The organism is Desulfovibrio sp., assembly GCF_041907885.1.
Lineage (GTDB): Bacteria > Desulfobacterota > Desulfovibrionia > Desulfovibrionales > Desulfovibrionaceae > Desulfovibrio.
Map to the genome: position 1 here is coordinate 56,587 of NZ_JAYRGM010000005.1, position 57,076 is coordinate 113,662.

Here is a 57,076-nt window from a genome sequence, read left to right on the forward strand (position 1 = left end):
GCCTGGCCAACAAGCCCGAGCTGCTCTTGCCCGAAAGCGCCCGCAAGGGCCGCGAAGTGGCCGAGTTTGCCCGTATGGGGGCAGATGCCGTGGCGGAAAGGCTTTCTTTGCAGAAAAAATAAAGTTATTTTTATACGAGCCGATACTATCGGTAGCGGCGGTGCAACCTGTTGCGCCGCCGTTTTTTTGTATGGCAACCCCTGACGGAAAAGATGGAACGCCATGTTCCCCGGTGGCTGGCCGGTATGCCAGGATTCTGGGTCGGACTAAAAAGAGGCCTGTTTCCTCCCTGCGCTAAAACCGCAAGGCAGAGAGTGCCTGTTGGGCGTTGCTCACGAAGACGGCATTTACGAAAAGGACATCCTATGTTTTCTCGCAGTATCAGAACGGCCATGTTGCTGGTCATCAGCCTCGTGGTACTGGCGGTGCAGTCGGCCCTGGTTGTGGTGGTGACACGCATGGGGGACGAGGCAACCCTTTCTGCGCGCACCCACGAGATGGATCTGGCAGCAGACACGGTAGCCAAGTCCTTGGGCGATTTTGGAACCCAGCTTGGCATGTTCGTCAACGGCGCTTCCAAGCCGCCGAGGCTGCGGGAGTTTCTGCTTACGGGAGAAGACAAAAAGGGTGCGGAAGTTTTTTTGTCTGCCATGTAGCAGGCTGCGCCCGAAATTAACACGCTCTATCTGTTCGACGCCTCGGGCAAACAGGTGATCATCTGCGCCCAGGGAAAGCTGGGCAAGGTCAACGACCTGGCTGAGCGCGAATACATAAAGGCCGCGCTGGCAGGCAAGATGGGCTTCAGCTCTGCCCCCACCAAGAGTATCGCCACCGGCAAACTTATAGTCAGTGTTGCTGCGCCCATTTTTGACGACAATGGCAAGGCCATTGGCGGCGTGGGTATTTCATACGATATCGACGGGCTGTCAAAAAATCTCAACAGCATGTCCATGGGCACGACGGGGCGTGTGGTTGTGGTTTCGCCACAGGGTGTTGTGATCAGCCACACCAACAGTGAGCTTCTTCTCAAGAATCTGGCTTCTGAACCCGCCATACGCGATATGGTAAGGGCCGAATCTGGCAGTGGGGTTGGGTACGAGCTCAACGGCGAACAGCGCTTGGTGGCCTGGGAGTCTGTTCCCAACTGGAGCTGGCGCGTGGGCGTAACCCTCAGCCGGGCAGAAGTCGAGGCTCCGGCCATAGCGCAGCGCAATGCCATGCTGATACTTGGGGCCATAACCATTCTGGCACTGGTGGGTATCTGTCTGTTTGCGCTTGAAAAGGTGGTTGTGAGCCCCTTGCGGCAGTTGCAGAATTTTGCTTCGGGCGTGGCGGGCGGCAATCTTAACTCCCTGTTGTCCATCAATCTGCGCAATGAAATCGGCAGCCTTGCAGAGAGCTTGCGGCTGATGGTGGTCAGCCTCAAGGCCAAGATAGCCGAAGCAGACGAAAAGAGCGCCCACGCACAGGAAGAATCGGCACGTGCGGCGCAGGCGACAAAAGAAGCCGAGGCCGCCCGCATTGCCGCCGAAAATGCAAAGGCAGAGGGCATGCTGCACGCGGCTACGGCGCTTGAGGGCGTGGTAGAAGCCGTGACATCTGCCTCGGAAGAACTGGCCGCCCAGGTGGAGCAGGCCAGCCGGGGTTCCGATCGCCAGACGGCCCGCGTGGGCGAAACAGCCACCGCCATGGAGCAGATGAACGCCACGGTGCTTGAAGTGGCCCGCAATGCCGGTCAGGCTGCGGATTCTGCCCATAATGCCAAGGGCAAGGCCGAGAGCGGCGCACAGGTGGTGGCACGGGTGGTTACCGATATCAGCCGCATTCAGACCAGCGCTGTGGAACTGAAAACAGAGATGACCTCGCTTGGCAAACAGGCCGAGAGCACAGGCCAGATACTGGGCGTTATTTCGGATATTGCCGACCAGACCAATCTGCTGGCCCTTAACGCCGCCATTGAAGCGGCCCGTGCTGGCGAGGCCGGGCGCGGATTTGCCGTGGTGGCCGACGAAGTGCGCAAGCTGGCAGAAAAAACCATGACCGCCACCAAGGAAGTGGGTGACGCCATACGCGATATCCAGAACGGAACCCGCAAAAATGTGGGCAACGTGGATCAGGTGGTGAACATGATCGACTCGACCACCGAGCTCGCGGGCACGTCCGGCACGGCGCTGCGCGAAATTGTGGAGCTGGTGGATGCCACCGCCCAACAGGTGCAGTCCATTGCCACGGCAGCAGAAGAGCAGTCTGCCACAAGCGACGAGATCAACCGTTCCATCGAAGACGTGAACCGTATTTCGCTGGAAACCAGCTCCGCCATGCAGCATTCTGCCGGGGCTGTGGCCGAAATGGCCCAGCAGGCCCAGGTGCTGCGCGGTCTTATTGCCAACATGAAGTCGGGTAAATAGTGATCAGCAATAAAGGTTGAAAAGGCCTGACCAGAGTATCAGGCTCCAATTTGCGGCCCTTGGGCCGCGCAAGAATGCCCCGCCAAAAGCGGGGTATTCTTGCGTTGTTTGGCTGTAAACGAGTTGTCGCAGCAATCGCACACACTCAAAAACCTGATCAGGCATGAGCGCTTGCAAAATACAGGCGTATGGATATGGTGAACGATAAGTAACCCAGAAAGTGGAGGCTTTATGCGGCAGACCCTGTTATTTGTCATGGCTTTTATGCTGGTGGCGTGCAGTGCGGCGGCGGCAGACTACAAGGCCGTGTCCACCGGGGTGCGCTATACGCACCTGGGCGACTACAGCGTTGAAAGGCTGAACAGGATACTGACAACAGAGGTGGCAGCCTTCAGCAGTTTCAAGGTTCAGTACCCGCAGGCAGCCAATGCTGTAAGCCTCTACAAGGTGCAGTACGCAACTGTCATTCCAGAGCTGGGCAACAAGCCCACCCTTGCTTCTGGCCTTGTGGCCGTACCGCAAACAGCACAAAAGAAACTCCCTGTGGTTTCGTACCAGCACGGCACGGTTTTTACCCGCACGGCGGTTCCCTCGCGGCCAGAAGAATCGGACGAAACGCGTATTATCACCGCCCAGATGGCTGGCAACGGCTATGTGGTGATCGCCGCAGACTACATTGGCAAGGGTGATTCAGACGAGCCAGACAGCTACATGGTACGCGAGGCCACAATTCAGGCCTGCATGGATATGCTGTTTGCCGCGCGCGGTGCTGGCCGATATGGGTATTGAAGAAGAAGGTCTCTATCTCAGCGGTTGGTCGCAGGGCAGCTGGAGCACGCAGCAGTTCCGCCACCGGCTCGAATCGCTGAACATACCCGTCAAGGCCGCTGCCACGGCAGCAACGCCTGCCGACCTGTATCTGCTGCTGACCCGCTGGATTAATAAACCCACGGCGCTCGACGCCGTGTGGCTTGCGGGCAGCGTTATACTGTTCACCCATTCCTATGCGTACTATTACGACATGCCGGGCCTGCCGCAGACTGTCATCAAGCCTGAATACCAGGCGGCCTGCCGCGACTTTTACGCAAACAAAACCGGGTGGGAACAGCTGCAACCACAGATACCGGGCAAGATCGCAGACCTCGTGCAAAAGGATGTGGTTGCCCGGTCTTCTGCCGGGATGGACGCATTTTTTAGCAGATTGCGCGAAAATCAGGCCTTCATGTGGCGCTCGGCCACGCCCTGCCGGTATTATTATGGCAAGGTGGACGAAGTGATGCCGCCCTATGTGGCCACCCTGGCCGTGGGCTATACAGAGGCAGCAGGCGGCGCACAGGCCGAGGCCGTGTACGCGGGCGAAGTGGCCGACCACCGGGGCGCGTTTTTGTACGGAGTGAAGGATCAGAAGGATTTTTTTGACAGCAAACGCTGAAATCGCGGCTGCTTTATGTGCAACGAGGCGGTCAGGGGTAAACCCTGACCGCCTTGCGCGTTGATAGCTCTACAGCCACGTGCCGTAGCGGCGCATAAAGGCGCGTTTTACCACTGTGGCCAGGGTCAGGTAGCCCACAAGCACAGCCGCCAGCCACGGAAAATAAGCGGCGGGCAGCGCGCCCATGTCGAGTCCCTGCCCCAGCCCGGTAAAGGGTATGGCCGTACCCACGGCAACGCCAAGGCCGGTGAGCAGGGTGACCTGCCATGCGGCGCGGCTGTGCAACAGAGGCACGCCGGGCGTGCGCAGCATGTGGATAACCATGGTCTGTGTCCACAGCGATTCCACAAACCAGCCAGCCTGAAACAGGGCGGCAAAGCTGGCCTGATCTGCCGTACCCAGGGCGTGCCAGCCGCCAGCGGGCATGGGAACCACAGCCGGGCAGATCACCCAGAACAGCAGGGCGTAGGTTGTGAGGTCAAAGACCGAGCTGGTGGGCCCAAGCCAGAACATGAAACGCCGTATGCTGTCCGTATCCCAGCTGCGGGGCGTGCGTAAAAAGTCCTCGTCCACATTGTCCCACGGCATGGCCGTGCACGAAACATCGTAGAGCAGATTGAGCACCAGAATCTGCAAAGGTGTCATGGGCAAAAATGGCAGAAACACGCTGGCGGCCAGCACGGAAAACATGTTGCCAAAGTTGGAACTGACAGTAATTTTTATGTATTTAATGATGTTGGCATAGGTGCGGCGGCCTTCCATAACCCCCGCTTCAAGCACGGTAAGGTCTTTTTCCAGCAGAATAATGCCCGCCGATTCGCGGGCCACGTCCACGGCAGAATCAACAGAAATACCCACATCGGCGTTTTTCATGGCCGGGGCGTCGTTGATGCCGTCACCCATAAAGCCCACCACATGGCCGTTGCCACGCAGACAGGTTACAATGCGTGCCTTCTGGCGCGGGCTCAGCTTGGCGAAAATTTCGGCCTTTTCAACAGCCAGCTTGAGGGCCGCGTCGTCCATGTCCTCAATTTCCGCTCCCAGCAGAATGTTTTTGCCCGGCAACCCCACCTGACGGCACACACTGCGGGTAACGGCGTCGTTGTCGCCAGTGAGAACCTTGACGCGCACGCCGTGCTCGCCCAGGGCGGCAAGGGCCTTGGGGGCCGAATCCTTGGGCGGATCAAGAAAGGCCAGATAGCCCAGCAGCACCATTTCTTTTTCGTCCGCCACGGAAAAAACGCCACCGGGGGCAGACATGGTTTTGTGCGCCACGCCCACCACACGCAGGCCGTCACTGTTGTACCGGCGCACGCGTTCGAGGATTTCTTCCTGAAGCTCTCTGGTAAGCGGCTCCACCTGGCCGTTGTATTCGGCATAGGCGCAGACAGTCAGCATTTCTTCCAGCGCGCCCTTGGTGATGATCTGGGTTTTGCCCGTGGTGTCGGCCACAACCACGCTCATGCGGCGGCGGCTGAAATCAAAGGGCATTTCGTCAACCAGGCTGTATTCCTTGCGCAGGGGTTGCATGCTCAGCTCGTCGGCATGGTTGACAATGGCCGCATCCAGCAGATTTTTGAGGCCGGTCTGAAACCAGCTGTTCAAAAAGGCGTGGCGCAGCACACGGGCGTCTTCCGTGCCGTGGATGTCGAGCGAGTATTCAAGCACAATTCTGTCTTGGGTAAGCGTGCCGGTCTTGTCGGTACACAGCACGTCCATGGCGCCCAGGTTCTGGATGGCATTGAGGCGGCGGGCAATGACCTTTTTGCGGGCCATGAATACCGCTCCGCGCACCAGATTGGCAGAAACCACGGTGGGCAGCATTTCGGGCGTGAGGCCCACGGCAACGGAAAGGGCAAAAAGCCCGGCCTCTACCCAGTCGCCCTTGGAGAAACCGTTGACGAAAAATACCACCGGCGCCATGCAGGCCATAAAGCGCAGCAGCAGCCACGAAACGGAATTAACGCCTTTTTCAAAGCTGGTGGGTGTGGATGTGGCGGCAATCTGCCGGGCCAGCGAGCCAAAAAGCGTAGCGCCGCCCACGGCAAGCACAAGGCCATAGGCCGCACCGCTGACCACGTTGCTGCCCATGAAGGCCAGATTGTTGCATTCGAGGGGTGAGGTGGCGGCCACATCGGCTTGCAGCGCGTGCGGAAATTTTTCCACCGGTTCGCTCTCGCCGGTGAGCGAAGACTGGCTGACAAAAAGGTCCTTGGCCCGCAAAATACGCATGTCTGCGGGGATCATGTCGCCAGCGGCCAGGCGCACCACATCGCCAACCACCAGCGACGCGATGGGCAGTTCCTTGCCTTCGCCATCGCGCACAACCTCGATGGTTGTTTTAACCAGCGATTCAAGCCGTGCCACGGCATTGCCAGAGCGGGCCTCCTGCACAAAGTGCAGCACACCGCTGATGCAGACCATAACCGCCACAATGATAACGGCGGTGAGGTCTTTTTCGTCCGCAGCGGCCAGCAGATAATCGGTAAAAAACGAGATGCAGGCCAGCAGCAGAAGCACTACGCTGAAGGGATTGATAAACGAGGCAAACAGGCGCCTGGGCAGGCTGTCCTTGCCCTTGGCGGCAAGCACGTTGGCCCCGAACCTGTGGCGCATGTCGTGTATCTGGGGCTTGCTGAGCCCATCGGGCGAAGAATTGAACGACTGCAAGGCTTCGTCGGGCTCAACGCGGGCAGCGTCGAGCATGCGTATGGCGGCCTGGCGAACCAGATCGCCCGCAGCAGACTGGGAAGCGGCGGTGTGGCCTTTGCGGCGGAAAAACAACCGGCCAATGGGCGCGGCAATGCCATGCGGCAAAAAAGAGCGCAGAACCATAAATCCTCCGGGGACACGCGCAAGGCGTTACCCGCAGGAATATATTCAGCGGCGGGAACGGATGGGCGTGGAAAGAGTGGTGCGACGTATACTGTCAGGTTCCGAAGGGGAACTGTGGCAACTGTCGGACGACATGAAGGGTGCTCCTTCCGTGGTTGTGGGTTTACCGCCTGCCGTGCGGCAGACGCAAAAAATGTACACAAACTTTCAAGCTCATGTATGGGCGCAAACTATTCGCTAGCGGTATGTTTGTCAAAGGGTGAAATACGTTTTAGCTATTCCCCGGCATCGGCTCCAGATGCGGATTTTCTGCGGTTGGGTTCTGCGGATTGCGTCATTTCGACAAGAAAGTCATGCAAAAGACATATAGCATCAACCGAAAGCGTTTCGCACAAGTGGGGCGGGTCGTTGGGGTGTATGCCGCCGGGGCGCAGATCCTTGCAGGCAAGGCTGGTGAAGCGTTCGCTAAAAATGGTTGCGAACCGGGCGCACAGATCCACTATTTCTCCCTCGTCCTTGCCCAGTGCTGCACCGTGCAGGCCAATGAGCAGCAGGCCGCCTTCCACAAGGCCACACTGCCCGCCCGTGCCGCCCGCGCCGTGGCAGCCCACAATGGCGGTATACACCTGGGGATGCAGGGGTTCCTGCAACATGCTTTCGAGGCAGCGCAGCGTGGTGCGCGCGCAGTTGAGGTCTCTGTCCCAGTAATAGTGGCGCACAAGGGCGGCCACCCTGTCATGCGTGTTCATGCATTTCCTCTCAGGTGCAACAGTGTTTTCCATCGGGGAAGATCGACGTCCAGATCCAAATATTGAGGAGGCAGGCGCAGGGGGGCTGCGGTTTGCAGGGCGCGGGCCACATCGTCCACGCTGCCCGTGCGTGGCAGGCTCTCCACGTCTTGCAGGGGGCAGAGGTCAAAGTCGTCTGTGGGCAGCATGGCCATAACGGGCAAGCCCTTTATGGCCGCCTCCAGCGCCACGGTGGTGGAGTTGGAGGCCCACACCACAACGCCGGGGGAAAGCTGGTCGGCAATGGGGCCGTCCACAATCTGCACTTCGTTGGCGCGGCGGCCCAGCAGGGCCGCAAGGCGTTCCTTCACCGGCAGATAGGGGTGCGGTTTTACGCGGATATCCCAGCCGTCAAGCAGGCCAGCGTGCAGCGAGCGGGCAAGCAGGGCCAGGTGCGCCTCGGTTTCATCGGCAAAAAAGCTGGTTACAGCCAAAAGCTGGCGGCGTGCGGGGGCGGCGCTTTCAGATTGTGCCTGTTCCCCGCCCTTTTCGGCAAGGTAGAGGTAGCGCAGGGCTTCCACCTCGCCCAGGCGTTTGCCGGGCAGCCCGGCCTCGCGCCACTGGACGCAGGCAGACTGTCCGTTGCCGCGCACGGCATCGGGCTGAAACGCGGCCAGGTCGCCCAAAAAGGTGCGCGGGTCATCGAAATAGCGAAAATCCGTTGGCCGGATGGTGGAATGCTGCGCGCCAATGACTGGCCCGTTATCCGCATCGTGTACCGCTTGGGTGAGCATGCGTTCCCAGGGGCAGTTTTCCAGAGGGAACAGCGTCCAGCGCTGTTGCCCGCTCATGGCGGTGTAGCGTTTGAAGGCCCTTTGTTGCAGGCAGCGCTCAAGGCAGCGCCAGCCACGGAATGATTCTGCCCAGTAGGGGCCAAGATAGTGCCAGAAATCAAGGTGCGAATCGGCAAAATGGAAGGCCGCGCGGGCTTCTTTTTCTATGCGCAGGCTGGCCACGCACAGGCGCGCGTAGCGGAACAGGGCGGCCACAAGATCGCCTGTGGTCAAAAATTCTTCCAGATAATGAAAGCTTGCGCCGTCCTTGCCCTCGCGCCGAAAGCGGTCACGCAGGGCCAGACACTGGGCCAGACTGAGCTGGGGCGCGGGAAAGCGGATAAAGAGCCAGCGCACAAAATGCCCGCCCTTGCCCGCATGTGCGGTTTCTGGCTGTGAGGCCTCTGGCTGGGCAGACTGTGGCAGATCAGCCATTTTGGTGGCTGCTTCTTCTGCGGTTTCGTTCAGGGCGTCGTGCAGACTCTCCCAGTAGCGGCTGCGGAAACGTCCATCCTCCGCCGCCTTCATGTCAATGTTGGGAAAGTAGGTGGCAATGGTGGCTGCCTGCCCCGACGTGGGCGGCAGCGCATTTTTGGCCGAAACAGGGGGCATGTGGCGGCGAACTGTCCACCACCAGTGGGCGTAGCGGGCCAGTGCGCGCAGGGGCGGCGGCGTGGCCTCGTAAATTTTGCGCAGCAGGCCCTTGGCCGGAGCTGGCGGGGTGGGGGCCTCGCAGTTTTCTGCATACTGCCGGTGTCCCGCGTGGCACATGCTGGCCAGCGCGCCGCGCAGATCGGCATCGCCGCCAAAAACGCGCAGGGCCGCAAAGCCGCCCTCGTCCATAAGGCGTTCAACAGCGCGCAGTTTGTACACCGTGTAGAGGCCGGGTGTCATCTTGGGGTGGCGTTCGTACAACAGCGAGCACCACCACATGGAAAGCCTCTCGCCGCCGCAGAGCCAGTGCTGGATTTCGCAGCCGCCCACATTCAGGCGGCCCGTATCGTGCGCCCAGGCCATGTGCTCGGCGCGAATGGCCTTGAGCTCGTCGCGCAGACGTGCAGAGAGCGAAATTTCGCCCTGCGGTGCTTCCCACCCGTCCCAGTGCGCAATAACCCTTTCGGGCAGCGCGCCGCCGGTTTTGCTCTCGGCCTTGCCGCCGGGGCCGTAGCCCGGTGCGGTACACAGGGCGCGCGCGGCTTCGGGCAGGGCAGGGCCTATGACAAGTATCAGTTCCTTCATGCTGTTCCCTAGGCGGCTGGGCCGCCGTCTTCGGCTTCGGGTGCGGCGCTGGATTCGTTAAGGGCCGCCCAGATGGCAAGGCCGTAGGGCGGTTCAAGCACGCCTTTTTCGGTGATGATGCCGGTAATAAGCTCTGCCGGGGTCACGTCAAAGGCGAAATTGTACACGGGTACGCCCTCTGGGGTGAGGCGCTTGTCGCCCACATGGGTGACCTCGCGTTCCGGGCGCTGCTCAATGGGTATGCCGCTGCCGTCGGGGGTGCTGGGGTCGATGGTGGAGAGCGGTGCGGCCACATAGAAGGGAATATTGAAATGCTTGGCCAGCAGGGCCACGCCAAACGTGCCGATTTTGTTGGCCGCGTCGCCATTGGCGGCAATGCGGTCTGCCCCCACCACCACGCGCTGCACGAGGCCCTTGCTCATCAGCAGGGCGCAGGCATTGTCGCAGGCCACGGTAACGGGAATGTTGTCCTTGTGCAGTTCCCAGGCGGTGAGGCGCGCACCCTGAAGGAAGGGGCGCGTTTCGTCGGCAATAACCGTAATGCGCTTGCCCTGCTCGATGGCCCCGCGAATGACGCCAAGAGCCGTGCCGTAGCCCGCCGTGGCCAGCGCCCCGGCATTGCAGTGGGTCAGCACGCAGTCGCCGTCCTGCAAGCAGTGCCCGCCAAAGCGGCCCAGGGTTTTGCAGGCTTCCACGTCTTCGGCCTGCATTTTGGCCGCTTCGTCAAGAAAAATGGGCAGCAGGGCCTGACGGTCGCCGCAGCCGCTGTTGATAGCCTTCCACCAGCATTTGCGCATGCGGTCTACAGCCCAGCGCAGATTGACGGCGGTGGGGCGGGCGTTGGCCAGGCGGTCGAGAAGTTCCTCAAGCTGTGTGGCCCAGTCTGGCCCGTCTGTTTCGTTGAGGGCAAGGGCACAGCCCCAGGCCGCAGTAACGCCGATGGCCGGAGCCCCGCGCACCACCATGGTTTGCAGGGCGTAGATAACGTCGTCTGTGGTGCGGCAAACCATGTCCGCCTCCTGCTCTGGCAGCACGCGCTGGTCAAGCAGATGCAGCGCGAGATCTTGCCTGTCAAAGCGAATGTGGTCTTCCATAGTTTCCTCCGCAGAAGTTCAATCTATTTCCCTATGATACACAACTATGACCCGAAGGCAAAGCGCGGCAAAAGGCTTTGCGCCGAATACCGTGTAAAAAAACATGCCGCGCCAAGGGGTTCTATGTCGCGCAATGCTTTACAAACAGGCGCACGGCTGGCTATGCTGCGGCATGACAAAATGGTCTTTGGCGCACAGTGGGCGCCGAAGGCGCACGGGCTTCCTGTGAGGCTGTGCGACAGGGCGGAGTCCATGCCCGCGCTGTGCGGGCGTGACCTTGCCGCGGTTACACAGGAAAGACTGCATGTCGATCAACTTAGGAGCTATCAGACATGGAAGAGTTTTCGCGGATTCGCCGCCTCCCCCCCTACGTTTTTGCGGTGGTGGGAGACCTTAAAATGCGGCTGCGTCGGCAGAATATCGACATCGTGGACTTCAGCATGGGCAATCCGGACATAGCAACGCCCGCACCCATCGTCGACAAGCTTGTTGAGGCAGCACAAAAGCCGGTGAACCACCGCTACTCGCTTTCGCGCGGTATTCCGAACCTGCGCAAAGCCATTTGTGATCGCTATGCACGCCATTACGGCGTGCAGCTCGACCCCGACAGCGAAGCCATCGTCACCCTGGGTTCCAAGGAAGGCCTCGCCCACCTTTCGCTGGCCATTCTTGAGCCCGGCGATGTGGTGCTTGCGCCCGACCCCACCTACCCCATCCACAAGTACGCACCCATCATTGCCGGCGCAGATGTGCGCAGCGTGCCCATTGGCCCTGGCCGCAATTTTTTTGAAGATCTCGAGGCTGCCATGCGTCAGGCCTGGCCCAAGCCCAAGGTTCTTTTTATCTGCTACCCGCACAACCCCACCACCGAGGTGACGGATCTGGAATTCTTCCAGAAGATTGTTGATTTCGCCAAGGAAAACAACATCTGGGTTGTACACGACCTGGCCTACGCCGACCTGGTGTTTGACGGCTACAAGGCCCCCAGCTTCTTGCAGGCCAAGGGTGCCAAGGACGTGGGCGTGGAATTCTACTCCCTGTCCAAAAGCTATTCCATGCCCGGCTGGCGCGTGGGTTTTGCCGTGGGCAACAAAGACCTTATCCACGCCCTTGCACGCATCAAGAGCTATCTCGACTACGGCATGTTCCAGCCCATCCAGATTGCCTCTACCGTGGCCCTCAACGGCCCGGAAGATTGCGTCCACCAGATCCGCGACGTGTATCAGGAACGGCGCGACCGCCTCATCGAAGGTCTGAACCGCATCGGTTGGGAAACCCCCTCGCCCAAGGCAACCATGTTTGTGTGGGCGCACATTCCCGAACCCTTCCGCAAGATGGGCTCTGTGGAATTTTCCAAGCTGCTGTTGCAGGAAGCCCATGTGGCCGTTTCGCCGGGTCTTGGCTTTGGCTCGTACGGCGACGAATACGTGCGCTTTGCCCTGATCGAAAACGAGCACCGCACGCGGCAGGCCATCAGCAGTATGCGGCGGCTGTTGTCGGGCGTCTCCGACTAGCCATCCGCGCCTTTTTGCTTGCGGCTGCGTCAGGCGGTCTTTTTATTTCGGTCGAGTACCGTCAGAGTACACTCTCTGCATAAAAAGCCCGCCTTTCTGGCCGCAAAGCAAAAAATCGCAGGATGGAAAAACTGTTTGAAAGCATCTTTTGCCCCCTGGACAGCGTCAACAGCCCGTTTTCTTTGCCAGGGAACAAAATCTCGCTTTAAAAAGCCGTTTTTCGGGCGGAATGAAGCGAGGTCAGAATAACTGAAATCGGCGGGGTCGGGAGTATTTCCGGCCCCGCCGCAGCAACCATAAGGCCGCACACGGCCAACAACCGCGCAGGCCCGCGGCGGACAGACCGGGGTTAGGCAGCAGATCTGGAGGCGACATGATGAAGAACAGCGAAAAACCCCTGGTAGTGGGCCTTGCGGGATTTGGTACGGTGGGCGGCGGCCTTGTGCGTCTGCTTGACGAAAACGCCGACCTTATCCGCCGCCGTTGCGGGCGTGCCATCGTGCTCAAAAAGGTGCTGGTGCGCAACGCCACCAAGGCCCGCAGCGCCCAGCTGCCCGCCGGAACAGAGCTGACCACAGATTACCGCGCCCTTACGGATGATCCTGAAATCGACGTGCTGGTGGAACTGATCGGCGGCATCGACAATGCCCGCACCATCATCGACCGCGCCCTTGACCAGGGCAAACATATTGTCACCGCCAACAAGGCCCTGCTGGCCGAAGAAGGCCTTGCCCTGTTCCAGAAGGCCGACCGCAAAAAGCGCATCTTGCGCTACGAGGCCAGCGTGGCCGGGGCCATCCCCATTGTGGAAACCCTGAAGGAAAGCCTCACGGGCAACCGCATTGAATCGCTCATGGGCATTCTCAACGGCACGAGCAACTATATTTTGTCCGAGATGACCAGCAACGGCATGGATTTTGACGTTGCGCTCAAGCAGGCCCAGCAGCTGGGCTATGCCGAGGCCGACCCCACCCTGGACATTGACGGCCACGATGCCGCCCACAAGCTCATTTTGCTCATCCGTCTGGCCTACGGGGTACACTACCCCTATACGGCCCTTTCGGTGCGCGGCATTCGCGGGCTTTCGGGCATGGATATCCGCCTTGCGCGAGAATTTGGCTACCGCATCAAGCTCATCGGCCAGGTGCGCGAAGTTCGCAACGCCGAGGGCAACGAGGGCGAGGATGCTATCCGCCTTGAAGCCGGGGTGTTTCCTGCCCTTGTGTACCACAAGTTTTTGCTGGCCCGCGTGGGCGGCGTGTACAATGCCGTGCGCGTGGACGCCAACGCCTCCGGCCCGCTGTTTTTCCATGGCCGTGGCGCGGGCGATCTGCCCACTGCCGGGGCCGTGCTTGGCGATCTGCTGGCCGTTGCCCGCGACGAGCGGCCCAACAACACCGGCTTTGTCAACAAGGAACTGCCCAAGGCTTCCATTGTGCCGCCGGAGGAATGGCGTTCGTGCTACTATGTGCGCGTCATGGTGCAGGATACCCCCGGTGTGCTGCGCGATCTTTCCGGCTGCATGGCCGCCGAGGGCATCAGCATGGCCCAGGTTATCCAGAAGAGCGACGAGGGCAACGGCGTGCCGCTGGTCTTCATGACCCACGAAACCACGGCCCGCGCCATGAGCGATGCGCTTCAGCGCACCATGGACGCAGGCCTGCTCAAGGAACCTGCGGTGTACTTCCGCGTGTTGGGAGGAGCATGATACTTTTCGACGAACCATATGTCTCGCCAGAGTTGCTCGATTACGCGGCAGCACGGCGGGAACCGGTGCTCGACAATGCCGTGGCGCGGGACTTGTCCCGCGCCCGCGCGCTTTCTGGGGCTGACCCCCTCAACCTCGTGCCAGAAGCCGAATTTGCGGCCCTGTGCCGATCAGGCGAGGCGGGGGGCGAGCCCCCGCGCATCTACACCTGTTCCGAAAATTCGCTGGCCTGGGTGAGCGCGCATGTGGACAATCCCCAGCTTGTGGGCAGCATTGAAAAGCTCAAAAACAAGGCCCTGACCCGCGAGCTGCTGCGCCCCCTCTACGGTGACTATTTTTACCGCAGGCTCAGCCTCGACAGCCTGCGCACTCTGCCCTTCGAGGAGCTGCGCCTGCCCTGCGTGGTCAAGCCCTCTGTGGGGTTTTTCAGCCTTGGGGTGCGCATTGTGCGTGACCGGGCAGACTGGCAGGCCGCGCTGGCCGCCATTGAGCACGAGGCCGCAAGCTGGCGCGAGCAGTACCCCGACAGCGTGGTGGACAGCGAAGACTGGCTTATCGAAGAATATATCGACGGCGATGAATACGCCGTGGACGTGTACTTTGACGCGCAGGGGCAGGCCGTTATCTGCAATATCCTGCGGCACGAATTTGCCTCTGCCTCGGACGTGAGCGACCGCCTGTACTACACCGGCGCTTCTGTGGTGCAAGCTCATCTTGCGGAATTTGAGGCATGGTTCAACCGCGTCAATGCCCTGCTGGGCCTGCGCAATTTTCCCACCCATGTGGAGCTGCGCCGCGATGCGCAGGGCCGCATACGGCCCATCGAGTTCAACGCCCTGCGCTTTGCGGGCTGGTGCTGCACCGATATTACCCTGTTTGCCTGGGGCTTCCATTCCTACGGCTGTTTTCTTGAAGGGCGGCGGCCAGACTGGCAAAAGGTGCTGGCTGGGCGCGAGGGCAAGCTGTACACCCTTATCGTGCTCAACAAGCCCGAAAACTGCCCGCCCGTGCGCAGCTTTGACTACGAGGCCCTGAGCCGGGGCTTTGGCCGCGTGCTGCATGTGCGCAAGAGCGATTTCACACGCTACGGCCTGTTCGGTTTTCTGTTTACCGAAACGCCCGAAAACGCGCGGCAGGAGCTGGACAGCATAGCCCGCTCCGATCTGCTGGAATTCACAAGCTGAGGCAGCCGTGGAACACCTTGAAATAAGCACCCGCAGCCGCTGCGAGATGGTGGACATAACGGCGGAGCTGCGCGCGCTGGTACGCCGCAAGGCCGCCGATGGCCGCTGGCAGAGCGGCGCCCTGGGCCTGTTTTGCCCGCACACCACCTGTGGGCTCACGGTCAACGAAGGGGCAGACCCAGACGTCAAGCGCGACATGCTGGCCTTTTTCAGCCGCCTTGCCCCGGAAAACGGCGATTACCGCCATGCCGAGGGTAACAGCGATGCCCACATAAAAACCACTCTGCACGGCCCCTCGCTGTTGCTGCTGGTGGAAAAGGGCGAGTTGTGCCTTGGCACATGGCAATCTGTATATCTGTGCGAGGGCGATGGCCCCCGCCGCCGCACCCTGTGGCTGCAATGGCTGAAGTCCGAAGATTGACGAGGGCATTCAGCTGCTTGCGGCCTGCTTTTGGGCGGCCCATAAGGAGCAACGTTCATGCCCCATGACATAAATCTTATTCTCACGCTAGCCGGGGGGCTTTCTGCCGCTCTGGTTCTTGGATTCATCACCCAGAAACTGCGTCTTTCGCCCCTTGTGGGCTATCTGCTGGCGGGCATCATTGTGGGGCCGCATTCGCCCGGTTTTGTGGCCGATGCTTCCACCGCCGCCCAGTGCGCCGAAATTGGCGTCATTCTGCTGATGTTTGGCGTGGGTTTGCATTTTCATCTCAAAGACCTGCTGGCCGTGGGGGCCATTGCCACTGGCGGCGCTGTGGCCCAGATTTCGCTGGCAACGCTTGCCAGCATGGGGCTGCTGCACCTGTTTGGCTTCAGCTTTTTTTCTGGCGCGGTGTACGGCATGGCCATTGCCGTTGCCAGCACCGTGGTGCTTACCCGCGTGCTGGCCGACAACCACGATCTGCACAATCCCACCGGGCATGTGGCCCTGGGATGGCTGGTGGTGGAAGACATCTTTACCATCCTGCTGCTGGTGCTGCTGCCCTCGGTGTTGTCGCCGGGCGGCGAATTCTGGAGCGCCCTGGGCATGACCCTGCTTAAGCTGGCCGCACTCTCGGCCTTTACTCTGGTGGCGGGGCAAAAGCTGATTCCCCTGTTTTTGGGCTATGTGGCCCGCACGGGAACCCGCGACCTGTTCACTCTGGCCGTGCTGGCCCTGGCCCTTGGCATTGCCGTGGCGGCTGCGGAGTTTTTTGGCGCATCCATGGCGCTTGGCGCGTTCTTGGCGGGCATGGTGGTGGGGCAGTCCGAATTCAGCGCCCGCGCCGCTGCCGAGGCTCTGCCCCTGCGCGATGCCTTTGCCGTGCTGTTCTTTGTTTCTGTGGGCATGCTGTTTGATCCGGCCTCGCTGGTGCAGGACTGGCCCCTCATGCTGGTGACGCTGCTGGTCATCATGGTGGTCAAGCCCCTTGGGGCGCTGCTGATGACAAGCCTGTTCCGCAAACCCGCAAGGCTGGGGCTGCCCGTGGCGGCGTCGCTGGCCCAGGTGGGCGAATTTTCGTTTATTCTGGCGGGCCTTGGCATCAGCCTGGGTGTTTTTGACCAGCGGGTCAACAACGCCCTTATCCCTGCGGCCATCATTTCCATCACACTCAATCCCATGCTCTACCGCAAGGCCAAGGAACTGGGCCAGCGGTGGGAAAAACGCACCCAGGGTGACAAGGCCACGCACGATGCCTGCATGGTTGTGCCGGGCGAGGACAGCCGCGCGCGGGTTGTGGTGGTGGGGTGCGGCCCTGTGGGCCGCAGCAGTTGCAGCATCTTGCAGCACAGCAGCATGCAGCCCGTGGTGGTGGAAATGAATATCGACACCGTGCGCCAGCTGCGCGGCGAAGGGCTGCCCGTGGTACACGGCGATGCCATGCAGGCCGAGGTGCTGCGCGAGGCCGGTCTGGAAAAGGCCGAAGCCCTGCTGCTGACATCGGCCAGTATTCCCGCTGGCGAAGTGACCCAGATAGCGCGTGCCGTGAATCCGCACGTGCGGATTCTGGCCCACACGGCCTTTGTGAGCGGGGCCAGGGCGCTGCGCGAATCGGGCGTGGATGCCGTGTTCAGCGGAGAGCGCGAGGTGGCTCTGGCCATGGCCGAATACCTGTTGCGTGATGCGGGTGCGCCAGAGGCCTATGTGCAGTCGGAGCTTGAACGTGTTCGCGAAAAGCTCGATTAGCCTTTGTTTAAAAAGCGTCTTTTGCCCTCTGGGCTGCGTCAAAGGCCCGGTTCAGTCCAGGGCTGTACCAGCATGTACTATCCCTGTCCTGAACCGGGCCTTTTCCTTGCCAGAGGACAAAATCCATCTTTTTAAACGTAGAATTAACGATGCACTAAATGCTATAGAATTAGCATGTTAACATGCTTGGTTGAAAATAATCAGAATAGAAGCGAATTCTCCGCCTTACCCCGCAGCAAACCAGCGCCCGGAATATTGCCATGATTATCCACATAGACATGGATGCATTTTTTGCATCGGTAGAGCAGATGGACGACCCCGCCCTGCGCGGCAAGCCCGTGATCGTGGGCGGTGAGCAGCGGGGTGTGGTTTCCACCTGTTCATACGAGGCGCGGGTTTTTGGGGTGCATTCTGCCATGCCCATGGCCACGGCCCGCAGGCTCTGCCCGCAGGCCATTGTGGTGCGCGGGCGGTACTCGCGCTATGCCGAGCTTTCGCAGGCCATCATGGCGGCGCTGGGCGAGTTTTCACCGCTGGTGGAACAGGCCAGCGTGGACGAGGCCTATGTGGACGGCACGGGGCTGGAGCGGCTTTTTGGTTCGCTTGAAGAGCTTGTGGCGCGCATGAAAGAACGCGTGCGCGAGGCCACCGGCGGGCTTACCTGTTCTGCCGGGGTTGCGCCGGTGAAGTTTCTGGCCAAGATATGCTCGGACATCAACAAGCCGGACGGTGTGTTCATTTTGCGGCAGGAGGAAGTGGACGACTTTCTGGCCACCCTGCCCGTGGGCAGGATTCCCGGTGTGGGCAAACGCATGGTGCAGAGTCTGCAAGGCCTGGGCGTGCGCACCGTGGGGCAGCTGCGCCGCTACAGCCAGGATTTTATGGTGCGCAAGTACGGCAAATGGGGCGGTGTGCTGTATGAGCGCGTACACGGGCGCGACCCGCGTGGCATTGAAACTGAGCGGGCCGCCAAGAGCGAGAGCGCCGAATGCACCTTTGGGCAGGATACGCGCGACCGCCAGTATATGCAGCGCATGCTGCTGGCCCATGCCGAGCGCGTGGGGGCCTCGCTGCGGCGGCACGGCTACCGGGGGCGCACGGTAACGCTCAAGGTCAAGTATGCGGATTTTAGCCAGATCACCCGGTCGCGCACCTTGCCAGAGGGTATCAATGCCACCGAAACCATTTTTGACGTGGGCTGTGACCTGTTGCGTGAACTGCCGTTGCCCCAGCCAGTAAGGCTCATCGGGCTTGGGGTTTCTGGCTTTGACGCGCCCGTGGCCCAGTTGCTGCTGCCCGGCGCGGTAAAGCCTGCCACGCAGGGGCTCGACCCGCACATTGAGGCGCGGCGGCAAAAACTGGATGCAGCTCTGGACGATCTGCGCAGCCGTTTTGGCAACAAGGCCGTGCAGCGGGGACGGCTGTTTACGCCCGCAGAAAAAAAGAGTGCCGCGCCTGCCCCCGGTGAAACCGAGAGTGCAGACGCGGCAGATACGGAAGATTCGGGTCGTACAGACTAGGCGCGTGCTGGGCCTAGGCCTGCCGCGCAAACAGGGCCATGTATTCCTGATTGCCCTTGGGGCCCTTGATGGCTGCGGGCAGCACGCCCTGACAGGCAAGGCCCAGATTGGCCTGGGTGAAGAGCAGTATCTTGTCCACGGCGCGCTGGCGGGCGGCTTCGTCGCGCACCACGCCCTTTACCGTTTCGCCGGGCCCCAGCTCGAACTGCGGCTTGATGAGTGTTGCCAGCATGCCTCCCGGCTTGAGCCAGGGCATGCACGAGGGCAGCACCAGGGTGAGCGAGATAAAGGAAACATCGGCCACCACCAGATCAACCATTTCGGGAATAAGGCTCTGGTCGGCATGGCGCAGGTTGACGCCCTCAAGGTTGACCACGCGCTCGTCGGCGCGCAGGCGCTCGTGCAGCTGGTTTTTTCCCACATCCACAGCGTAGACGCGTTTGGCTCCCCTTTGCAGCAGGCAGTCGGTGAATCCGCCGGTGGAAGCCCCGGCATCGAGGCACACAAAATCTGTGACATCAAGCCTGAAATGCTCAAGAATGGTCAACAGCTTGTAAGCGCCACGGCTCACGTAGCGCTCCGGCTCCAGCAGGGCAAAGACCGTGTCGGCGGCAAAAGGATGCCCCGGCTTGGGGACAACCTGTGGCGGTGCGCCGGGAACGGTCTGCTCAAGGATGATTTTGCCAGCCATGATGAGCCGGCGGGCCTGCTCGCGGCTTTCGGCAAGGCCCTGCTCAAAAACCAGCTGGTCGGCGCGTTGTCTGGGTAGTTTTGGCATGGGGGTCTTATATCCGCTTGGCGCGCCAACCACAAGCCGGGGCTGCACACAGGGCTGCCCGCCAGGTGCAGCCGGATACTGAGTTGGTAACTGTCATGAATGATGACATAAAATTGGTTAAAAAGTGCCGTCTGCCTTGCTTGCAACAAGCCGTGGCAGACCATTTATATCTAACCCTGCCCGCCGTACTTGCCAAAGCCGCAAAAGAGAGCTATATAGCTTGCCCTTGTGCGGCAATAAGCCGCGCCAAGGGTAAAACGCGCGGGCGTCCGCAATGCTTTTAAAGCCGGATTATGCCGCGTTCACGAGGTAGCTGCCATGAAAAATGATATCCATCCCAAAGTGTTCAACGCCACCATCACCTGCGCTTGCGGCAATGAAGAGCACGTGCTCTCCACCAAGGCCGAACAGGTTAACGTGGAAGTTTGCTCCGCTTGCCATCCGTTCTATACCGGCAAGCAGCGTTTTCTTGACACCGCTGGTCGTATTGACCGCTTCCGCAAGAAGTACGCCAAGTTTGACCAGTAGTAAGCAGGGGTCGGGCCTTTACCGGGATTCCAGCTCTGGCATGACGCCCGAAAGTTCGCGGCGGGCAGGCTTGCAGCAGACCGCGCCGCGCGCAAAGCGCGCGAGCGGTGTGTTGCGGCTTGCCCTCGCTCTTTTGAATGCGGAATGCGCCCCGGTGGGCGGGCAGGCCGTCATGGAAGGCGTGATGATGCGCCACGGTGATGTCTACGGGCTGGCAGTGCGCCAGGCCGATGGCGTCATTCGTGCCATGCGCTGCCCGTGGTTTTCGCTGACCCGTAGCCCCTGGCTCAAAAAGCCCTTTGTGCGCGGGTTTCCCGTGCTGCTGGAAACCCTGGTCAACGGCATCAAGGCGCTCAACCGCTCGGTTGAGGTGGTGGCCCAGAGCGAGCAGGAGGAAATCTCTGGCTGGCATCTGGTGCTGACCCTCGTCATGGCCTTGCTGATGGCAGTGGGGCTTTTTGTCGTTGTGCCGCATCTGCTTTCGGTGGGTATGCTGTGGCTGCGCCTGGGCGGTGATGTTGAAGGGCTTTCGTTCCATCTGTGGGACGGCTTTTTCAAATGCTGCATCTTCATGGGGTATATCAAGGCCATCTCGTATGTGCCTGATATCCGCCGTGTTTTTCAGTATCACGGGGCAGAGCACAAAACCATCCACGCCTATGAGGCCAGTGGTGATGTGGACGCTGCCGCCGCCATGGGCAAAAGCCGCCTGCACCCGCGCTGCGGAACCACGTTTCTGCTGTTTGTGATCAGTATTTCCATACTGCTGCACGCGGTGCTGGTTCCCCTGATGCTGCACCTCTACACGCCGCAGGGCGAGGTGGCCAAGCACGCCCTTACCGTTGCCGTAAAGCTGGTGCTGATGGTTCCCATAAGCGCACTGGCCTACGAGCTTATCCGCTATGCGGCCAAGCTGCCTGAAGGTTTTTGGGCAACAATTTTGCGTGCGCCCGGCCTGGCCTTGCAGAGGCTGACCACCTACGAGCCTGACGAAAGCCAGGTAGAGGTGGCCCTGGTGGCCCTGCGTGAAGCCCTTGGCCCGCAAGACGGTGCAAGGGTGCGCACGGTAGACTACACCACAGAATAGCCTTTTTTGCCGTCCTGCTGCGGCGGTTGTGGCGTGCGCCGCAACTGCGGCGGGTGTGCGGCAAGCCGGTGTGCCGTGCGGCCTTGTGGCAGGGTGCGCGCCCGTCATTTTTGTTTTTTCCGCCCACAGCGTGTTGGAGACACCATATGTTCGCCAAATTGGAAGGTCTGGAAAAGAAGTTCATCGAGCTGGAGCACTCCCTGGCCGAGCCCGACGTGTTCAACGATCAGGAACACTACCGCAAGCTCACCAAGGCCCACGCCGATCTGCGCGAAATAGTGGAAATGTACCGCCGCCACAGGGCATTGCTGCAAGAGCAGGCCGAAAACAAGCAGCTGCTGCGCGACGAAGACCCCGAAATGCGCGCGCTGGCTCAGGAAGATCTGCACCGCATCGAAGCCGAACTGCCCGAAGTGGAGCAGGAGCTCAAGCTGTTGCTGCTGCCCAAGGACCCGCTGGACGAAAAGAACACCATCCTTGAAATCCGTGCCGGTACGGGCGGTGAAGAAGCTGCCCTGTTTGCCGCCGACCTGTTCCGCATGTATTCGCGCTTTGCCGAAATAAAGGGCTGGAAGGTCGAGCTCATGAGCGAGTCGCCTTCTGATTCGGGCGGCTTCAAGGAAGTTATCTGCCTTATCAGCGGCACCAAGGTGTACAGCCAGCTCAAGTTTGAGGCTGGCACGCACCGCGTGCAGCGTGTGCCCGCCACCGAGGCGCAGGGCCGCATCCACACCTCTGCCGCCACCGTGGCCGTTATGCCCGAAGCGGAAGAAGTGGACGTGGAAATCCGGCCCGAAGATCTGCGTATTGATATTTACCGCGCTTCCGGCGCTGGCGGCCAGCACGTTAACAAGACGGAATCGGCGGTGCGCATCACACATCTGCCCACCAACACCGTTGTTACCTGTCAGGACGAACGCTCGCAGCACAAAAACAAGGCCCGCGCCATGAAGGTGCTGGCCTCGCGTATTCTGGCCGCAGAGCGTGAGCGGTATAATTCCGAAATTTCCGCTGACCGCAAGTCGCAGGTGGGGTCGGGCGACCGCTCCGAGCGCATCCGTACCTACAACTTCCCGCAGGGGCGTTGCACCGACCACCGCATAAACCTGACCCTGTACTCTCTGGAGCGCATCATGGAAGGCGAAATCCAGCCCCTGGTGGAAGCTCTGAGCACAGCGGCCCAGGCCGACGCGCTCAAGGCCGCAGCCACGGATTAAGCAGCCAGCTGTCAAATATCATTAAAAAAGCCCGCATAGCCATATGCGGGCTTTTTGCGTCAGCGGGGGTATGCCCTGCTGCAAGCAATTCTAAACGGCTTTTTCCGGCGGGCGCAGCATGCCCTCGCGGATGATAAAGGCGATAACGGCTTCGATGCCCGCGCCGGAAAGCATCTCGGTGAGCACATAGGGGCGTTCACCGCGCATGCGCCGCGTGTCGCGCTCCATGACATCAAGTGAGGCATGCACCATGGGCGCAAGGTCTACCTTGTTGATGATCAGCAGATCAGACTTGGTGATGCCGGGGCCGCCCTTGCGCGGAATCTTGTCGCCGCCACTCACGTCGATGACATAGATGGTGAGGTCGGCCAGTTCCGGGCTGAAGGTGGCGGAAAGGTTGTCGCCGCCGCTTTCCACCAGCACCAGCTCAAGGCCGGGATGCCGAGCCTGAAGCTCCTCGATGGCCTGAATGTTCATGGACGCGTCTTCGCGTATGGCGGTGTGCGGGCAGCCGCCCGTTTCAACGCCAAGGATACGGTCAGACTCAAGGGCGTTGTGCCGCAGCAGAAACTCTGCATCCTCGCGGGTATAGATGTCGTTGGTGACAACGGCCATGTTGTAGTGCTTGCGAAGACGCATGCACAGGTGGCGCAGCAGGGCCGTTTTTCCGGAACCCACCGGGCCGCCGACGCCCACTCGCAAACAGGGTCTGTTGGTCATGAGGTTAACTCCTGAAAAGTCGTGTATATTGTCGTTCGTGGCCCGCGCTGCACAGGGCAAGCCCCGGCAGGCTTGAGCCGATGTCTTCATCGGGCAGGGCCGTGGCCTGCGCCACTATTTGCGGCACTGCGGGCATAAATTCGAGCAGCAGTTTTTGGGCTGCTGTCTGGCCCAGAGGTACGGTTTTACAGGCCACAGCCACCTGGTTTTGCAGCCAGCTCCACACATAGGCGCAGGCCGCGTCCGTCCCTGCGTGCTGTTGGGCGGTAGGGTCGCAAAAAGGCTGCATGCTGCGCGCATGCTGGTCGAGCATCACGGCAGCCACGGCAAAGCAGGCGGTGTAGCCCGTGCATTCTGGCAAAGGCCAGTGTGGCAGCAGATTTTGATCCTGCAAGATGCGGCGCAATGCCCGGCCCATCTGGACTTCTTCCTGCCACAGCTCGCGGCTTTCGCGCCCCGCAAGCATAAGGGCATTCCAGCGGGCAAGAGCCTGCGCATCGGCCTTGCCAGCCGCGTCGTGCATGCGCAGCAACAGCGGCAGATCATTGCGGGCAAGCCCCAGCCGCAGCACTCCCCACAGCCAGCGGCGCACGCCATCGGCTGTATCCGCGTGGCCGCGCTCCACCGCTGCCGCCAGCCCCTGCGACCAGGCAAAACCGCCCACAGGCAGGGATTGCCCCGCCAGATAGAGCAGGGCGGTGAGGCCAAAATCTGGGCCTTGCCATGCATTGTGGCCACAGGCGCGGCCCACATGCTGCCCCGCCTGACCCTGCGGGCAGTCGGTCAAGACCTCTGCGCAGCCAGTTGGGCGGGCTTTTTTGCAAGCCTCGTCCTGTTCAGCCATGGCTGTGCCCGTGGCCGCCGTATGCGCCGCCCTCTGGCACAAAGGGCTGGCTTTCGTAGCGCAGGCGCAGGCCAAGGTTTTCTGCCAGCTCTTCAAGCACGTGGTCGGGCATGAAGCGCAGCCATTTGTGGCCCAGTTGCAGGGCCGCATGGCGGTTGCCAAGGTGGTAGCAGGCTCGGGCCAGAGTTTCCCAGTTGGGCGCAATGCCCGTTACCAGGGGCTCTGCTGCATTACGCACCACAGCCAGCACCTCTCCGGCACGCAGAATGTCCCCTTCGCGCAGCACCTGGCCACGCGTAAGAAACAGGCCTGCCTCTTCGCCGGTGTCGAGCCGCAGGCGCTGGCGGCATTTGCCGCGCTGTTCCCAGGTCAGGGTAAGGCTGAACGTGGGTTCCAGATTGGTGCGCTGCCCCATGTTTTCTGTAAATTCCAGCATGGCCGCTCCTTGGATTGTTGTCTGGAGGAATATAACTTTGAGAATGTGCATTCTCAAAGTTTCAAGACGCTCACTCCGGCGTCTTACGGCACAAGTTAATTGTGCCTACGCCTCCGTGGCGGACGTCAGCTTGCGCAGCCGATTGAGCAATTTCATATGAAATTGCTCAAAAAAGAAAATACCGCTGCGCCAGGGGCAGAACCTCTGCCGGTGCGCAGGTGAGAATTTCGCCGTCGGCGCGAACCTCGTAGGTTTGCGGGTTAACAGAAATGGCGGGCGTGGCGCTGTTGAGCAAAAGGTCGCTCTTGCACAGGGTGCGCGTGCCACGGCAGGACGAAAGGCCCCGCAGCAGACCCAGCTCGCGCAGCCGCCCCTCGCCGCCGTTTTCCATGAAGGCGCGCGAAACAAAGCTCAGGCTGGCGGCAGCCGCAGCCTGCCCCAGCGCGCCAAACATGGGCCGGTAGTGCATGGGCTGTGGCGTGGGAATGGAGGCATTGGCATCGCCCATGGGTGCGGCGGCAATCTGCCCGCCCTTGATGACCAGCGAGGGTTTTACGCCAAAGAAGGCGGGCTTCCACAGCACAAGATCGGCCAGCAGGCCTGGGGCCACAGCGCCGATGGCGTGCGAAAGACCGTGGGTAACAGCCGGGTTGCAGGTGTACTTGGCAAGATAGCGCCGCACGCGGAAGTTGTCGTTGCCACGGCCACGGTCTTCGGGCAGGGGGCCGCGTTGTACCTTCATCTTGTGGGCGGTCTGCCATGCGCGGGTGATCACCTCGCCCACGCGGCCCATGGCCTGCGAATCGGAAGAAATCATGGAAATGACGCCCATATCCTGCAAGATATCCTCGGCGGCGATGGTTTCGCGCCGGATGCGCGAATCGGCAAAGGCCGCGTCTTCGGGCAGGGAGGGGTTGAGGTGGTGGCAGACCATGAGCATGTCCAGGTGCTCGTCCACGGTGTTGACCGTATAGGGCCGGGTGGGATTGGTGGACGAGGGCAGCACGTTGGGCAGCGAGCAGGCCCGCAAGATGTCGGGCGCATGGCCGCCGCCAGCCCCCTCGGTGTGGTAGGTGTGGATGGTACGGCCACCAAAGGCAGCCAGGGTGTCTTCCACAAAGCCGCCCTCGTTGAGCGTATCTGTGTGGATGGCCACCTGAACATCGTATTCGTCGGCCACCGTAAGGCAGGTATCAATGGCCGCCGGGGTGGTTCCCCAGTCTTCGTGCAGTTTGAGGCCGCAGGCTCCGGCCTCCAGCTGTTCGCGCAGCGAATCGGGCAGGGCGGCATTGCCCTTGCCCAAAAAGCCAAAGTTCATGGGCAGGGCATCCGTGGCGGCCAGCATGCGTTCGAGATGCCAGGGGCCGGGCGTGCAGGTGGTGGCGTTTGTGCCCGTGGCCGGGCCCGTGCCGCCGCCCAGCATGGTGGTGATGCCGCTGGCAAGGGCTTCTTCCACCTGTTGCGGGCAGATAAAGTGGATGTGCGAATCCATGCCGCCAGCGGTGAGCAGGCAGCCCTCGCCCGCAATGATTTCTGTGCCGGGGCCAATGATCACGTCCACATCTGGCTGCACATCGGGGTTGCCCGCCTTGCCGATGGCGGCAATGCGCCCGTCGCGTATGCCCAGATCGGCCTTGATGATGCCCAGCGCCGCATCCATGATGATGGCATTGGTGATGACCGTGTCCATGGCTCCGTCGGCATTGCTGATCTGGCTCTGGCCCATGCCGTCGCGAATGACCTTGCCGCCGCCAAAGCAGACCTCGTCGCCGTAAACGGTGTGGTCGCGTTCAATTTCGATCCACAGCTCCGTATCGGCAAGGCGGATGCGGTCGCCCGTGGTGGGGCCGTAAAGTTCGGCATACTGGCTTCTGGGAATGCGGATCATGCTTTTTCCTCCCTGGGGGCGTTGGCATCAAGCGGCCCCATGATCTGACCGCGAAAGCCAAAAACGCGGCGCGAACCGGCATAGGGCACAAGGCGAACTTCGCGTTTCTGGCCCGGTTCAAAGCGCACGGCTGTTCCGGCGGGAATGTCGAGGCGCATGCCGCGCGCGGATTCGCGTGCAAAGGTCAGGGCAGGGTTTACCTCGTAAAAATGGTAGTGCGAGCCCACCTGAATAGGTCTGTCGCCGGTGTTGGAAACCTCCAGCACCACCTCTTGCCCTTCTGAAAGCGCATTGAGGGTTATCTCGCCCTCTGCAATATGAAATTCACCGGGAATCATGCTTCCCCCTTGCGTCTGCGTGTGGTTGCCGTGTGTGGCCTGTGGGCGGCCCTGATTACAGAATGGGGTCGTGGACGGTCACAAGCTTGGTGCCGTCGGGAAAGGTGGCCTCCACCTGTACCTCGTGGACCATTTCGGGCACGCCGTCCATAACGTCCTCGCGCGTGAGCAGATTGCGGCACGAACCCATGAGTTCGGCCACGCTTTGCCCGTCGCGCGCGCCCTCAAGCACCGCAAGGCTGATATAGGCCACGGCCTCTGGATAGTTGAGCTTGAGGCCGCGTGCCCTGCGCCTTTCTGCCAGCAGACCGGCGGTAAAGAGCAGCAGTTTGTCTTTTTCTCTGGGCAAAAGTTCCATAATGCCTCCAGTGTATGCGGTATGCCGCAGAAGTTTCCTGAATCAAAAAGCTCCGTACCAGATGCGCGGCATGTGCGGCTGGCAGCCGATAAGCGCGGGGCGCAACAGGTTCCAGGCTGTGAGCAGCAGATTGCGGGCTTCTTCCATGTCTGGCCCAAGGTAGCGCACAATGAGCACGCCGCCGCGCACGGTTGCCCCGGCCCGATCGCCCGTAAGGCCAGAAACGGGGCCGCTTCCGACAGGTACGGAAACATCGGTTGCCGCCGGTTTTGGCCCGGCTGGAGTGTCGTCAAAGGTATTTGCTGGCGAAAACATGTCTTGCAGGGCGGTGCAGCAGGCTTCCAGCGCGGCCAGATCACGCTCGGCCTGCCCGGTATCACCGCCGCCAGCCCCATTGCCAGCCCCGTTGTCAGCCCCATTGCCAGCACTGTCGCCAGACTGGTCGGGATGATTACCGCGCCCCACGGCAAACAGGGTGGCGGCCACGGGCTGACCGCACAGACCGCACGCGCCCCGTTGCAGGGCATCGCCGCCTTCAAGGCGCAGCAGCTCGTGCAGCAGGGGCACGCCATCACGGCTTACATACAGGCTTTGGCGCACGCTGCCTGTGGTGAAGGATTCCCCGGCGGCAGGGCGGCCAAGGCAGACCATTTCCCATCCAATACAGGCGCTTGCCGCATCAAGCTCGACCGAAGTGCGCATTTCGGCCCGCGCGCCGTCGTAGATGATGGTTTCGCGCGGCAGCCATTCCAGCACGCCGCCCGTAACACGCAGATCGTTGGTTTGCCGCTGGGCTACGTTGTGCGAATCTGCCGCGTAAAACTTGGAAGCCGAGGGCGCGGTAAGCAGGGCGTGCGCGTCTTGCTCAAGCCGCACATCAAGGCTCAGGTCGTCGCCGCTCACAAGCCCGCCCGGCGGGTGCAGCAGGCAGCAGTGGCAGGGCTGCGAGGACTGCGGCCGCCCCGGCGCGGCTGTGGGCGCGGCCTCTGGATAAAAGGGCCGCTGCACGCGCAAGGGCCCGTGAAACTGCATCTTTGCAAGGGCTGTGCGCCCTTGCCGCACGGCAAAATCCAGCTCCATGCGTGCGCTCCAGCGCCGTTCTGCCGTAAAGCAGTGGCCGTGGGGTGCGTGCGCAGTGTTGGGGGAGCTGTGGGACATGCTGCTTCCTGTGTACGGTGTGGAATCAGACACTCAAAAAAGCTTTGACCGTGGCATCGTCGAGGCCGTGCATGTCGCCCTGAGAAACGATATGCCCCCGGTCCATAATCATATAGGTATCAGCCATGCGGCGGGCAAAGGGAACCTTTTGTTCCACCAGCAGCACCGTGAGGCCCATTTCTTCGTTGAGCCTGCGGATGGTGGTGGCAATGTCGCGCACAATGTTGGGCTGTATGCCCTCTGTGGGTTCGTCCAGAATGAGCAGGCGCGGCTCAAGGGTGAGGGCGCGGGCAATGGCCAGTTGCTGCTGCTGCCCGCCAGAAAGATCACCACCCCTCCGATGCATCATTTCGCCCAGCACGGGGAAAAAGTCAAAGATGAATGCGGGGATTGCCCTTGCCTTGTCCTTGCGCATGGGCAGCGAAAGCTCCATGTTTTCGCGCACGGTCAGCAGGGGAAAGATTTGGCGGCCCTGTGGCACATAGCCTACGCCAAGGGCCGCCCGGTGCTCCACAGGCAGCGGAAGCAAGTCCGTTCCATCCAGGAAAATATGGCCGGAGCGCGCGGGCAGCACGCCCATGATACATTGCAGCAGCGTGGTTTTGCCCACCCCGTTGCGGCCCATGAGGCAGGCACACGACCCTGCCCGCACCTCAAGGTTGACATCGCGCAGGATGTGGCTTTCGCCATAATATTGATCAAGACCTGTAATTTGCAGCATGAGGCTTCTCCTGAAGCGGTCGGCTCTGAAAGGCATTGCTTGTCACTGGGCATCGCCGCGGCGGGCGGGCCGGATGCGCGTGGTTACGCAGCGTCCAGTGGTTCGCCCAGATATGCCTCGACCACGGCGGGGTGGTTCTGCATTTCGTCCATGGTTCCTTCGGCCAGCACACTGCCCTGATGCAGCACAGTAACCTTGTGGGCAATGGCCCGCACAAATTCCATGTCGTGTTCCACCACCATGATGCTCTGCTCACCCTCAAGGTCGTGCAGCAGCTCGATGGTGCGGTCCATTTCTTCGGGGGTCATGCCCGCCACGGGTTCGTCGAGCAGCAAAAGCTGCGGCTTCTGCATGAGCAGCATGCCGATTTCGAGCCACTGCTTCTGCCCGTGCGAGAGCTTGCCAGCCTGCATGCGTGCAAGTTCTGTAAGGCGAATGCGGTGCAGCACTTCTTCGATAAAGGTCTTGTCGTCGGCAGAAAGGCGCGCGCAGAACGTGGGCCACACGCGTTTGTCGCCAGCCAGGGCCAGCTCCAGGTTTTGCAGCACGCTCAGGGCTTCGAAGACAGAAGGCTTTTGAAACTTGCGGCCAATGCCCGCCTGGGCGATGGCTACCTCATCCATCTGCAAAAGATTGCAGGTGCGTCCAAACCAGGCAGAGCCGGTATCTGGCCGGGTTTTGCCGGTGATGACGTCCATCATGGTGGTTTTGCCCGCGCCGTTGGGGCCGATGACACAGCGCAGTTCGCCCTTGTCCACATAGAATGTCAGGTCGTTGAGCGCCTTGAAGCCGTCAAAGCTCACACTGATTTTTTCCAGATACAGGGCAATGTCGGGCTTTGCCATCATGCTGCGCGGCGGGCGGGCGCGCATCTTCATGGGGCGCTTGTCAAAGGGGGCGTGCGATTCTTCGTAGGCACGCGCCGCTTCGGCCACTTCTTCAAGGCTGCGTCCATGCAGAATATCCTGCTGCGTTTTCATGCTGCGCCTCCTTCCCCGGCACTGCCTGCGGGGGCATGGGTTGCCGTGCCGCGCGAGGCGCGGTTGCGCCACTGGTCGGGCAGACCAGCCAGGCCCTGCGGCAAAAAGATGGTCACCAGCACAAACATGCCGCCCAGGGCAAACAGCCACGCCTCTGGTAGCACAGCCGTAAACCATGTTTTAAAGGCATTGACCGCAAAAGCGCCCAAAACCGCGCCATACAGCCGCCCGCGCCCGCCAAGGGCCACGCAGACCACAATTTCAATGGAATTGAGGGGCGAAAATTCGCCGGGGTTGATAATGCCCACCTGCGGCACATACAGCGCCCCGCCAATGCCCGCCAATATGGCCGAAAGCGTGAACACCGCCACCTGATACCGCTCCACACGGTAGCCGATAAAGCGCACGCGGCTTTCGGCATCGCGCACGGCCACGCACACACGGCCAAGGCGGGAGGCCGTTACGGCCCTGCACAGGCAGTAGCCCGCCATGAGGGCAAGTGCCGAGCAGGCAAAAAGGGTTGTGCGCATGCCGTCTGTTTGCAGTTCAAAACCCAGCAGGGTCTTGAAATCCGTAAGGCCGTTGTTGCCGCCAAAGCCCATTTCGTTGCGGAAAAAGGCCAGCATGAGGGCATAGGTCATGGCCTGGCTCATGATGGAAAAATATACACCCGAAACGCGTGAGCCAAAGGCCAGCCTGCCAAATACATAGGCCAGCAGGCCGGGCAGCAGCACCACCAGCAGCAGGGCCACCACAAAATAGTCGCTGCCCTGCCAGAACCACGGCAGTTCCTTCCAGTTCAGAAACACCATGAAATCCGGCAGATTGGCATTGCCGTACACGCCACGCGCGCCGATCTGGCGCATGAGATACATGCCGAATCCGTAGCCGCCCAGGGCAAAGAACGCGCCGTGCCCAAGGCTGAGCACGCCCATGAAGCCCCACACAAGATCAACGGAAAGGGCCAGCAGCGAGTAGGTAAGGTACTTGCCCAGCAGGGTGACAAGGTAGCCCGGCACATGCAGGGCATTGCCCGCAGGCAGCAGGCTGCCCACGACAACCAGCGTGCAGAGCACCGCCGTAACCAGAAGAAAATTGCGGGTGGGCGCGTTGAACAGGCCCTCGCGTTCAAAGATATCGGTGGCCATCTATGCCTCCACCGCGCGGCCCTTTTGCGGAAACAAACCGCGCGGGCGCTTCTGTATGAACAGGATAAGGCAGACAAGAATGATGATCTTGGAAAGCATGGCCCCGCTGGCTGGTTCCAGAAACTTGTTGGCAATGCCCAGGGCCAGACCGCCGGTAAGCGTGCCCCAGAGGTTGCCCACGCCGCCAAACACCACCACCATGAACGAATCCACAATATAGGTCTGGCCGAGGTTGGGCCCCACGTTGGAAACCTGGCTCAGTGCCACGCCAGCCATGCCCGCCACGCCAGAGCCAAGGCCAAAGGTCAGCGCGTCCACACGCGAGGCGCGCACGCCCATGCAGCGGGCAATGGCGCGGTTTTGCGATACGGCACGCACCTCAAGCCCCAGTCGGGTGCGGTGCATGGCCATATGGATGAGAGCAAACACGCCAAGGCAGAACAAAATGATGTACACGCGGTTGCAGGTAAGGCTGAAATACTGGGTGATCTGCCACACGCCGCTCATGAATTCGGGGTTCTGCACGGCGCGGTTGAGAGGCGAAAAAACCGTGCGCACAGCCTGTTGCAGCACAAGGCTTATGCCAAAGGTTGCCAGCAGGGTTTCCAGCGGGCGGCCATAGAGAAAGCGGATAACGGTTTTTTCCAGCAGCACGCCCGTGCCGCCACTTACCAGAAAGGCGGCAGGAACAGCCAGAACAAGGGCAAGGCCGGGTTGCCCCGGAAAGAGCTGCTGCATGCCCCAGGCCGTGTAGGCCCCAAGCATGATCAGTTCGCCGTGGGCCATATTGATGACGCCCATGACGCCAAAGGTGATGGCAAGGCCAATGGCCGCCAGTACAAGAATGGACCCCAGGCTCATGCCAAAAAAGAGCATTTCAAAAAACTGTCCCCACTGGGCAGAAACACGCTGGGAATAGAGGGCATCGTCCGCAGCCTTTGCCACGGCGGTGTCGCTGGATTCTGCCAGCGCGCGCAGGGCGTTGAGGGCCGCAGGGCTGCCGTTGCGGTTCAGGGCGCTTACGGCGGCAAGCTGGTCGCTGCGCACAGCGGCGGGGTCGGCGGCCACATACAGGGCCAGGGCCGCGCCAAGGTTGGCGCGCACGGTTTCGTCCTTCTCCGCTTCCAGCAGCTTGTGCAGGGCCTCTGCCTTGAGGGGCGGGGTGGGGCCTTCCATCAGCGCTGCCGAGGCCTGACGACGTTTTGCCGTATCTGTTGAGGTCAGGGCCTGGGCATTGAGGATATCGGTGATGCGCTGACGCTGGCGATTGCTGGTGCCTACCTTGCGTAGATTGTCTGCGGGCTGGGCTGCGCCAAGTTCTCCCCCTGCGGTGAGGGGCCGCGCCTGCCCGGTCTCGTCGCTCACAAAGAGCGTTACGGTGGCGGCATCGGCCAGCAGGGTATTGTGCAGCAGGGCCTCCAGCAGCCTTTCGCGCAGAGGCGCGGCAAGTGTGCTGCTATCCTTTTCCAGCGCGGCAATGGCCGCATCCCTGTCTGCCACCTTGGAGCTCACCAGAGCCTTGAGCAGATCGGCTGATACAATGGAAGGAGAGGCCTGAACCGGGGACGCGGAAGGAGTCGAAACCGCGCCCCCGGCATTCTCGCCCGGTTCCGGGCCGGACGCCAGTACTGCGGGAGGCAGACTGAAAATTATGAGGCAGCAGAGCAAAAGCGCCGTGCGCATGGGCATATCCTTTAGTCTGGTCTGCCGGAATCGCGGATGCTCTTCGGCAGGCGTGCCGTGGGGGGAAACGCGGGGGCCTGCATGGCCCCCGCAGCAGTTTCAGGCTTGTGATCTTACTTGGAAGCGCCGCCGCACTTCTTGGTCTTGGTATTGTAGTTGCCGCAGTTGATGGGGTCGGTCCAGTCGCCGATCAGATCCTTGGATTCGGGCAGATGGTGCGACCATGCTTCGCCGGGAACCACGGAGGGGGTTTCCCAAACCACCTGGAACTGGCCGTCGGCCTGAATTTCGCCGATCAGCACGGGCTTGGTGATGTGGTGGTTGGGCAGAACTTTGGCAATGCCGCCGGTGAGGTTGGGGGTTTCAAGACCCACAATGGCCTTCAGAACCTTGTTCACATCGGTGCTCTGGGCCTTTTCCACAGCCTTGACCCACAGGTTAAAGCCGATGAAGTGGGCTTCCATGGGATCGTTGGTGACGCGCTTGGGATTCTTGGTGAAGTCGAGCCACTTCTTGATAAAGGCCTTGTTGGCGGGGTTGTCCACGCTCATGAAGTAGTTCCACGCGGCCAGGTGGCCCACCAGGGGCTTGGTGTCTATGCCGGAAAGTTCTTCTTCGCCCACAGAGAAAGCCATGACGGGAATATCGGCAGAGGTGATGCCCTGGTTGGCGAGTTCCTTGTAGAAAGGCACGTTGGCGTCGCCGTTGAGGGTAGAGACCACGGCGGTCTTTTTGCCCGCGTTACCAAACTTTTTGATTTCAGCAACAATGGACTGCCAGTCGGCATGGCCGAAGGGGGTGTAGTTGATAAGGATGTCTTCTTTTTTCACACCCTTGGAAATCAGGTAGGCTTCGATGATCTTGTTGGCGGTGCGGGGGAACACGTAGTCCGTACCGGCCAGCACCCAGCGCTTCACGCCGAGGTCTTTCATCAGGTAGTCCACAGCGGGAATGGCCTGCTGGTTCGGGGCAGCACCAGTGTAGATGACGTTGCGCGAAGATTCTTCGCCTTCGTACTGCACGGGGTAGAAGAGGAGGCCGTTGAGTTCTTCAAACACGGGCAGCACCGATTTGCGCGAAACCGAGGTCCAGCAGCCAAAAACGGCGGCTACCTTGTCCTTGCTCAGCAGTTCGCGGGCTTTTTCGGCAAACAGGGGCCAGTTGGAAGCAGGATCGACCACCACGGCCTCCAGCTTTTTGCCCAGCAGGCCGCCTTTTTTGTTCTGCTCGTCAATGAGCATGAGCATGACGTCTTTCAGCGTGGTTTCGCTGATAGCCATGGTGCCGGAAAGGGAATGCAGAATACCCACCTTGATGGTGTCGTCCGCAGCCTTGGCATTCAGTGAACCGCACAGGGTGACGAGCATGAGCGCAAACGCCGCCAATGTTTTCTTGAACATGTAAAGCCTCCTGGGAACTGACTGTCGTGCTGTACCTTACGCGGCGCACCCCCATGGTTGCCGCGCTACTTGCTACAGCACATGATTAAGCAAGAGGCGTTCCAATCGAGTTGTTTGCGTAATATGCCGTAAATATGGATTTTATTTACATGTCCTGCCTGAATTTCGGTACAAATTTGTAAAATTGTCCAGATTTTAAAACAATTTTGTTGTTGTTCGGAGACGATCCCGACCACGGCGGCACATGCGGGCTGTGGTAACAAAAAAGGCCCGCCTGCTAAAAACTGACGGGCCGGATTGCCGGAGGTCCTTTATGGATACTTTGTCCCCATTCAGACTGAAGGGGTTGATGCAAACCGGCGGTGGTCTATACCGTACTTTTTCATTTTATAGTAAATGATACGGTAGGTTATGCCGAGGTCGCGCGCGGCCTGATGGATATTGCCGCGCGCGTTTTTGAGCGCGTCCACAATAAATTCCTGCTCCACGCGGGCAATGGTTTCGTTAAAACCGAGGCCGCCAACCGTGGCCCCGGTGCTGCTGCTTTCTGCGCTTTGCAGGGTGCTTGGCAGATGATGGGCGCGCAGCACGGCGTCTTCGCAGATAAGCACGGCGCGTTCCATCACGTTTTTCAGCTCGCGCACGTTGCCGGGCCAGTGGTATTGCAGCAAAAGGTCGATGGCAGGCGTTGAAATGCGCCGCACGGGCCTTTCGTATTCCTTGCTGAACATGCGCAAAAAGTGCTCTGTGAGCGGCAGTATGTCTTCTGGCCGCTCGCGCAGCGGCGGTATGAACACGGGAAAGACATTGATGCGGTAGTACAGGTCTTCGCGAAACAGGCCCTGCTCCACCAGCTCTTCCAGCGGGCGGTGGGTGGCGCAGACCAGGCGCACGTCCACCTTGTAGCGGCGTTCGTCGCCGAGCGGCTGGATTTCGCCTTCCTGAAGCGCGCGCAGCACCTTTGCCTGCGCCGTGGTGGAAAGGTCGCCTATTTCATCAAGAAACAGCGTGCCCTTGTCGGCCTGACGGAACAGACCAGCACGGTTTTGTACCGCACCGGTAAACGCCCCCTTGCGCCAGCCAAAAAGCTCGCCTTCAATGAGTTCGGAAGGCAGGGCCGCGCAGTTGAGCATAACCAGAGGCTGAGTGCGCCGGGGGCTGGCCGCGTGCAGGGCCTGAGCCATCAGCTCTTTGCCCACGCCAGATTCGCCGCGCAGCAGTACAGTGGCGCGGCTGGCCCCTGCCTGTGTGAGGCGGCGCAGTACATGGCGCAGGCTTTTGGAAGTGGCAATGACCGATGCGGGCGTGCCGCTGACCAGCGGTTCGTCGGGCAGCATACAAAAATGCTGGCGAGCCATTTCTTCCTGCAAGCGGGCCACCTGACGGCCAACCAGCGTGGCCACGGTTTCAAGAAAACGGCAGCGAAGATCCAGCTCAGCCTCTGTGGCGGTGGGGGTGTCGGCGCTGAGCGTGCCGATAACTTCTGTCTGGTCGCCGTTTTCAACGCGCACAGGCACGCAGATAAAGGCCAGCCGGGCCATTTCTTCCTGGCTGCGGCCAAAGAGGCGGTTCTGAAAATCGGGCCGCCCCTGCATGCAGGGCACAATGATGGGCCTGCCCTCGGCGAAAACCTGGCCGGTGATGCCTGAACCGGGTTCATAGGCCGCTTCGGGGGCGTCTGCCGGGCCGTAAGAAAGTGAAAGCTTGAGCTCGCCGCTTTCCGGGTCCTGTACCACGATATGCGGCCTGTCAAAGTGCATGTCTTCTGCGAGGGCTGCCAGCAGCTCCCGCAACGAATCGTTGAACGAATGCCCTGGCGACAGGGCTGCCAGTACCCGGTTGAGGGTATCAAGGCACTGCCCGGTTCCCATAAAGGGGGCTGGTGTGTGGGCTTGCTGCATATGTCCTCTGCTCAACGCGTTTGGTACGGCGCTGTTTTTCCCAGGTTACCGGGCAGTGTCCAGGACTGCGCAAGCGGTGCGCAGCTGGAAAAGGCCGGGAATGCCAGCGGAATGCTCGTGTCTGTGCGCAGGCATGGGCAAGACAAAGTGGCATCGCGGCAAAGGGTACACGCGGTGCAGACTGAGGGGGGAGGATACTGATCAGGCCTGAACCTCGGCAAAAGCTGATATTTCAGTTTGGCCGATTGCCCCGCAGGGCTGTTCTGCAACGGTCTGCCTTTATGCTGGCGGCTGGGCAGTGGTGTGCAGAATGGAATGTCGCGCCCGGCCTTACAGCCTCGGCGCTGATATCAAGAAAGGGCCGCGCAGGGCGCGGCCCTTTCTTGCAATTATTGCTGCGGACCCTGGTCGATGTCAATGATGCGGCCTTGCAGCCACACGTAGGCATCGACCTCGTCCCCGACGGCGGGTTCATACTCACCCAGAACCATCTTGGAGGCGTACACGGGCAGGCGCAGGGGCTGCCTGTCGTCGAAAGGAAAACTGAGGTAGACCTGCTTTACCGGCATTTTTTCGAGCTGGCAGTCAGCTACCTCTTCAATGACGGCACGCATCTGGTATTCGCAAAAATTGCGGCCAGGCATGATCATGTGGCGCTTGCTCACATCCACCTTGAGCGGGGGCACATCGAGGCGTGTTTTGCCGGGGTTTTCGGCAAGCCATGCTTCGGCATAGGCCTCGTAGCGCACGCCCTGAGTGATGGTGATCTCGTCCAGCATGGCCTTGCGCAGGCCAAAGGCCAGACCGGCCAACAAAAATGTGTGCGTCACGCCAGGGGTCAGGTCGTCCTTGTCGCGGCCATACAGCGGGTCGTAAAACCACATGGGGCTTTTGCCCTCAAGCATGCTCACCGCCACGTTGGCTTCCACATTGGTGTGCCAGGGGTGAACCGAATCAACCATAAGGTCGTTGGGCAGCCCTTCCAGCAGGGGGGTGGCGGTTACGGGCGCAAGTTTTTCGCCTTCGTCGCCAGCCACCAGCACGGCAGCCCTGACGGGTTGATCCTGCGGCCAGGCAAGCAAGATATGATCCCTGCCGCCGCGCTTCCACTGCCACGAGGGGCGCGTGCCGCCCTCGTGCATGACTGTGGCCGCAATCTGGCCCATGATGGAAGCCGGATTCTGCCCCGTCAGCACAGCCCAGGCATCGCCCAGGCTTTCTGTGTGGGCGCGGTTGGCGGCGGCCATCTGCGCTTCAATCTCTTCGGCAGAAGGGGCCTGATCGGCAAGGGGGTTGCCGTTGCTGTCCACGCGAACCCATTCTTCGGATTCGTGTTCAGGGGTCGAAACGTTTTTTTCAGCTTTCTTGGCCATGAAATTTTCCTTTCATCGCGCGGTCATCGCGCTGGCCGGAGAGGCTCCGGCCAGCGCGTAAAACAGATTAGCGCCTGTCGCCACGGTCGCGGCGGTCACGACCGCCACGGTCACCACGGCCGTTTCTGTCGCCACGGTCGCCACGGTCGGAACGGGGAGGACGGGCGGTTTCTTCGGGATTCCAGGGATGGCCCTGTTCTTCGAGCAGCACGGCCTTGCGGCTGGCGCGGATGCGGTCGCCGTTGATTTCGATAACCTTGACCATCATGTCTTCGCCAAGGCGGGCCACGTCGCCGGGCTGTTCCACGCGGTTCACATCAAGCTGCGAAACATGCACAAGGGCTTCCACATTGGGCAGCACTTCCACAATGGCGCCGATTTCCATGATCTTGCGCACCTTGGCCAGGTAATTCTTGCCAAGGTCGGGGCGCTGATCGTAGTACGAAACCATTTCGCGGGCTTTTTCCAGAGCATCGGCAGTAGGCGCGAAGATGGAAACGCGGCCAGTGTCTTCGATATCCACAGAAGCGCCGGTGGCGGCGGTGATGGCCTTGATGTTCTTGCCGCCGGGGCCAATGATGAGGCGAATGATGTCGGGGTTGACGAACACTTCGGCGTGCTGCGGGGCAAAGCGCGAAAGCTCGCGGCGGGGTTCGGCAATGGCCTTGGCCATTTCTGCCAGAATGTGGCTGCGGCCTTCGTGGGCCTGCTGCATGGCAGCGCGCATGATCTCGGTGGTGAGGCCGGTGATCTTGATGTCCATCTGCACGCCGGTGACGCCTTCGGCAGTACCGGCAATCTTGAAGTCCATATCGCCGAGGGCGTCTTCGTCACCGAGAATGTCGGTGAGCACGATAAACTTGTCGCCTTCCTTGATGAGGCCCATGGCCACACCGGCCACAGGGGCGCTGATGGGCACGCCTGCGTCCATGAGCGAGAGCGAACCGCCGCACACGGCAGCCATGGAGGACGAGCCGTTGGATTCGAGCGTTTCGGAAACTACGCGCAGGGTAAAGGGAAACGAAGCGTCGGCGGGCAGCACGGGGCGCAGCGACTTTTCAGCCAGGGCACCGTGGCCGATTTCGCGGCGCGAAACGCGCACGGGCTTCACTTCGCCCACAGAGAAGGGCGGAAAGTTGTAGTGCAGCATAAAGCGCTTGGTCACGTCGCCGGTCAGCGAATCCATGCGCTGCTCGTCGGTGGAGGAACCAAGGGTGGTTACCACCATGGACTTGGTTTCACCACGGCGGAACAGGGCCGAACCGTGAGCGCGGGGCAGCATGCCGGTCTGGATCTGGATGGGGCGCACGGTCTTGGTGTCGCGGCCATCAATGCGCGTGCCTTCGTTGACGATGCGGGCGCGCACCAGCTTCTTTTCCATGTCAGAGAGAATGTCGCCAACGCTCTTGAGAGCTGCGTCGTTTTCCGCCCAGGCGGGGTCGCTCTTGAGGGTTTCCATGACCTTTTCTTTCACGGCCTTGCGGGCGTCCTTGCGGGCCATCTTTTCAGGCACGCGCAGGGCTTCATCAAGGCCAGCGGCCAGGGCCAGTTCTTTCACACGGGCAACCAGAACCGGGTCGTCGGCGTGGGCGGTAAAGACCATCTTGGGCTTTCCGGCCAGTTCGCGCAGCTTGAGCTGGGCTTCAATGAGGGGCTGAATCTGCTGGCGGCCCCATTCGAGCGCGTCGATGATGACGTCTTCGGGCACAAAGCGGGCTTCGCCTTCCACCATGGTGAGGGCGTCGGCAGAGGCGGCAAACACGATGTTGAGATCGCTCTGCGCCTGCTGCTCAAAGGTAGGGTTGAGCACAAACTGACCGTTGATGCGGCCAATGCGGCCACCGGCCACAGGGCCGTCAAAGGGCAGGGGCGACAGCATGACAGCAGCCGAAGCGCCCGTGAGGGCCAGCACGTCAGAGTCGTTTTCCTGATCGGCAGAGATAACGCTGGCGAGCACCTGCACGTCTTCGTTCAGGCCCTTCTTGGGGAACAGGGGGCGCAGCGGGCGGTCGATGAGGCGCGAAACCAGGGTTTCACGCTCGGAGGGACGGCCAATCTCGCGGCGGAAAAAGCTGCCGGGAATGCGGCCAGCGGCGTACATTTTTTCGGAATATTCAACGGTAAGGGGAAAGAAGCCCTTGTCGAATTCGAGGGTCTGCGAGCACACGGTGACGAGCACCACAGTGCCGCCGCACTGAATCCACACAGAACCGTGGGCCTGGTTGGCCATGCGGCCTGTTTCAAAGATAATTTCTTTGCCGCCAACCTGGGCTGAAACCTGGATAGGATTAAAAATGTCCTGATACATAAAAATTCCTTTGCGTAGGGCGAAGGGGATTCCGGCAAAAGCGGGCAGATCACTGGCCTTGGGCCTCTGCCTGATTTTCCCGGACCCCCCTTCTTCGCGTTTGTACCCTTGGGGGTTTTGATTCAAGCAACAAGGGGGAGCGCTGGCTCCCCCTTGCGCGTCAGAGTCTTACTTGCGCAGACCGAGCTTTTCGATAAGAGCGCGGTAACGCTGGACGTCTTTCTTTTTCAAGTAACTCAGAATGTTACGGCGGCGACCAACCAGCTTGAGCAGGCCGGTGCGCGAGTGGAAGTCCTTTTTGTGTTCTTTGAAGTGGCCGGTGAGGTCTTCAATACGGGCGGTGAGCAGGGCCACCTGAACTTCCGGAGAACCGGTATCGCCCTCGTGTTTGGCGTGGGCATCAATAACGGTCTTCTTGTCGCTGGCATCCATTACCACAGCAGTACTCCTTGATAGTCGGGGTTAGTTCCAAAGTCCCCGCAATACGGTCCAACATGGGCCAGCGGGCGTAACTTCAAGCTGCGCCAGGGCCAGGGCAGTGCCCTGTTCCATCAGCAGCGCAAAGCCGCCAGCGGGCTCGGTGGCCGCCTTGTCCTGTTGCCTGGCTTCCGCCGGGGCGGAGGCTTCTGGGCGACAGGGCACGGCAATGCCATTGCGCACGCGAGCAGCTTCATCCGGCGTGAGCTCAACCCTGGGCCAGTGGGGCAGCGCCTCTGCAATGGGGCGTACACAACCGGGCAACAGGGTTGGATCAGCCGTGAAGTCCGCTGGGTCGCGGGCCACATCGAGGCCGAAGGGGTGACTATACTCCCGGGTCAGTTCAGTGAGCACGGCTCCACACCCTAAGCGCGTCCCCAAGCTGTGGGCCAGGGAGCGTATATAGGTGCCAGAACTACAAGCGACCCGAAAGCTCACAAACGGAAGACTCACACTGAGTGTTTCCGCCAGTGAAATTTCCATGCGTTTGACCTTGGCGGGGGCTTCCATGCCCTTGCGCGCCAGTTTGTACAGCGGCTGCCCTTCATGCTTGGCCGCCGAATAGGGCGGCACGGGCTGCTCGGTAAGCTCAAGCCACGCTGCAATCTCGCGGCGCACGTCAGCTTCGCTTACGTGTTCCCACGCAGCTTCGGCCACCACCTTGCCCTCAATGTCCCAGGTGTCGGTGGTTTGGCCCAGACGAAACGTGCCGCTGTAGACCTTGCCGCCCCCGGCCAGCAAATGGCCAGAAAGCTTGGTGGCTTGCCCCAGCAGTACCAGCAGCACCCCTGAAGCCAGCGGATCAAGCGTGCCCGCATGCCCGATTTTTTTCTGGCCCAGGCGCTTGATGGCCGTGAGGCAGCGCGCCGATGTGGGGCCGGAAGGCTTGCGCAACACAAGAATGCCGTGCTGCTGGGGCAACTGGGCCGCCCCGGAGCGTTGATCCGGCTGCCGGTCTGTGGTGCTGGGTGCGGCATTGGCCGCTGTGGTCATACTCATACGCAAGTTGTTACCTTAGCCGCAGAGCGGGCATAAGTCAAAAAAATATCGGCGGTACAGGCCGTGCGCAGGGCAAAAACCCTGATGCGCCACAGCCGGGTATTCTGTTGGTCAGGCCACACCTTCTGCATCCAGCTCTTCCGCAATGGCGGCAAGCAGTTGCGCGCTTGCCACTGCCATATCGGCACGCAGGGTTCCGCCCGCAGCGTTGCGATGCCCGCCGCCGCCCAGCCTTGCAGCCGCTGCGCGCACGTCGATGGAACCGTAGGAGCGCAGGCTGAATTTGCAGCAATTGGGCGAATCCTCGCGCAGCACAGCCGCCACATGCACGCCGCGCAGGCGGCGCAGCTGCTCCACAAAACCTTCCAGGTCTTCCTTGAGTGCGCCGCATTTGCGCAGATCTTCAAGGTGTACGGGGCAAAAACAGACGCTGCCGCGCCGCTCAAGGCTTGCGCGCTGCAAAAGCTGGCCCCAGAGGGTGAGGCGTCCCCGGCTCCAGGTATTTTCAAGCCTTTCGCGCAGCAGGGCGATGTCGCACCCGTGCTCGACCATATGCGCCGTAAGATAGAGCACGTCGGCGCTGGTGTTGCCGTGGCAAAAACCGCCAGTGTCGGTGATGATGCCCAGGGCGATGGCGGTGGCAAGGTCGCCTGTGAGGGGCAGCTCGGCAGCCAGGGCCACATAGGCCATGAGCTGGGCTGTGGCCGCCGCTGTGGGTTCAACCCAGTTTGCGGCGCTGCCCATGCCATCACCGCCAAGGTGGTGGTCGATGTTTATGGTCATCAGTTCTGGCAGACGGGCGGCAAGCTCGCGGCCAAGTCGTTCTGGTTCTCCGCAATCCAGCAGCACAGCGCAACGGGGTTTGAATGGCGGGTGCTCAAGCGTTGTGTGGACCACGCCGGGCATGGGGAAAAAGTCCAGATAGGCGGGCAGGCCGGGCTGGGCATAAACCATGAATTCCTTGCCCATGGAGCGGAGCACGTGGCAGGCTGCTGCCACAGCACCTGCGGCGTCGCCGTCCGGGTTGACGTGGGCTGCCACGACCACTTGATCCATATCTCGAAAAGCCTGGGCCATGCGCTCTGCACCCTGGCGAAAGCGCTGGGGAATAAGATCAATCCGCTGCATAAATCTCCACTTGGCTATCCACCATTTCCTCTGGGCAGACTGCCTCCATCATGAGAGCGCATTTGTCCATGCGGCTGCGCAGATGTGGCTCGCTGTTGGAAATGGAAACCACCGCCAGCCGTAGCTGGGAAAGGCTGTCTTCTGTTCCCGCCTCGGCAATGGCGACATTAAATTTATTTCTTGTTTTTTGTTTCAGGCTGTTGGCAACGCGGCGCTTGGCCTTGAGGTTGTCGTTGCCGTGCAGGCTGAATTCAACGGTAAGAACCGCCATAAACATGGTCATAGGCTGGATTCCTGCCAGCAAAAGGCATTTGCAGGATTGCCGCGCAGCGGGGGGCGGGGGGCAGCGGCATGGCCCTGAAACCGTAAGCCGCGCACGCCTTATATAATGCTTTTTTTGCGCCCTGCAAAGGCCGGGGTATGCAAAAAAGGAAGGGAGACCGTGTGTCGGCCTCCCTTCCTCAATCAGGTATCTTACAGGGTGGCGGCTTCTTCGACAGTTTCAAAGGCTTCGATGATGTCGCCTATCTTCACGTCGTTGAAGTTTTCGAGGCCCACGCCGCATTCGTTGCCCTTCATCACTTCCTTGGAGTCATCCTTGAAGCGCTTGAGTGAAGAGATCTTGCCGGTGTAGACCACTACGCCGTCGCGCAGCAGGCGCACACCCGCGTTGCGGGCAATCTTGCCGTCGGCCACATACGTACCGGCAATAACGCCGACCTTGGGCACGCTGAAGGTGTCGCGCACTTCGGCCTGACCGAGGTAGACCTCGCGCTGCACCGGGGCCAGCATGCCGGCCATGGCGCTCTTGATGTCATCCACAAGCTTGTAGATGATTTCGTAGAAGCGGATATCCACGTTTTCGTGGTCGGCCACGTCCTTGATCTTGGAAGTGGGACGCACGTTGAAGCCGATGATGATGGCCTGCGAGGCAGAAGCCAGCAGAATGTCGGATTCGGTGATGGCACCCGTGCCACCGTGGACAACGTTGATGCGCACCTTTTCCGTGCTCTGCTTGTTGAGCGCTTCGGTGATGGCTTCAAGGCTGCCCTGCACGTCGGCCTTGACCACAAGGTTCAGGGTCAGGGTTTCCTGATCAGACTTGCGCTGTGACAGGAAGGTTTCAAGGGTGACGCGCGATTCGGAGGCCAGATCGCGTTCACGCTGCTTGATGGCGCGGGAATCGGCAATGCGGCGGGCGACCTTTTCGTCCGAAACCACAAAGAATTCCTCACCGGCTTCCGGCACGCCTTCAAAGCCTTGAACTTCCACGGGCAGCGAGGGGCCAGCGTCTTTAACCTTCTTGCCCTGGTCGCTCATGAGGGCGCGCACACGGCCAGAGAAGGTGCCGCACACAAAGCTGTCGCCCTGGCGCAGGGTACCTTCCTGAATGAGCACGGTGGCGATGGGGCCACGGCCCTTGTCGAGCTTGGCTTCCACAATGTGGCCACGGGCGGGCTTGTCGGGGTTGGCCTTGAGTTCCATGATTTCGGACTGAAGGGCAACCATTTCAAGCAGTTCGTCAAGGCCCATGCGGCTCTTGGCCGAAACTTTGGCAACGATGGTATCGCCGCCCCAGTCTTCAGCCTGAAGCCCCAGCTCGGCCAGTTCGCGCAGCACGCGGTCGGGATCGGCACCGGGCTTGTCCATCTTGTTCACGGCCACCATGATAGGCACATTGGCGGCACGCGAGTGGTTGATGGCTTCGCGGGTCTGCTCCATAACGCCGTCGTCTGCGGCGACCACAAGAATAACAAGGTCGGTCACCTGGGCACCACGGGCACGCATGGCCGTAAAGGCTTCGTGGCCGGGCGTATCGAGGAACACGATTTCACCGCGCTTGGTCTTGACGTGGTAAGCGCCAATGTGCTGGGTGATACCGCCAGCTTCGCCGCCAGTGACGTTGGATTTGCGGATGGCGTCGAGCAGCGAGGTTTTACCGTGGTCAACGTGACCCATGATGGTGACCACGGGCGGGCGCGGCTTGAGCGTATCAGGCGCGTCCACTTCCTTGGGAACCAGATAATCGTCTTCGGAAAAGCCGACCTTTTCAACTTCGTACCCGAATTCGGCGGCCACCAGGGTGGCGGTGTCGATATCGAGGGTCTGGTTGATGGTGGCCATGATGCCTAGACCAAAGAGAACCTTGATGATCTCGTTGGCCTTGAGGCCCATCTGGTGGGCCATGTCGGCCACACGGATGGCTTCGGTAATACGGATCTTGCGCTTGGCCGCCTTCAGGGGCTGGGTGGACTGCGGCGCAGCAGAAGAACGGCCCTGCTTGCGGCGTCCCTTGCCCCGGTTCAGACGACCGCTGTCGTCATCATCGGTACGGCGGCCAAAATCGCCCTGCTGAAAATCAACAGTGCGGCGACCCTTGAGGCGTTTCTTTTTGCTCTGTCCGTCGCGGGTATCAGAGGGCGAGGCAGGCGCGGCCTGCTGCCCAAAGCCACCAGCGGGGCCACCGGGACGGGGGCCACCAGCAGGACGGGGCGCGCCACCAGGGCCACCGGGGCCGCCAGGACGGGGGCCGCCAGGACGGGGCGGATAACCGCCAGGCCTGCCAGCGCCGTCACGCGGCGGGTAGCCACCGGGCCTGCCAGCACCGTCGCGGGGCGGATAACCGCCGGGGCGGCCATCGCCAGTGCGGGCGGGGCGGGATTCCTGCGCGGGAGCAGCGCCGGGTACGGGGCGCGAAATAATACGAACCTGCGGAGTGGCAGGGGCCTCGGCACGGGGAGCGCGGCGGGGCGCTGCGCCGTCATCCGCACCTTCAGCCGCATCGCCAGAGCGGGGCTCGGCGGCGCGCTGGGGCAGGGTGGGCGCAGAAGAACCTTCGGGCATGGCCGAAGCATCGGGGCGTGCCACGCGGGCAGCCTTGGCGGCCTTGTCTGCCTTGTCCTGAGCTTCGGTTTTATCGGCAGCGGGCTTTTCAGCCGGGGTTTCCACCACGGCGGCAGCAGGTGCTGCTGCGGAGGCCGGGGCTGCTTCCACAACAGGTGTTGCGGCAGGGGCGGGCGCTGCGGGTGCTTCCACAATTTCTGCTTCCTGATGGTCGCTGGGGCGGCTGATAACGCGCGCGGGGGAAACAACCTTGGCAGGCTTGACGATGCGCGCCTTGGGCTCTGCCGCAGGGGCAGCCACGGGCTCGGCCTTGGGGGCCTTGGGCGCAACGGGTTCAGCCACCGGGGCGGCGGGGGCCGCTTCGGCTACTACAGGTTCGGCCACAGGGGCTTTTTCCTTGGGGGCGTCGAGTTCGACCGGCGCGGCAACGGGGGCTTCCTGCACAGCGGATTCCGCTTCCTGCGGGGAGTCCTTGCGGCGGCGGCGCACAATAACGCTGGGGTGCGAACCGGTGCGCTCCGCAGTAACCTGTTTCTGTTCGGCAAAGTAGTCGCGCAAGCGAGTGGCCTCCTCTGAGGTGACGGAACCGGTAGAGGATTTTACCGGCATGCCGAGCTCTTGCGCGACACGCAGTACATCCTTGGAATCCTGCGAGATATCCCCGCAAAGATCCTTAATCTTTATCTTATTATCAGACATTTTTTCCCCCCTTGCGCCGTGTTCCTGACCTGAATTTGGCGAATCTGGCCGTGCATACAGGATCGGAACATACATACCAGCCTCTGCCCGGTCTGGTTTTTTCTGCGTCTAAAGTCAAAATTCCCTGCTCCGTCAGTACATGACGGTCGAGATCGGCCTTGGGAAAGCGGCGGCGGCAGATGACGCACATACGCTCTGGCCCAACACAGGCCTGCTCCCCGCCTTCAACGGGCGCAGCGTTATTCTTCTGCATCTCCGCTTTCCGTGGTGGCGGGCTTTGACAGCTCCACCGCCGAGGATTCGGGAGTGCTTTCTACAATCGGAGCCAGGAAGTTGATGGCCGAGCGCAGGTCTGCAATGCGGGCCGCGCTGATGGTGAGCTTGTCGGAAAGTTCCTGGTCCGTGGCCCCGCGCAGGCTGTCCAGCGAGCTGTAGCCCGCAGCCAGAAGCGCCTCAATGGAAACCTCTGCCACACTGGCAACCTGTTCAAGTCCGTGGCCAATGGCATTGGCCTCATTGTAGCGGGTCTCTGTAAATATATCGACCTTCCAGCCCAGCAGACGCGCAGCAAGCTTGACGTTCTGACCCTTGCGGCCAATGGCGTTGGTAAGCTGGTCGTCTGGCACGATGACTTCAAGAAGGTTTTCTTCTTCATCCACCACAATGCGCGAAACCAGGGCCGGGGCCAGGGCGTTGCGGGCATAGGTGGCAATGTCGGGGCTCCACACAACGATGTCGATGCGTTCGCCGTGCAGCTCCTGCACGATGTTCTGGATGCGCGAACCGCGCACACCAACGCAGGCGCCCACGGGATCAACGTCGCGCTCACGCGAGAGCACGGCAACCTTGGCGCGCGAGCCGGGGTCACGGGCCACGCCCATGATCTGCACCACGCCATCGTCAACTTCGGGCACTTCGCGGCGGAAGAGGGCCGCCATGTAGTCGCGGTGCGAGCGCGAAACAACAACCTGCGGGCCGCGTCCTTCCTGGCGCACTTCAATAATGAGCGCCTGCACACGGTCGCCGCGCTTGTAGTGCTCGCGGGGAATCTGTTCTTCGCGGGGCAGGATGGCTTCTGTACGGCCAAGGTTAACAACCCAGCCGCCCTTGTCGCGGCGCTGCACAATGCCCGATACGATTTCGCCCACGCGGTCTTTGTATTCGGTGTAGATGATTTCCTGCTCTGCATCGCGCATGCGCTGGATAATCACCTGCTTTGCAGACTGGGCGGCAATGCGGCCCAGGTCTTCCACCTTGACGCGGAAGCCCATTTCGTCGTCCACCTGCACAGAAGGATCGTGCTTGATGGCCTCGGAATATTCGATCTGGGTGTCAGGATTGGCGAAGTCGTCGTCTTCCATGACGATTTTGAACTGGTAGACCTCAATGTCGCCGGTATCGTCATTGTAGGTCACTTCCACGTCCATATCTTCGCTGAAGCGGCGCAACACCGAGGTGCGCACGGCTTCTTCAAGCGTGACGATGAGCATGTTGCGGTCAAGACCCTTATCTTTGCTGATCTGGTCAATGGCCTTTTTGAGTTCAAGATTCATGGCTGCCTCCGGCTGCTGGCGCTGCGGCGTAAATATCTCTGGTTACTGCCTGGCTGCGGCCGGTCAATGCCTCTGGCCGCGCAAACAAAGTGTGCAGTTGCGTCAGGTTTTACAGGTTCTCTTCAGAACCTTTCGATTTTGATTTTTTTGTCTTGCCCGGTTTGGCCTCGGCCTTGCCCTTGCTGGCGGGCGCATTGGCGCGGCCTTTGCCCGGTCTTTGCGGCTTTTTGAAAATATACATGCGGCTGGCCCGGCGCACTGCTTCCCACGGAATAACCACCGGGGGCAGGTTTTCGGGTACTACATCGCCCTCTGGCAAAATGGTGGCGGGGGCCAGGGTAAAAGACTCGTCTTCTACCGCAAGCAGCTCGCCGCGCCAGATGCGGCGGGGGCCGCCGTGCGAAGGATTGGGGCCTTCGGGTGAGCCTTCGTTGATGGCCACAGCCCTGAGCAGGCGGGCTTCAACCACGTCGCCCATGTAGTGGCGCATCTGATCAAGGCTGAAAAAAAGGCGCGTGAGGCCGGGGGTGGAAACCTCCAGCACGTAGGCTTCGGGAATGGTGTCTTCAACCTCAAGAGCAAGGGCCACATGGCGCGAGATTTCCTCGCACTGGCCAAGAGAGGCAGAGAGCGCGACCAGTGCGGGCGCATTGATATCGTCGCTGTCGGTGGGAGCTGGCTGTGTGTCGGTTGCCGCAGAAAACGGCACGTCTACAAAAAGCCGAACCACTGTGCGCCCGGCACGGACGATTTCCACCCCCCAGATAACCAGGCCCAGTGAGGTTGCCACGGGTTCGGCGATATGAGTGATGGCTTCTTTGAGTGCGTCGTCGGTCATTCGTTTCTTAGAGCATTCCTTTGCGCTGCAAATGCGCTTGCCTGGCGGTTTCGCCCTGTCACAAGGACAAAAAAAAGGGGGCCCATTCAGGCCACCCCGCAGGAACTGCGTTCCGCATCAGGATGTAGCAGTGGCGCGAACGCCAGCTGCCTTGAATGGGTTTCATTATCTTGGTGAAAAAAAATTGTCAAGGTGTTTGTGTCGGAATGATAATAATTGGCAAAGTGTGCAGCCGTACCTTGATTGATGGATGATTGTTATCGTAAAATGTCAAAAAAGACACAAACTTTTTCGGAAAACTAATTTTTTTTCAATAACTGCCGAAATACAGTTTGAGAAGAAACTTTTGAAGCAGCACAGCCGGTAGCCGGTTGTGCCAGTTGAGCAGACTATGGTAGTGGGGCTGCAATGTTGCCCGTATACTGGCCTTAAATATGCTTGAAAGTGAGGTAGTTCTGTGAATTTAAAATTTTTTTTGTGCTGTTGCACGGCAGCCCTGCTTGCGGCTGGATTGGGCTTTGGCGCAACATATCTTACCGGCCTTACGGTTGCGGGGGTTGCAGTCAGCGGCCTGGTGGCAGCCCTGGGGGCCTTTGTGGCCGGGCGAGCCCTGTGGGGCAGCGCCATGGGCCAGGCAGTAGAGGCCGTTTGCGCCATTGCTGCCAAGCCAGGCAGCCTTGTTCAGTCTGATGAGCCGACACTTTCGCCCCTGTTTGCGCGTCTTGAAGAGCTGCGCCGGGCGTACACGCATGACAAGGAATATAAGGAAGGCATTCTGCGCGGCCTGCCCATGCCCTATCTGCTGGTAGACTCCAAGGAACGGGCGCTCAGCACCAACAGGGCCTGCCTGACCATGCTTGAAATTGATGACAGTATCGAGTCGTGCCTTGGCAAAACCCTGGCCGAGCTCTTTTATAATGATCCAACCCGCAAAACCGCCGTGGGCAAAAGCATGGCTACGGGAGAGTGCTTCAAAAACCTTGAGGTCACCATTGGCGGACACAAGGGCGGCAAGGTAAACGTGCTGGCCAATGTGTTTCCCATCTACAATTCGGGCGGCGAGTGCATTGGCGGCATGTGTGTGTATGTGGACATGACCGCCCTCAACAATGCCCAGCGTGAAATTACCGAGAAAAACAGACGTATGGCCGAGGTGGCGCAGGCGTTGGAAGAAACCATGCACGAACTGGCCAAGATCGTGGAAGCCCTCACCGCCAGCATTCGCCAGTCTGACAAAAACGCCGCTGTTGCCGCAGGGCAGCTGGGCGAGGCGGCTGCGGCCATGGGCCACATGAACTCCAGGGTGCAGGAGGTGGCCATCAATGCCGATAAGGCTGCCGAGGCCTCAGCCCACACCATGACCAAGGCAACCAGTGGCGCAGAAGTGGTGCAAAACGCCCTGCACGGCATTGAAAACGTACACAAGGTTACCCTTGATCTGCGTAAGGATATGGCCCTGCTGGAAACACACGCCCGTGCCATTACGGAAATCATGAACGTCATTTCCGACATCGCCGACCAGACCAACCTGTTGGCCCTCAACGCAGCCATCGAGGCTGCCCGCGCTGGCGAAGCCGGGCGTGGGTTTGCCGTTGTGGCCGACGAAGTGCGCAAACTGGCCGAAAAAACCATGGCCTCCACCACCGATGTGGGCCGCGCCATCGAAGCCATTCAGCAAAGTGCGGCAAAGAGCATGGCCTCCATGGACAATGCCGTACAGCAGGTGGAACAGGCCACAGACTACGCCAAGCAGTCTGGCCAGGCCCTGGATGATATTGTGGGTACGGTGGAAGACACCGTTGGACAGGTCAAGGCCATTGCCGCCGCCAGTGAAGAGCAGTCATCCGCCAGTGGTGAAATCAACCACACCATTGAGCAGGTAAACCACATGGTGGCCGACACGGCAGAATCCATGGGCCAGGCCAATCAGGAAACAGGCAAATTGCAGGAGCTCACCGGCAGGCTGGAAGACCTGACGGCCCAGCTCAAGGTGTAAGCATATCGGTTCCACAGGTCAGTACACGGCCCGTTTCAGCCCGGTCTGCGCGCGATCCATGCGGTTTGCGTGCGGCAGCCGAGCCGGAACGGGCCTTTTGCTGCATTTTGGGCAGATGGTGATTCAGGCGAGATCGTGCGGGCCAAGCACCATTTCAAGCACCGCATCAGCCAGCAGGGCTGCCGCCTCGGTAACGCGTGGTGCCAGGGGCGGAGCCAGCATCACATCCGTACTAAAATCGCCCACCAGCACCAGGTTTCCCAGCTGGCGTTTGCCCATGGCCTTGCCGCCCCAGCCGCCCATGCCCGAAGCACTGGCAATGCGGTAGCCGCCAAGCAGGGCTGTTTCAACCAGCAGGGTCTTGTCGTCCGGGCCGTCAAAGGCCTCTACCCAGATGGGGCAGGCGGGCAGCACCGTGGCAATGTTGTGCTGGTCCATGCGCATGCGGCGGGTTTCAACCTGTATGGCGGGGTTCAGCTCCAGCAGCAGCTCGGCCAGTGCCTCAACCTTGGGGCGGCCCACATGCCGGGGCCAGTACTGCTGCCGGTTAAGGTTCGAGGCGTCAACCACGTCGTCATCCACCACAAGCAAATTACCTATGCCGCTGCGGGCCAGCATGAGCGCCGCGTTGGAACCCAGCCCGCCTGCTCCCGCAATGCCCACGCGGGCTGCGTGCAGGGCTTCGATCTGTTGCGGGCTGAGGTAGCGGGCAAGCCCGGTGTGAAGCGCATTGTGCATGGTGGAATCCGTTGTAGGGGGTCTGTGTTGGTGGGCCTGCACGGCGGGTACGGCGGCCCGGCATGCGCCAGACCGCCGTGTGACAGGCAAAACGGTTATACGGCCACGGGGTCTTCCCAGTCCTTGAGCACGGCCTGATAGCCAATACCCGCCAGGGAAGCCGCCATTTCTTCAAGGCTGCGGCAGTCGGTGATTTCAAACTGGCCGGGATTGTGCAAATCCTCGGTGGCGCGGCCACCCACGGCTGTGGATACACCGGCTGAAACGCGCGTAACGCCGATGGGGACCAGATTGTCGCGCATATAGGCGCTTTCGCGGCTGGAGCAGGTGATGCCCGCGCGCGGCAAAAAGCAGCGCATGGCCGTAACATATTGCACCAGCTGCCGGTCGTCCACACCGTGCTGCACGTCAAAGTTGCCTTCGTGCGGGCAGATGCGCGGAATGGAAACGCTCATGTCCACGCCGGGGTAGTGCCTTTGCAGCCACCACGCGTGCAGGCCCGTGGCAAAAGCATCCTGCTCAAACGATTCCAGCCCCAGCAGCGCGCCCACGCCAATGGAACGGATGCCGCCCTCTGCGGCGCGCTGGGGCGCGTTGAGCCTGAAGCCGTAATCGTGCTTGGGCCCAACGGGGTGCAGCCATGCGTAGAGTTCCGGGTTATATGTTTCCTGAAACATGGTCATGCTGTCCACACCCGCGTTGACAAGCAGCCTGTATTCTTCGGTGGTGAGAGAATAGACCTCAACACCCACCGAGGCAAAACGCGGCTTGATGCGGCGGGCCGCATCGGCAATGTATTGCGGTGACGAGAGGTGACGGGCGTCGCCCGTGAGCAGCAGAATGTGCTGAAAGCCCTTGTCGGCGATCACATCTGCCTCGGCTGCGGCTTCATCAATGCTCAGGTGGCGGCGCGGCTGCTTGTTTTTGGCATTGAAGCCGCAGTACCGGCACTGGTTGGTGCAGACATCCGAAATATAGAGCGGGGTAAAAATGTTTATGGCCCGGCCAAAAAAACGCAGGGTCAGGTCGCGGGCACGCCGGGCCATGGCCTCGAGGTGCGGCGCGGCAGCAGGAGAAAGCAGGGTGAGAAAATCCGCCGGTTGCAGAATTTCTTTTTGCAGGGCGGCCAGCACATCGGCCTCTGTGGCTTGTGCGGCACCCGTTGCCCGGCGTTCTGCGGGCCAGGCTTGCAGATATTCCTGAAAGGTTTCCATGTGTGATCCTTATAAAGCGGTCGGCTGTCAGCGGTGCTGCTGGCGGTCAACATGGCTGCGTTGAATGGCTGCGCCCTAGCGAAGAAATCCCGTGAGAGGAGAGGATGCTTCCGCACCCTGCGCCTGCGCTTTTACAGCGCCTGGCCCGGCAAGCCATGCATCGCGCCCGGCCCGTACTGCCGCGCCAAAGGCACGCGCCATGCTTACCGGATCACTCGACGAAGCGATGGCCGTGTTCACCAGGCAGGCAGCCGCGCCCATTTCCATGGCTTCGCAGGCCTGCGAGGGGCGGCCAATGCCCGCATCTACAATAATTGGCAGATCCATTTCTTCAATCAGAATGCCCACCATCTCCTTGGTGCGCAGGCCCCGGTTGGTTCCGATGGGTGCGCCGAGTGGCATGATGGCTGCTGCGCCAGCCGCCGCACAGGCGCGCGCCACGTAGAGGTCGGGGTTGATGTAGGGCAGAACGGTAAAACCTTCATTCGCAAGAACTTCCGTGGCCCTGGCTGTTTCGTAGCCATCGGGCAGCAGATGTCGGGTGTCAGAAATAACTTCAATCTTTATCCAGTCGCCGCAACCGGCGGCGCGGGCCAGGCGGGCCAGGCGCACGGCTTCGTCGGCGGTACGTGCGCCAGAGGTATTGGGCAACAGACGCATGTGCGCGGGAATATGCCCCATGATTCCCTGGGTATCCTGCTGCTTGCCCACGCGGCGCATGGCCACGGTGATAACCTCTGCGCCGCTGGCCTCTGCCACGGCGGGGATGAGGCTGTCTGCACCGTATTTACCCGTGCCTATAAAAAGACGGCTTGTAAGGGTTACGCCGCCAAGAATGAAGGGATCATTGGTCATTGTGCTCTCCGTCAGGAATGTGCATGAAAAAATTGTTGTGCCGCCAAAATTGGAAGCCCCGCCTACCCACCGCCCACAAAGTGGACGATTTCCAGGCAGTCGGCCTCGCAGAGCACGGTTTGGGAAAAATGCTCGCGGGGCAGAATTTCTCCATTGCGTTCAACCACTACCCGTGTTGCGTCATGCCCGCGCGCGGCCAGCAGATCGGCCACGCTGCACGGTGCAGCAAGGGATTCGGTTTCCCCGTTGATTGTGACATCCATACGCGCCTCCAGAAGAAAACAGCCACAGGGGTGTTTTCACAGTTTGAGGGTGTAATGGCTTGCGGAGATGCCAGACGGCAAAAAAAATACCCGCAAAACCATTACGGCTGCGGGCGAGCACAATCCTGCAAAAAGCAGGTTGGGCCAGCTTCCCTTCGTCGGTACTATCCGCGTCAGGTGCAGAATCGCGTTTTTCTGTGCGATTCTAGGGGTCAGGGCGCTATCACCCTTTCTCAGCCTTTTATGGCTCCCCCAGCCGGTTCACGAACATTAGGCCTTGCCCACAAGGAATGCAAGCAAAACAGGGTGGGCTGTTGCCCTTTGCGTGCAAAGGGATAGTGCAGGCAGGGGCATGGCAATAACAAAGTGCTTGCACCAATTCACGAAAAGGGTGAAAATTTTCACATCGCTGCGGGAGGGCGCGCATGCAGGCCGGGTATCTTCGGTAACCGAGCAAAGCACTGTACAACTGCCCAGTATCGGGTATGCGTTCAATAAAAACATGCAGAATTTTTGCAGATTCCTGTTGTGCATAACGTTTTGCAGCGTGTTTTCAGTGACAATTTGTATGGACATGTACATTTATTCGGAGTAGGTCGGAACCAGGAAAGTCTATAATTAGCAATGTTGACCAGTAAACAGGGGGTTGCTGGTCGGTCGCCGTTTTTTTGCGCGACGCATTGGCAAGGAGGAGCAGCGCGTGCGTCGTCCCGCAGGATTCAGTGGTGTTTGTCTGGGGCAACAGCTGAGTGACTCTGGGACGGGCTGCCAGCCTGTGGCCCGAAGAACAAAACAGGGAGAGATACGATGGAAAGTTTAGAGCATATCAATGCCCTAACGCTTGTATTTGCGGCATTGTGCATATTTGCCATCGCCTACCGCGTGTACGGCATTTTTTTGGCAAACAAGGTGTTGCGTCTGGATGCGGGCCGCATTACCCCGGCTGTGCGTTTTGCTGACGGCCACGACTATGTAAAAACCAACGAATTTGTGCTTTACGGCCACCATTTTGCCGCCATCGCGGCTGCTGGTCCGCTGGTTGGCCCTGTGCTTGCGGCCCAGTTTGGCTATCTGCCCGGCGCGCTGTGGATTCTGATTGGCTGCGTGCTTGGCGGCGCTGTACACGATATGGTGGTGCTGTTTGCCTCTGTGCGCCACAAAGGCCAGAGCCTTTCGGCCATTGCCCAGCGCGAAGTGGGCCCCGTTACGGGTACCGTGGCGGGCATCGCCGTACTGTGTATTCTTATCCTCACCCTGGCCGGTCTTTCGCTGGCCTGCATCAGTGCCATGCACAACGCGCCCTGGTCGCTGTTTATCGTGGTCATCACCATGCCCATTGCCATGCTCATGGGCCTGATCATGCGCTTTAAGCAGAACAGCGTCATGCTGGCCAGCCTTGTGGGCCTGGTGCTGCTGGTTGTGGGTATTCTGAGCGGTCACGACCTCATGCAGAAGGACGTGCTCGGCTGGGCCTTTGACTGGAACCGCGACACCGTGGCCCTGGCCATTGCCGGTTACGGCTTTTTGGCCTCCGTGCTGCCCGTGTGGTTCCTGCTGGTTCCGCGCGACTATCTTTCCACCTACCTCAAGATCGGCACGATCCTTATGCTGGCCGTGGGCATCATCTTTGTGCAGCCCACTCTGCTCATGCCCACCATCACGCCCTTTATCAACGGCGGCGGCCCTGTGATCGGCGGCCCTGCTCTGCCCTTTATCTTTATTACCATCGCCTGCGGTGCCATGTCTGGCTTCCACGCCATTATCGGCACGGGAACAACGCCCAAAATGATCGGCAATGAACGGGACGTTCTGTTTGTCGGTTACGGCGCCATGCTTACCGAAGGCTTTGTGGCCATCATGGCCCTGATCGCCGCCTGCACCCTGATGCCCGGCGACTACTTTGCCATCAACTCCACCCCCGACAAGTTCAGTTCGCTGATCGCCGCGCACCCCGCGTTGAACACCGTTGACCTGGGCTTTTTTGAAGAAAAGATTGGCCTGAACCTGCATGCCCGCCCCGGCGGCGCGGTTTCTCTGGCCGTGGGTATGGCCCACATCTTCCACAAGATCCCCTACATGGATCACCTGATGGCCTACTGGTACAACTTTGCCGTCATGTTTGAAGCCGTTTTCATCCTGACCGCAATCGACGCCGGTACCCGCGTGGGCCGCTTCTTCTTGCAGGAAATGCTGGGCAAGGTTTACGCGCCTTTTGGCGACAAGAACTGGACCCCCGGCGTGTACATCACCAGCTTTATCTTCACGTCCATGTGGGGCTATCTGATGTACACCGGTAACATCAGCAACATCTGGCCCCTGTTTGGTCTGAGCAACCAGCTGCTGGCTGGCTGCGCACTCATCGTGTGTACCTCCATGCTGCTGCGCATGAACCGTGGCAAGCTCAGCCTTGTTACGGCCATTCCCGGCGTGTTTTTGACCGCCGTGACCTTCTGGGCTGGCTATCTGCAAGTTACCAAGACCTACCTTCCCGGTGGCAAGTATCTGCTTGCCTTCCTGGCTTGCCTGGTCATGGTGCTGATGGTCTTTGTGCTTGTGGGCACCATCCGCCGCTGGATTGAGCTCATGAACATCAAGGGCACGGTCAACGACGCCTACGGCGAACCCGTGCGCGCCCTGGCCGAAGAATAACCGCACAGCTGCCACTGGCGGCTGGAAATAGCAAAGCTCCCCGGAATTTCGATTCCGGGGAGCTTTATGTTTTTGGGGTGATGACTGCGGGCCTTGTTGAATGTGTGCCAGGTTGGCTGCGGCCCTTGCCTGTCAGCCAGCAGATCTACTTCTGGCTGCCTTCAAGTGCCTCGGCGGCTATCTGGCTGGCGGTTTTTTCGTAAACATCGTGGCCGTCAAACAGTTCGCACGGGGTGGTGTTGCCCGCACCGGCCAGACGGCGCAGGGCTGGCGCGTCCATGAGGTCGGGGGGCAGCTGGGCGAGCGCCCAGGCAGCCATGCCCCGGCAAACCATGTCCACATCTTCAAGCCCCTTGATGAGCCAGGGCCGCGCAGAAAGGCACAACTGCGGCCGGGTCTGCGCAAGGCGGCCTATGGCCCAGTAGCACGAGCGGCGCAGGGTGTCGTTGTCACAGTAGTTGTCGTCGCGGCCCAGGTCGATGACATAGCTCATAAGAATACGGTGAAAATCCTTGGCCAGGGGTTCGCTGGCAGCCAGAATTTCCGCAAAGGCTTCGGGTATGCCCCAGCCGATGTTGCCGGATTCTTCGTTCATATGCCACATGAGGCGGCGGATGATGTTTTTTGCTGCTTCTGGCTGTTGCTGCGCCAGTTGGGCCGTCAGATGCCCAAGAGCAACGGCGGCACGGTGCATGGTGAGCGGGCCGAGCAGCAAAAAGGAAAAGAGCGGGCCGATGTTTTCAAGGCCGCCCTGGGTGATTTCGTCAAGGTGTTCGCGCCACTGGGGGCCGGTCAGACATTCCTTGAGCTTTTGTTTTGCAGAACGCATACGGGCCATGATCAGTTCCTCCACGGTCTGTTTTCAGGCTTGCAGACATAGTGAGCGCTTTTGGAGGATATGGCAAGGTGTAGCGAGGTATCTGCGGCAAGGTTGCGGTAACGTAGCGGAAGGCGCGTGGTTTGGCAGAGTTTGGGATGCCCCCATCTCGGTTCCTCTGCATTGCCCCGCAGCTTCGCGGCGTTCGTTCAGGTGATCTCATCTGCACCGCGAACATGCCCAAGCAGGCCTGCATTTTGGCTGAATTTCGCTTCAGCCAAAGGCCACGGGCAACTCACGGCGCAGAAGAACATGATCTTGCCTGCATGATGCCCTTCGCAGCATGCCGGTAATACCTCAAAGAGTACAAAAGAAGATCACCCAGAAGGGCACGCTGAAATCAAGTATCATGGCATGTACAATGGAAACAAAAATCCATTCCTTGCCGCAATAGCGGGTGATGACCGGCAAGGTCGTG

At 60.5% G+C, this 57,076-nt stretch carries 50 protein-coding genes (2 of these 50 running past the window's edge); 16 read left to right on the top strand and 34 right to left on the bottom strand.

Annotated elements, in window-relative coordinates; genetic code table 11:
- From thrC to ACE3NW_RS04725, 5 genes are all read left to right on the top strand, one after another.
- Positions 1 to 122, top strand: partial view of a threonine synthase gene (gene thrC, locus ACE3NW_RS04705; RefSeq protein WP_374280894.1) — the 3' end only. It extends 1,324 nt beyond the left edge of the window; the window shows 122 of its 1,446 coding nt (coding positions 1,325–1,446); its start codon lies beyond the left edge, outside the window; the stop codon is at positions 120 to 122.
- 243 nt (positions 123 to 365) lie between these two features.
- Positions 366 to 656: a hypothetical protein gene (locus ACE3NW_RS04710; RefSeq protein WP_374280896.1), complete on the top strand. Its 291-nt coding sequence runs from the start codon at positions 366 to 368 to the stop codon at positions 654 to 656.
- Positions 657 to 671: 15 nt separating this feature from the next.
- On the top strand, positions 672 to 2,408 hold the full coding sequence (locus ACE3NW_RS04715; protein WP_374281083.1) for a methyl-accepting chemotaxis protein: 1,737 nt from the start codon (positions 672 to 674) through the stop codon (positions 2,406 to 2,408).
- Between the two features lie 231 nt (positions 2,409 to 2,639).
- On the top strand, positions 2,640 to 3,197 hold the full coding sequence (locus ACE3NW_RS04720) for a hypothetical protein (RefSeq protein ID WP_374280897.1): 558 nt from the start codon (positions 2,640 to 2,642) through the stop codon (positions 3,195 to 3,197).
- Positions 3,163 to 3,840, top strand: a complete 678-nt coding sequence (locus ACE3NW_RS04725) for a hypothetical protein (RefSeq protein WP_374280899.1) — start codon at positions 3,163 to 3,165, stop codon at positions 3,838 to 3,840. The genes ACE3NW_RS04720 and ACE3NW_RS04725 overlap by 35 nt, the downstream gene beginning before the upstream one ends.
- A 69-nt stretch (positions 3,841 to 3,909) precedes the next feature.
- On the opposite strand, the gene mgtA is transcribed toward ACE3NW_RS04725, so the two are convergent.
- The 4 genes from mgtA to mtnA form a co-directional block, all read right to left on the bottom strand.
- The gene (gene mgtA, locus ACE3NW_RS04730) at positions 3,910 to 6,675 is read right to left on the bottom strand and encodes a magnesium-translocating P-type ATPase (RefSeq protein ID WP_374280901.1); all 2,766 of its coding nucleotides are present in this window, start codon (positions 6,673 to 6,675) and stop codon (positions 3,910 to 3,912) included.
- 275 nt (positions 6,676 to 6,950) lie between these two features.
- Positions 6,951 to 7,424, bottom strand: coding sequence for a C-GCAxxG-C-C family (seleno)protein (locus ACE3NW_RS04735; RefSeq protein WP_374280903.1), 474 nt, complete (start codon positions 7,422 to 7,424; stop codon positions 6,951 to 6,953).
- On the bottom strand, positions 7,421 to 9,475 hold the full coding sequence (locus tag ACE3NW_RS04740; protein ID WP_374280905.1) for a TIGR04326 family surface carbohydrate biosynthesis protein: 2,055 nt from the start codon (positions 9,473 to 9,475) through the stop codon (positions 7,421 to 7,423). The genes ACE3NW_RS04735 and ACE3NW_RS04740 overlap by 4 nt, the downstream gene beginning before the upstream one ends.
- 8 nt (positions 9,476 to 9,483) lie before the next feature.
- A complete protein-coding gene (mtnA, locus tag ACE3NW_RS04745; RefSeq protein ID WP_374280907.1) occupies positions 9,484 to 10,569 on the bottom strand; it encodes an S-methyl-5-thioribose-1-phosphate isomerase in 1,086 nt (361 codons plus the stop codon).
- Between the two features lie 332 nt (positions 10,570 to 10,901).
- Between mtnA and ACE3NW_RS04750 the strand changes: the two genes are divergently transcribed.
- The 6 genes from ACE3NW_RS04750 (at position 10,902) to ACE3NW_RS04775 (ending at position 18,662) form a co-directional block, all read left to right on the top strand.
- On the top strand, positions 10,902 to 12,083 hold the full coding sequence (locus ACE3NW_RS04750) for an aminotransferase class I/II-fold pyridoxal phosphate-dependent enzyme (protein WP_374280909.1): 1,182 nt from the start codon (positions 10,902 to 10,904) through the stop codon (positions 12,081 to 12,083).
- A gap of 376 nt (positions 12,084 to 12,459) precedes the next feature.
- The gene (locus ACE3NW_RS04755) at positions 12,460 to 13,791 is read left to right on the top strand and encodes a homoserine dehydrogenase (RefSeq protein WP_374281085.1); all 1,332 of its coding nucleotides are present in this window, start codon (positions 12,460 to 12,462) and stop codon (positions 13,789 to 13,791) included.
- A complete protein-coding gene (locus ACE3NW_RS04760) occupies positions 13,788 to 14,975 on the top strand; it encodes an ATP-grasp domain-containing protein (RefSeq protein ID WP_374280911.1) in 1,188 nt (395 codons plus the stop codon). Before ACE3NW_RS04755 ends, ACE3NW_RS04760 begins: the two co-directional genes overlap by 4 nt.
- 7 nt (positions 14,976 to 14,982) lie before the next feature.
- Positions 14,983 to 15,396, top strand: a complete 414-nt coding sequence (locus ACE3NW_RS04765) for a secondary thiamine-phosphate synthase enzyme YjbQ (protein WP_374280913.1) — start codon at positions 14,983 to 14,985, stop codon at positions 15,394 to 15,396.
- 57 nt (positions 15,397 to 15,453) lie between these two features.
- The gene (locus ACE3NW_RS04770; RefSeq protein WP_374280915.1) at positions 15,454 to 17,142 is read left to right on the top strand and encodes a cation:proton antiporter; all 1,689 of its coding nucleotides are present in this window, start codon (positions 15,454 to 15,456) and stop codon (positions 17,140 to 17,142) included.
- Between the two features lie 260 nt (positions 17,143 to 17,402).
- Entirely contained in the window at positions 17,403 to 18,662 is a 1,260-nt protein-coding gene (locus ACE3NW_RS04775) for a DNA polymerase IV (RefSeq protein ID WP_374280917.1), read from the top strand.
- A gap of 13 nt (positions 18,663 to 18,675) precedes the next feature.
- Here ACE3NW_RS04775 and ACE3NW_RS04780 read toward each other — a convergent pair whose 3' ends face one another.
- Positions 18,676 to 19,440, bottom strand: a complete 765-nt coding sequence (locus tag ACE3NW_RS04780; RefSeq protein ID WP_374280919.1) for a TlyA family RNA methyltransferase — start codon at positions 19,438 to 19,440, stop codon at positions 18,676 to 18,678.
- Between the two features lie 318 nt (positions 19,441 to 19,758).
- Between ACE3NW_RS04780 and rpmE the strand changes: the two genes are divergently transcribed.
- The 3 genes from rpmE to prfA all read left to right on the top strand — a co-directional run bounded on the left by rpmE (position 19,759) and on the right by prfA (position 22,272).
- Positions 19,759 to 19,968 (top strand): 50S ribosomal protein L31, encoded by a 210-nt coding sequence (gene rpmE / locus ACE3NW_RS04785; protein ID WP_374280921.1) that lies wholly within the window; start codon positions 19,759 to 19,761, stop codon positions 19,966 to 19,968.
- 172 nt (positions 19,969 to 20,140) lie between these two features.
- Positions 20,141 to 21,055 (top strand): DUF1385 domain-containing protein, encoded by a 915-nt coding sequence (locus ACE3NW_RS04790; protein WP_374281087.1) that lies wholly within the window; start codon positions 20,141 to 20,143, stop codon positions 21,053 to 21,055.
- 146 nt (positions 21,056 to 21,201) lie between these two features.
- Positions 21,202 to 22,272, top strand: coding sequence for a peptide chain release factor 1 (prfA, locus tag ACE3NW_RS04795; protein ID WP_374280923.1), 1,071 nt, complete (start codon positions 21,202 to 21,204; stop codon positions 22,270 to 22,272).
- A gap of 90 nt (positions 22,273 to 22,362) precedes the next feature.
- Here prfA and ureG read toward each other — a convergent pair whose 3' ends face one another.
- The 23 genes from ureG to rimP form a co-directional block, all read right to left on the bottom strand.
- The gene (ureG, locus tag ACE3NW_RS04800; RefSeq protein ID WP_374280925.1) at positions 22,363 to 22,992 is read right to left on the bottom strand and encodes an urease accessory protein UreG; all 630 of its coding nucleotides are present in this window, start codon (positions 22,990 to 22,992) and stop codon (positions 22,363 to 22,365) included.
- Between the two features lie 4 nt (positions 22,993 to 22,996).
- Positions 22,997 to 23,836, bottom strand: coding sequence for an urease accessory protein UreF (locus tag ACE3NW_RS04805; protein ID WP_374280927.1), 840 nt, complete (start codon positions 23,834 to 23,836; stop codon positions 22,997 to 22,999).
- Positions 23,829 to 24,272, bottom strand: coding sequence for an urease accessory protein UreE (gene ureE / locus ACE3NW_RS04810; RefSeq protein ID WP_374280929.1), 444 nt, complete (start codon positions 24,270 to 24,272; stop codon positions 23,829 to 23,831). The genes ACE3NW_RS04805 and ureE overlap by 8 nt, the downstream gene beginning before the upstream one ends.
- Before the next feature lie 166 nt (positions 24,273 to 24,438).
- Positions 24,439 to 26,160 carry an urease subunit alpha gene (gene ureC / locus ACE3NW_RS04815; protein WP_374280931.1) on the bottom strand — a complete coding sequence of 574 codons (1,722 nt, stop codon included), beginning with the start codon at positions 26,158 to 26,160 and terminating at the stop codon, positions 24,439 to 24,441.
- Positions 26,157 to 26,498, bottom strand: a complete 342-nt coding sequence (locus ACE3NW_RS04820) for an urease subunit beta (RefSeq protein WP_374280934.1) — start codon at positions 26,496 to 26,498, stop codon at positions 26,157 to 26,159. Before ACE3NW_RS04820 ends, ureC begins: the two co-directional genes overlap by 4 nt.
- Before the next feature lie 55 nt (positions 26,499 to 26,553).
- Positions 26,554 to 26,856, bottom strand: coding sequence for an urease subunit gamma (locus ACE3NW_RS04825; protein WP_374280936.1), 303 nt, complete (start codon positions 26,854 to 26,856; stop codon positions 26,554 to 26,556).
- Between the two features lie 42 nt (positions 26,857 to 26,898).
- On the bottom strand, positions 26,899 to 28,014 hold the full coding sequence (locus ACE3NW_RS04830; RefSeq protein ID WP_374280938.1) for an urease accessory protein UreD: 1,116 nt from the start codon (positions 28,012 to 28,014) through the stop codon (positions 26,899 to 26,901).
- Between the two features lie 25 nt (positions 28,015 to 28,039).
- Positions 28,040 to 28,735 (bottom strand): urea ABC transporter ATP-binding subunit UrtE, encoded by a 696-nt coding sequence (gene urtE, locus ACE3NW_RS04835; protein ID WP_374280940.1) that lies wholly within the window; start codon positions 28,733 to 28,735, stop codon positions 28,040 to 28,042.
- 83 nt (positions 28,736 to 28,818) lie between these two features.
- Complete coding sequence (urtD, locus tag ACE3NW_RS04840; RefSeq protein ID WP_374280942.1) at positions 28,819 to 29,715, bottom strand: urea ABC transporter ATP-binding protein UrtD; 897 nt, start codon at positions 29,713 to 29,715, stop codon at positions 28,819 to 28,821.
- Positions 29,712 to 30,863: an urea ABC transporter permease subunit UrtC gene (urtC, locus tag ACE3NW_RS04845; RefSeq protein ID WP_374280944.1), complete on the bottom strand. Its 1,152-nt coding sequence runs from the start codon at positions 30,861 to 30,863 to the stop codon at positions 29,712 to 29,714. The genes urtD and urtC overlap by 4 nt, the downstream gene beginning before the upstream one ends.
- Positions 30,864 to 32,546, bottom strand: a complete 1,683-nt coding sequence (gene urtB / locus ACE3NW_RS04850) for an urea ABC transporter permease subunit UrtB (protein WP_374280946.1) — start codon at positions 32,544 to 32,546, stop codon at positions 30,864 to 30,866.
- 113 nt (positions 32,547 to 32,659) lie between these two features.
- Positions 32,660 to 33,913, bottom strand: coding sequence for an urea ABC transporter substrate-binding protein (gene urtA, locus ACE3NW_RS04855; RefSeq protein WP_374281089.1), 1,254 nt, complete (start codon positions 33,911 to 33,913; stop codon positions 32,660 to 32,662).
- Positions 33,914 to 34,278: 365 nt separating this feature from the next.
- Positions 34,279 to 35,847, bottom strand: coding sequence for a sigma 54-interacting transcriptional regulator (locus ACE3NW_RS04860; protein WP_374280948.1), 1,569 nt, complete (start codon positions 35,845 to 35,847; stop codon positions 34,279 to 34,281).
- A 389-nt stretch (positions 35,848 to 36,236) separates the two neighbouring features.
- Positions 36,237 to 37,220 (bottom strand): hypothetical protein, encoded by a 984-nt coding sequence (locus ACE3NW_RS04865; protein ID WP_374280950.1) that lies wholly within the window; start codon positions 37,218 to 37,220, stop codon positions 36,237 to 36,239.
- 67 nt (positions 37,221 to 37,287) lie between these two features.
- Positions 37,288 to 39,528 (bottom strand): polyribonucleotide nucleotidyltransferase, encoded by a 2,241-nt coding sequence (gene pnp, locus ACE3NW_RS04870; RefSeq protein ID WP_374280952.1) that lies wholly within the window; start codon positions 39,526 to 39,528, stop codon positions 37,288 to 37,290.
- A gap of 168 nt (positions 39,529 to 39,696) precedes the next feature.
- Positions 39,697 to 39,966: a 30S ribosomal protein S15 gene (rpsO, locus tag ACE3NW_RS04875; RefSeq protein WP_374280954.1), complete on the bottom strand. Its 270-nt coding sequence runs from the start codon at positions 39,964 to 39,966 to the stop codon at positions 39,697 to 39,699.
- Positions 39,967 to 39,990: 24 nt separating this feature from the next.
- Complete coding sequence (gene truB, locus ACE3NW_RS04880) at positions 39,991 to 40,926, bottom strand: tRNA pseudouridine(55) synthase TruB (protein ID WP_374281091.1); 936 nt, start codon at positions 40,924 to 40,926, stop codon at positions 39,991 to 39,993.
- A 189-nt stretch (positions 40,927 to 41,115) separates the two neighbouring features.
- Positions 41,116 to 42,132 carry a bifunctional oligoribonuclease/PAP phosphatase NrnA gene (locus tag ACE3NW_RS04885; RefSeq protein WP_374280956.1) on the bottom strand — a complete coding sequence of 339 codons (1,017 nt, stop codon included), beginning with the start codon at positions 42,130 to 42,132 and terminating at the stop codon, positions 41,116 to 41,118.
- Entirely contained in the window at positions 42,119 to 42,409 is a 291-nt protein-coding gene (locus ACE3NW_RS04890; protein WP_374281093.1) for a DUF503 domain-containing protein, read from the bottom strand. Before ACE3NW_RS04890 ends, ACE3NW_RS04885 begins: the two co-directional genes overlap by 14 nt.
- Before the next feature lie 197 nt (positions 42,410 to 42,606).
- A complete protein-coding gene (infB, locus tag ACE3NW_RS04895; protein ID WP_374280958.1) occupies positions 42,607 to 45,675 on the bottom strand; it encodes a translation initiation factor IF-2 in 3,069 nt (1,022 codons plus the stop codon).
- A complete protein-coding gene (locus ACE3NW_RS04900; protein ID WP_374280960.1) occupies positions 45,668 to 45,928 on the bottom strand; it encodes a YlxR family protein in 261 nt (86 codons plus the stop codon). Before ACE3NW_RS04900 ends, infB begins: the two co-directional genes overlap by 8 nt.
- Entirely contained in the window at positions 45,915 to 47,228 is a 1,314-nt protein-coding gene (gene nusA / locus ACE3NW_RS04905; RefSeq protein ID WP_374280962.1) for a transcription termination factor NusA, read from the bottom strand. The genes ACE3NW_RS04900 and nusA overlap by 14 nt, the downstream gene beginning before the upstream one ends.
- A gap of 109 nt (positions 47,229 to 47,337) precedes the next feature.
- The gene (rimP, locus tag ACE3NW_RS04910; RefSeq protein WP_374280964.1) at positions 47,338 to 48,066 is read right to left on the bottom strand and encodes a ribosome maturation factor RimP; all 729 of its coding nucleotides are present in this window, start codon (positions 48,064 to 48,066) and stop codon (positions 47,338 to 47,340) included.
- Positions 48,067 to 48,523: 457 nt separating this feature from the next.
- Between rimP and ACE3NW_RS04915 the strand changes: the two genes are divergently transcribed.
- Positions 48,524 to 50,062, top strand: coding sequence for a methyl-accepting chemotaxis protein (locus tag ACE3NW_RS04915; RefSeq protein WP_374280966.1), 1,539 nt, complete (start codon positions 48,524 to 48,526; stop codon positions 50,060 to 50,062).
- Between the two features lie 123 nt (positions 50,063 to 50,185).
- Here the strand turns inward: ACE3NW_RS04915 and thiF are convergent, their stop codons facing one another.
- The 4 genes from thiF to thiS all read right to left on the bottom strand — a co-directional run bounded on the left by thiF (position 50,186) and on the right by thiS (position 53,132).
- On the bottom strand, positions 50,186 to 50,800 hold the full coding sequence (gene thiF / locus ACE3NW_RS04920; RefSeq protein ID WP_374280968.1) for a sulfur carrier protein ThiS adenylyltransferase ThiF: 615 nt from the start codon (positions 50,798 to 50,800) through the stop codon (positions 50,186 to 50,188).
- A gap of 95 nt (positions 50,801 to 50,895) precedes the next feature.
- Entirely contained in the window at positions 50,896 to 52,014 is a 1,119-nt protein-coding gene (gene thiH, locus ACE3NW_RS04925) for a 2-iminoacetate synthase ThiH (RefSeq protein ID WP_374280970.1), read from the bottom strand.
- Positions 52,015 to 52,089: 75 nt separating this feature from the next.
- Entirely contained in the window at positions 52,090 to 52,869 is a 780-nt protein-coding gene (locus tag ACE3NW_RS04930) for a thiazole synthase (RefSeq protein ID WP_374280972.1), read from the bottom strand.
- 62 nt (positions 52,870 to 52,931) lie between these two features.
- Positions 52,932 to 53,132, bottom strand: a complete 201-nt coding sequence (gene thiS, locus ACE3NW_RS04935; RefSeq protein ID WP_374280974.1) for a sulfur carrier protein ThiS — start codon at positions 53,130 to 53,132, stop codon at positions 52,932 to 52,934.
- A gap of 807 nt (positions 53,133 to 53,939) precedes the next feature.
- Here thiS and ACE3NW_RS04940 point away from each other — a divergent pair.
- A complete protein-coding gene (locus tag ACE3NW_RS04940; protein ID WP_374280976.1) occupies positions 53,940 to 55,781 on the top strand; it encodes a carbon starvation protein A in 1,842 nt (613 codons plus the stop codon).
- A gap of 145 nt (positions 55,782 to 55,926) precedes the next feature.
- On the opposite strand, the gene ACE3NW_RS04945 is transcribed toward ACE3NW_RS04940, so the two are convergent.
- Complete coding sequence (locus tag ACE3NW_RS04945; protein ID WP_374280978.1) at positions 55,927 to 56,619, bottom strand: DVU0298 family protein; 693 nt, start codon at positions 56,617 to 56,619, stop codon at positions 55,927 to 55,929.
- A gap of 336 nt (positions 56,620 to 56,955) precedes the next feature.
- Positions 56,956 to 57,076, bottom strand: partial view of a lysine exporter LysO family protein gene (locus ACE3NW_RS04950; protein ID WP_374280980.1) — the 3' end only. It continues 479 nt past the right edge of the window; 121 of the gene's 600 nt are visible here — the last part of the coding sequence; its start codon lies beyond the right edge, outside the window — the gene reads right to left on this strand; it ends in the stop codon at positions 56,956 to 56,958.

Excerpts from the sequence above, each read along its gene's own strand:
- urtC (WP_374280944.1), bottom strand. The coding sequence starts at position 30,863 with ATGGCCACCGATATCTTTGAACGCGAGGGCCTGTTCAACGCGCCCACC.
- ACE3NW_RS04860 (WP_374280948.1), bottom strand. The coding sequence starts at position 35,847 with ATGCAGCAAGCCCACACACCAGCCCCCTTTATGGGAACCGGGCAGTGC.
- ACE3NW_RS04890 (WP_374281093.1), bottom strand. The coding sequence starts at position 42,409 with ATGTTTATGGCGGTTCTTACCGTTGAATTCAGCCTGCACGGCAACGAC.
- urtD (WP_374280942.1), bottom strand. The coding sequence starts at position 29,715 with ATGAAAACGCAGCAGGATATTCTGCATGGACGCAGCCTTGAAGAAGTG.
- ACE3NW_RS04735 (WP_374280903.1), bottom strand. The coding sequence starts at position 7,424 with ATGAACACGCATGACAGGGTGGCCGCCCTTGTGCGCCACTATTACTGG.
- ACE3NW_RS04770 (WP_374280915.1), top strand. The coding sequence starts at position 15,454 with ATGCCCCATGACATAAATCTTATTCTCACGCTAGCCGGGGGGCTTTCT.
- ureC (WP_374280931.1), bottom strand. The coding sequence starts at position 26,160 with ATGATCCGCATTCCCAGAAGCCAGTATGCCGAACTTTACGGCCCCACC.
- ACE3NW_RS04790 (WP_374281087.1), top strand. The coding sequence starts at position 20,141 with ATGGAAGGCGTGATGATGCGCCACGGTGATGTCTACGGGCTGGCAGTG.
- ACE3NW_RS04720 (WP_374280897.1), top strand. The coding sequence starts at position 2,640 with ATGCGGCAGACCCTGTTATTTGTCATGGCTTTTATGCTGGTGGCGTGC.
- ACE3NW_RS04750 (WP_374280909.1), top strand. The coding sequence starts at position 10,902 with ATGGAAGAGTTTTCGCGGATTCGCCGCCTCCCCCCCTACGTTTTTGCG.
- ACE3NW_RS04820 (WP_374280934.1), bottom strand. The coding sequence starts at position 26,498 with ATGATTCCCGGTGAATTTCATATTGCAGAGGGCGAGATAACCCTCAAT.
- prfA (WP_374280923.1), top strand. The coding sequence starts at position 21,202 with ATGTTCGCCAAATTGGAAGGTCTGGAAAAGAAGTTCATCGAGCTGGAG.
- urtE (WP_374280940.1), bottom strand. The coding sequence starts at position 28,735 with ATGCTGCAAATTACAGGTCTTGATCAATATTATGGCGAAAGCCACATC.
- nusA (WP_374280962.1), bottom strand. The coding sequence starts at position 47,228 with ATGAATCTTGAACTCAAAAAGGCCATTGACCAGATCAGCAAAGATAAG.
- ACE3NW_RS04775 (WP_374280917.1), top strand. The coding sequence starts at position 17,403 with ATGATTATCCACATAGACATGGATGCATTTTTTGCATCGGTAGAGCAG.
- ACE3NW_RS04740 (WP_374280905.1), bottom strand. The coding sequence starts at position 9,475 with ATGAAGGAACTGATACTTGTCATAGGCCCTGCCCTGCCCGAAGCCGCG.
- ureG (WP_374280925.1), bottom strand. The coding sequence starts at position 22,992 with ATGACCAACAGACCCTGTTTGCGAGTGGGCGTCGGCGGCCCGGTGGGT.
- mgtA (WP_374280901.1), bottom strand. The coding sequence starts at position 6,675 with ATGGTTCTGCGCTCTTTTTTGCCGCATGGCATTGCCGCGCCCATTGGC.
- ACE3NW_RS04830 (WP_374280938.1), bottom strand. The coding sequence starts at position 28,014 with ATGTCCCACAGCTCCCCCAACACTGCGCACGCACCCCACGGCCACTGC.
- ACE3NW_RS04760 (WP_374280911.1), top strand. The coding sequence starts at position 13,788 with ATGATACTTTTCGACGAACCATATGTCTCGCCAGAGTTGCTCGATTAC.
- ACE3NW_RS04805 (WP_374280927.1), bottom strand. The coding sequence starts at position 23,836 with ATGGCTGAACAGGACGAGGCTTGCAAAAAAGCCCGCCCAACTGGCTGC.
- mtnA (WP_374280907.1), bottom strand. The coding sequence starts at position 10,569 with ATGGAAGACCACATTCGCTTTGACAGGCAAGATCTCGCGCTGCATCTG.
- urtB (WP_374280946.1), bottom strand. The coding sequence starts at position 32,546 with ATGCGCACGGCGCTTTTGCTCTGCTGCCTCATAATTTTCAGTCTGCCT.
- rpmE (WP_374280921.1), top strand. The coding sequence starts at position 19,759 with ATGAAAAATGATATCCATCCCAAAGTGTTCAACGCCACCATCACCTGC.
- infB (WP_374280958.1), bottom strand. The coding sequence starts at position 45,675 with ATGTCTGATAATAAGATAAAGATTAAGGATCTTTGCGGGGATATCTCG.
- thiH (WP_374280970.1), bottom strand. The coding sequence starts at position 52,014 with ATGGAAACCTTTCAGGAATATCTGCAAGCCTGGCCCGCAGAACGCCGG.
- ACE3NW_RS04755 (WP_374281085.1), top strand. The coding sequence starts at position 12,460 with ATGAAGAACAGCGAAAAACCCCTGGTAGTGGGCCTTGCGGGATTTGGT.
- ACE3NW_RS04930 (WP_374280972.1), bottom strand. The coding sequence starts at position 52,869 with ATGACCAATGATCCCTTCATTCTTGGCGGCGTAACCCTTACAAGCCGT.
- ACE3NW_RS04780 (WP_374280919.1), bottom strand. The coding sequence starts at position 19,440 with ATGCCAAAACTACCCAGACAACGCGCCGACCAGCTGGTTTTTGAGCAG.
- ureE (WP_374280929.1), bottom strand. The coding sequence starts at position 24,272 with ATGCTGGAATTTACAGAAAACATGGGGCAGCGCACCAATCTGGAACCC.
- ACE3NW_RS04710 (WP_374280896.1), top strand. The coding sequence starts at position 366 with ATGTTTTCTCGCAGTATCAGAACGGCCATGTTGCTGGTCATCAGCCTC.
- thiS (WP_374280974.1), bottom strand. The coding sequence starts at position 53,132 with ATGGATGTCACAATCAACGGGGAAACCGAATCCCTTGCTGCACCGTGC.
- urtA (WP_374281089.1), bottom strand. The coding sequence starts at position 33,913 with ATGCTCGTCACCCTGTGCGGTTCACTGAATGCCAAGGCTGCGGACGAC.
- thiF (WP_374280968.1), bottom strand. The coding sequence starts at position 50,800 with ATGCACAATGCGCTTCACACCGGGCTTGCCCGCTACCTCAGCCCGCAA.
- ACE3NW_RS04900 (WP_374280960.1), bottom strand. The coding sequence starts at position 45,928 with ATGCAGAAGAATAACGCTGCGCCCGTTGAAGGCGGGGAGCAGGCCTGT.
- pnp (WP_374280952.1), bottom strand. The coding sequence starts at position 39,528 with ATGTATCAGGACATTTTTAATCCTATCCAGGTTTCAGCCCAGGTTGGC.
- ACE3NW_RS04945 (WP_374280978.1), bottom strand. The coding sequence starts at position 56,619 with ATGGCCCGTATGCGTTCTGCAAAACAAAAGCTCAAGGAATGTCTGACC.
- ACE3NW_RS04940 (WP_374280976.1), top strand. The coding sequence starts at position 53,940 with ATGGAAAGTTTAGAGCATATCAATGCCCTAACGCTTGTATTTGCGGCA.
- rimP (WP_374280964.1), bottom strand. The coding sequence starts at position 48,066 with ATGACCGACGACGCACTCAAAGAAGCCATCACTCATATCGCCGAACCC.
- ACE3NW_RS04865 (WP_374280950.1), bottom strand. The coding sequence starts at position 37,220 with ATGGCCAAGAAAGCTGAAAAAAACGTTTCGACCCCTGAACACGAATCC.
- ACE3NW_RS04885 (WP_374280956.1), bottom strand. The coding sequence starts at position 42,132 with ATGCAGCGGATTGATCTTATTCCCCAGCGCTTTCGCCAGGGTGCAGAG.
- ACE3NW_RS04825 (WP_374280936.1), bottom strand. The coding sequence starts at position 26,856 with ATGGAACTTTTGCCCAGAGAAAAAGACAAACTGCTGCTCTTTACCGCC.